This is a genomic window from Actinoplanes sp. NPDC051343, from assembly GCF_044455125.1.
In the GTDB taxonomy this organism is placed as follows: Bacteria; Actinomycetota; Actinomycetes; order Mycobacteriales; family Micromonosporaceae; genus Actinoplanes.
Window position 1 is genome coordinate 226,219 of the sequence record NZ_JBITEL010000014.1, and the last position, 48,044, is coordinate 274,262.

Genomic DNA, 48,044 nt, shown 5'->3' on the forward strand with positions numbered 1-48,044 from the left:
CTGCCAGAGCTGGGCTAGGGACTCCTCGACCGGCCCGTCCGGCGCCTCGTACGCCCGTTCGCTGTCCGCCACGCCCGGATCGGGCAGCGCCCGGCGGTCGACTTTGCCGTTCACGGTGACCGGGAAAGCGTCCATCGCCACGAACGCCGACGGCACCAGGTGGGCCGGCACGACCGCCGGCATCTGCCGGCGCAGCCGCATCGGGTCGGGATCGTGACCGACGACGTACGCCACCAGCCGCCGGTCCACGCCGTCGCCGTGCACCATCGCCACGGCCTGGTCCACGCCGTGCAGCCCGAGCAGCGCCGCCTCGACCTCGCCCAGTTCCACCCGTACGCCGCGAATCTTCACCTGCTCGTCGTCGCGGCCCAGGAACTCGATCGCCCCGTCGGCGCGCCGCCGGGCACGGTCACCGGTGCGGTACATCCGCTCGCCCGCCATGTTCGGGTCGGCGACGAACCGTTGCGCGGTCAGCGCGGGCCGGTTGAGGTAGCCGCGGGCGAGCGGGCGCCCCGCGATGTAGATCTCGCCGGGCATGCCGGGCGGCACGTGGTCGAGGCCGGGACCGAGCACGTAGACGCGGGCGTTCGCGATCGGGACGCCGATCGGCGTGCTGCGGCCCTCGTCGTCGGCGCGGCACAGCCAGCTCGTCACGCCGATCGCGGCCTCGGTCGGTCCGTACAGGTTGTGGACGTCGGTGCCGGGCAGCGCCTCGGCGAAGCGCCTCAACAGACTGTGAGTCAGCGTCTCGCCGCCGGCGATGATGTGCCGCAGGCTCGTGCAGCGCCCGGCGTCCGGCTCACGCAGGAACATCTCGAGCATCGACGGGACGAAGTCGGCGAAGGTGACCCGCTCGCGCCGGATGAGATCGACCAGGTAGCGGCTGTCGCGATGCCCGCCGGGCCGGGCCATGACCAGGGTCGCCCCGTTCATCAGCGCCCAGAACAGCTCCCACACCGAGGTGTCGAAGGTGAACGGTGACTTCTGCAGCACCCGGCCGTCGGCACCGAGGCCGAACCGCTCGTCCATCCAGGCCAGCCGGTTGTTCACGGCGGCGCGGACGTTCACGACGCCCTTCGGCGTGCCGGTCGAGCCGGAGGTGTAGATCGCGTACACGGCGTCCTCGCCATCGACCGGCACGCCGGGATCGTGTTCCGGGCCGCTTCCCGCTTCGTCGATGTCGAGCAACAGGTCGTCGTGGGCGGCCAACCGCTCCCGGGTAGCCGGCTGCGTGACGATGACCGGCACCGCGGTGTCGGCGATCATCGACGCCAGGCGGGCCGGCGGCAGCTCGGGGTCGAGCGGGACGAACCCGCCGCCGGTCTTCCACACCGCCAGGGCGGCCACGACCAGGTCGAAGCCGCGTTCCAGGCTGACGCCGACCAGCACGTCGCGGCCCACCCCCGAGCTGATGAGGCGGTGCGCCAACCGGTTCGCACGGTGGTTCAGCTCCCCGTACGACAGGGAGACGCCCTCGAAACGCACCGCGGTCGCCGAGGGATTCCGGCGGGCGTGGTCCTCGATGCGGTGATGCGGCCAGGGTTGCGCAGCCCACTCGCGTACGTCTCCCGCGCTCGCGGCCCCGGCCGCGACCTTCTCGTCAGCGCTCATCAGCGGCAGCCGGCCGATCGGCCGGCCGGGCTGCGCCACCGCCTCGGCCAGCAGCCGGCCGAGCATGCCGACCATCCGTTCGGCGGTGTCGTGGTCGAACAGATCGCAGGCGTACATCACCTCGCCACCGATGCCGGACGGGCGGCCGGACGGATCGAGGAACTCCACGAACTGAAAGCTGAGGTCGAACTTCGCCGACCCGGATCCGACGCCCATCCGCTGCGAACGCACACCAGCCAGGCCGAACTTCGCCGACCGGCCGACCTGCGACGCGACCATCACCTGGAACAGCGGGTGCCGGCCCGGCACGCGGGGCGGGTTCAGCTGTTCGACCACGCTCTCGAAGGGCACGTCCTGGTTGCCGAAGGCCACCAGGTCCTGCTCGCGTACCCGGCTGATGAGCTGCTCGAAGGACGGGTCGCCGGTGAGGTCGGCGCGCAGCACCAGGGTGTTGACGAAGAAACCGACCAGGTCCTCGAGCGCCTCGTCGACCCGGCCGGACACCGGCCACCCGAGCGGGATGTCGGCGCCGGCGCCGAGCCGGAACAGCAACGCGGCCACGGCCGACTGCAGCACCATGAAGACGGTGGCGTTGTGGCGCCGTGCGATCGCCGTCACCTGCTCGTGGACCTCGGCCGGCACGGTCACCGGCACCGACCGTCCGCGGTACGTCGGTTCGACCGGCCGGGCGCGGTCGGCCGCCAGAGCCAGCTCGTCCGGAACGTCGGCGAGCAGGTCACGCCAGTAGTCGAGCCGGGGACGGGCGAGCCGCACCAGTTCCCGCTGCCAGAGGGCGAAATCGGCGTACCGCACCGACAGCTCGGTCCACTGTGGTGGCCGGTCGGCGCGGCGCTGTTCGTACGCCTCGCCGAGGTCGCGCATCAGCGGTTCCATGGACGCGCCGTCGGCCGTGATGTGGTGCAGGACCAGCACCAGCGCGAAGTCGTCCGATTCGAGTTCCAGCAGGCGCGCCCGCAGCGGGATCTGGGTCGTCAGGTCGAAACCTTCGCGGACGACGCGCTTGACGGTGTCCTCCAGGTCGCCGGGCGCGATCCGTTCGCGGACGAGCAGCTCGCCGAGCTCGGCCATCGGCACGATCTGCTGCTGCGGCCGGCCGTTCAACAGCGGGAAGCGGGTGCGCAGCGGCTCGTGCCGCCGGACGACGTCGATGACCGCCGCGCTCAAGGCCTCGGCGTCGAGGCCGTCGGACAGTCGGACGACCACGGGAATGTGATAGGCCCCGTCGCCGCCGCGCAGCTGCGCGGTCAGCCACATCCGCTGCTGCGGGTAGGAGAGCGGCACCATCGCGGGACGCACCTGGCGCCGCAGCACCGGCCGGGTGCCGGCCTTGAGCACCGACACCCGCTTGGCGAGGTCGGCCAGGGTCGAGGTCTCGAACAGGTCGCGTACCGGCAGTTCGACGTTCATCGTCGTCCGGACCCGGTTCACCAGCTGCGTCGCCAGCAGCGAGTGACCGCCGAGCTGATAGAACTCGTCGTCCCGGCCCACGCGGGGGACGGCGAGGACCTCCTCCCACAGCCGCGCCAGCGCCTGCTCGACCGCGCCGACCGGGGGCACGTACTTCCGTACGCCGGCCGCGGCGCCCGGATCCGGCAGCGCCTTGCGGTCGACCTTGCCGTTCACCGTCACCGGCAGCGAGTCGAGCTTCATGAATATCGACGGCACGAGATGATCGGGCACCACCCCGGACAGGTTGCGGCGCAGGGCAGCGGCGTCCGGCCCGTCGGCTTCGACCACGACGTAGGCGACCAGCCGGCGATCCGCGCCGTCGCCGTGCGCCACGACCACCGCCTGTTCCACACCGGCCAGGCCCATCAGCGCCGATTCCACTTCGCCCGGCTCCACCCGTACGCCCCGGATCTTGACCTGGGCGTCGGCCCGGCCCTGGTATTCGAGCTGGCCGTCGGGCCGGCGCAGCACCAGGTCGCCGGTGCGGTACATCCGCTCGCCGGGCGCGCCGAACGGGTCGGCGACGAAGCGCTGCGCGGTCAGCGCCACCCGCCCGGCGTAGCCGCGGGCCAGCCCGGCGCCGGCCAGGTAGAGCTCACCGGCCGGCTGCTCACGCAGCAGATCGTCCAGGACGTACGCGCGTACGTTGGCCAGGGGCCGCCCGATGGGCGGCGTGCCGTTACCGGCCAGCGGATCACTCACGGTCGCCGCGACGGTCGCTTCCGTCGGACCGTACGCGTTGAGCATGCGCCGATCGCGGCTCCAGCGCGCCGCCAGGGCCGTTGAACACACCTCCCCGGCCACGATGAGCGTCACCGTCGACGGCAGCCCCTCCATTGTGGACAGCAGCGATGGCGGAAGTGTCACGTGCGTGACCCCGCGGCGGTCTATCAAATCGACGAGGGCGGGCCCGGGAACGAGCCGGGATCCGTCCGCCACAACCAGGGCCGCACCGGACAGCAGCGTCGTCCACACCTCGGACACCGACGCGTCGAAGCTGACCGACGCGAACTGCAACCGCCGGCGGCCCGGGCTCAGACCGAGAACCTCGGCCTGAGCCCGGACGAGATTCCGCACATTGCGGTGAGTCACCACGACGCCTTTCGGCACGCCGGTCGAACCCGAGGTGTAGATGATGTACGCGGCGTGGTCCGGCAGCAGCGCCTCGTGACGGTCGGCGTCCCGTACCGGGCCCGCATCCAGGCCGGCAATCTCGTCCGCGATCTTCGGGTCGTCGAGCACCACCTCGCTGGTGCCCATCCGGGTCGCGGTCGTCGTGATCACGCATCGTGCCCGCGCGTCCGCCATCATGAACTCGGCCCGCGAGGCCGGATAGGCCACATCGACCGGCACGTACGCCCCGCCGGCCTTGGCCACCGCGAGAGCCGCCACCACGAACTCGACCGACCGTCCCGGCCGCAGCGCCACCACGACCTCGGGGCCGACGCCCTGATCGATGAGGTGCCGGGCCAGCCGGTTGGAACGCGCGTCGAGGTCCGCAAAGGACACCGAGCCGTCGTCACCCACCACGGCTGCGTCCTGCGCGCCGCGCTCCACTTGCGCGGCGAACAGCTCCGGCAGGGTCGACGTGTGGCCTTGCGGAGAACCGAGCACATTTGCCTCCTGGAAGTGGCGCCTGGCAACCAACGGCATCCGGCCGATCGCGCGTCATTGGTCCAGGGCGTTCGCGGCCGGCGATTCCTGAGTGGCGCAACGTCCCGCCACTGTGGTGGTTCGCGACAAAAACCGCAAGATGGAGAAAATCACCACGATTGCGATGCACAAGAAGGCGTCCTGCTGCGTCACTACCACGGACCGACTACTTCGAATGCCCGATGATCAGGCACGACGCTCAGGTCGGCTATGGAAGCAAACGCGCGCAAGCACACGGTCCAGCTCGCCGACGGGCTGACCGCACGAGAGATGAAGGGCGAGCAGCATGGAAGAAGCCGTCAATACAGCCGGACGTACGAACGTGCGCCGGGCCTTGCTGTCAGCATCTACGGCCGTCGTCGCTGGAGCACGTGGACGCCGTTCATCAACTCTCAGATCTCGGCGATGAAGTGATCCTCGTACTACATGCGTATCCCCCCGCACGAGGACGACACCGCAGTAGGCGGTCAGCCCGCAGCGCGGCGGACCGAACCGGCGTTGATCACTGTGTTGCGGCGCTCGGGTCCGGGCGGGGTTGCCGCGGCAGAGTCGCCCAGACGACTTTTCCGTCGTAGGTCGGCAGGCTGCCCCAGCGGATGGCGGTGGCTTCGACCAGGAACAGGCCGCGACCGGCGGCCGGATCAGCGGAAGGCGCTTGCGGCGGGACGGGTGCGGTGCTGCAGCCGTCGCGTACCGCCACCATCAGGTAGCGACGGCCGAGCGACAACTTCAGGTTCAGCATGGTGCCGGCGTGCTCCACGGCGTTGGTGACGAGCTCGTTGGCGATGAGGGTGGCCGGGTCCACCAGGTGCGGCAGGTCCCAGCGGGCGCAGGCTTCGGTGGCGATGCTGCGGGCTCGGTGTCCTGCTCCGCCGGCCGGCAGCAGTACCTCGCTGACCGTCGTGGTTCCGTGCCGGGGCTTCGCGCGAAGGGCCGCGTCCACCGAGCCGAAAAGCGCCAGCCGGCCGGACCCGCCCCCGAGCAGTCGGGCGGCCTGCGCGGGCGGAGCGACGATCAGCAGGGGAGTGCCGGGCCAGAGGGCGGCCTGGCGGGCGACGGCCAGGAACACCGACGCGGCCGCCGGCTCGGTCACGACCATGCCGGCAAGGTCCACGACGACGGCGTCCGGCTGCTCCACCAGGCATTTCAGCACCGCCGCCCGGACCTGAGGCGCCGACGACACGGACAATTCGCCCATCAGCCGCAGCAACAGCCGCGTCCCGATCGGTTCGACCACGCAACGAATGGCAGTCATGACTCCAGTATCACTCGACCGCCGGGGATCCCGCCGTCCCGAAAGACAACGCGCGCAGGCGTACCCACGAGGTGCGTGGGGTACGAGGGTGGTTGAGACAACAGACCCGGGTCGCAGAAGGGGGTTGCACGGGTGGAAGAGACGTTGCCCCCCGGGCCCACTTCTTCCTGTCACGTGGACCATGCACACGGCGTTCTGAAGCTGACCGGAGACGTGGATTACGACAGTGCCGCAGCCGTCACCGAACGCGTTGTCGCCGCGGTCACCGCCGGAGTGACCCACCTTGACCTGTCGGAAGTGTCGTTCTTCGGTGCCGCCGGCGTGCGGGCCGTCCTCACCGGCCACGAGGCGCTTCCGGCGCATGTCACGGCCTTGCGCGTGTCCTGCTCCCCGGTCGTGCTGCGAGTGCTGCAGACGTGTGGTCTGGTGGGCGTCGGGCGCCTGCAGATCGTCGCCGCCGACCGCATGCCCGAACGGCACCGGGCGCAGACATGAGCCTCGCCCACGGCTTCACCCACACCATCGCCCTGATTCAGTCCGACGCGACCGTGCGCACCCGCCTGCTCCCGGAGATCCGCCGGTCGCTGGAGAGGCGCCAACCCGTGCTGATGGTCGTCAGCGAGACGATCGCCGACCTCGTGCGAGCCGACCTCGGCACGCTGGCCGACCGGCTGCAGTGGGGCGACGCGACCGCCTTCTACGGGCGCCTGGGCGCCGCCTATGAAGGTTTCCGCCGATATCTGGCCGAGCGGCACGCCGCCGGGCACCGGGTGCACGTCATCGCCGAACCGGAGCTCGCCGATTCCGTTGCGTCCGGTCCGGTCGCCCACCGCACCTGCGCCTATCTTCCGTACGAGTCCATGTGCAACGAGGCGTACGCACCGTACGAATCACCGGTGACCTGCGTGTGGGACACCCGGCGGCACCCGCCGTCGATCATCGAGGAGGCCCGTAGCGTCCACGGCCACGAGCTGACGGAGGCCGGCCGGGTCGGCAACCCCGGCTACCGGGCTCCGGACGACTACCTGACCGGCCGGGGTCACGCCACGCTGCCACCCGTGCCCGGCGAGGTCGACCACGACGTCACCCTGCACCAGTTGGACGACTTGAGCGTCCTGCGCCGGACGGTGGCGGCCTGGACCCGCGACCACGACTTCCGGCCCGCCGCCGCCGACGACGTGAGCATCGCCGTCACCGAGATCGCCACGAACGCCCTGCTGTACGGCGGCCGACCGGCACGTGCGCGGGGGTGGCACGACGACGGCACCCTCATCGTGCAGGTCGACGATCCCGGCGGGCGGCCCCCGCCGCCGACCGCCGGCTATCGGCCGCCGGCCGCCACGTCGGCAACCAACGGGCGCGGGCTCTGGTTGGCACGTCAACTCGCCGACACGGTCACGATCCACACCAGCCCCGGACGTACGTACGTGCGGTTGCACTTCCCGCACCAGATCATGCACCGCAGCGTCGATTGACGTCGAGGCCGGCCGTCCGGCGAGCGGGTGGGCGACAGTGTCGCTGACCGCGGGCGTACTGCAGTCCGCCGGTTTGATCAGCTACCGCCGCGGCAACATCTCGATCACCGACCGGCCCGCTCCGGAAGACATCGCCTGCGAGTGCTACCGCGCCATCCACACGGAGTTCGAACGGCTGCGGAAAGGCTGAGCCACCAGCGCTCGTGAATAGTCGGGTCCTTGGTGGGAAGTCAGCTGTCCTCCGCCGATCAGAGAGGCAGCGTCATGGCCCAGGACCAGTACGACAAGCAGAATCCCCAAGAACAATTCCGTACGCCGGATGCGCAGGACAGCGATAAGATCTCGCATCCCGGGACCACCGGCGAGATGGACGTCGAGCCCGACCACGGCGAGGACAGCTACCGCGGCACCGGCCGGCTGAGCGGCAAGCGGGCCGTCATCACCGGCGGCGACTCCGGGATCGGCCGGGCGGTGGCGATCGCGTTCGCGCGGGAGGGCGCGGACGTGCTCATCGCATATCTCCCGGAAGAGGAGGACGACGCGAGGGAAACCGCGCAGCTGATCGAGAAGGCCGGGCGCAAAGCGGTCACGGTGCCCGGCGACATCCGCGACGAGGCGCACTGCACCGGCATCGTCCAGAAGGCGGTCGACGATCTCGGCGGCATCGACATCCTCGTGAACAACGCGGCCTATCAAATGAGCCAGGACAACGGCATCTTCGACATCACCACCGAGCAGTTCGACCGGGTGATGAAGACGAACCTGTACGCGATGTTCTGGCTCAGCAAGGCGGCGGTGCAGCACATGCAGCCCGGCTCGACCATCATCAACACCGCGTCGATCCAGGCGTACCAGTCGTCGCCCAACCTGCTCGACTACGCCACCACCAAGGCCGGCATCGTCGCGTTCACCAAGGCGCTCGGCGCGAATCTCGCCGAGAAAGGCATCCGGGTCAACGCGGTGGCGCCCGGCCCGATCTGGACACCGCTGATCCCGGCCACCATGCCCAAGGAAAAGGTCGAGTCGTTCGGCTCGGACACCCCGATGGGGCGGGCCGGGCAACCCGCCGAGCTGGCACCGGCGTACGTCTTCTTCGCCTCGCAGGAATCCAGCTACATCACCGGCGAGGTCCTCGGTGTCACCGGCGGCCAGCCGCTGTCCTGACGAAGCGCAGGCTTGTTTGACCGGTTTGGCGATGGGTAGCCGTCCGCCCTCGAACAACCACTGAGGAGGAGCCATGACCGACAGCGACCTGAACCGCGGCGCGGCCGAGGAGAACAGCGGCGTGCCCCTGACCCCGACCGAGGTGGAGGCGAGCAAGATCCCGCCGAGCGAGGGTGGCGGCCACTCCGACGAGGAACCGGACGAGGACGTCGACGACGGGTCGGAGACTTCCCGCTAGGAGAGGCCGGGCCGGCGGGCCGACGGGGTTCGCCGGCCGGGCACTCGACGCGAACGGAGCGCGAAGTGGACGAGCAAGCCCGGCAGGCCTTGCACGACATCGAACGTAACCTCGTACGGGAAGACCCGGTGTTCGCCGCCCGGATGCGGGCCGAGGCGCGGGAGACCCCCCGCTTTCCCACCGTCTCGGCGCTCTGCGCATCGCTCTACATCCTGATCCCGATCGTGATGATCCTGTTCGGCTCGTCGGGCGTGGTCGTCACGGTGGACGTCTTCGCCATAGCGATCGGCACGGTTCTGATCCGGCGCCACCGGCGCCACCGGCGGAGCTGACCTGGAACGGCCGGGCTGGTCAGGGGTTGCTGATCAATACTTCGGTGACCTTGTCGAGCAGGTCGGCTTCGCTGAACGGCTTCTCGAGCAGCGTGACGCCCGGCTCCAGGCTGCCTTGGGACGCCAGCACGGGTTTGGCGTAGCCGGACATGTACAGCACCTTGGTCTGCGGACTGAGGCGTTTGGCCTGTTCGGCGACCTGTTTGCCGAGCATCCTGGGCATGACCACGTCGGTGAGCAGCAGGTGGATGGGCTCCGGGTGGTGTTCGGCGATACGCAGCGCGTCCTCGGGGTCCTGGGCTTCGAGGATGTGGTAGCCGTTGCGGGCCAGCAGCCGTCGGGTGACCTCCCGCAGCGCCGGTTCGTCCTCGACCAGCAGGATCGTCTCGCCGCCGGGCTGCACCGACGCGGTCCGGCGTGGGCGTGGTGCCGGCTCCGCGCCCGCGTCGGCATCGGTGGCGGGCAGCAACGCGACGAAGCTGGTGCCCACGTTGAGTTCCGACAGCAGGTAGGCGGTGCCACCGGCCTGGGTGATGACGCCGTAGATGGTGGCCAGCCCGAGGCCGGTGCCCTCACCTTCAGCCTTGGTGGTGAAGAACGGCTCGAACGCGCGATCCAGGACGTCCGGGGGCATGCCCATGCCGGTGTCGCTCACGCGCAGGCGTATGTAGCGCCCGGCGTGCAGGCCGGGCCGCGCGGCTGCCTGGTCGGCGTTGACGTGCAGGTTCTTGGTGTCGATGGTCAGCGTGCCGGTGCCGTGCATGGCGTGCCGCGCATTGACGGCCAGGTTCATCAGCACCTGCTCGAGCTGGCCGGGGTCGGCCAGCACCGGCCACAGCTGCTGATCCAGCTCGGTGGCCAGGGCGATGTGTTCACCCAGCGTGCGGCACAGCAGTTCCTGGACCTCGCCGACGACCGTGTTGAGATTCAGCGCCCGGGGCCGGATCACCTCACGGCGGCCGAACGCGAGCAGTTGCTGGGTGAGTCGCACCCCGCGTTGGGCGGCGGCGGCCGTCTGCTGCACGTCTCGGCGGGTCTGCGCCCACCGCTTCTCGCCGTCGCGTTCGGCCGCGGCGGCGATGTCCTCCTCGATCAGCGCGGCGTAGTTGACGATCACGGCGAGCAGGTTGTTGAAATCGTGCGCGACGCCGCCGGCGAGCTGCCCGAGGCTTTCCAGGCGCTGCGACCGGTGTGCCTGCTGTTCCCACTGTTCCTGTTGCCGGCGGACCTGCAGTTGCTCGGTCATGTCCCGCGAGACCGACGAGACGCCCACGATGTGGCCGGCCGCGTCGAGGATCGGCGACACGGTCAACGACACCGTGATGACGGTGCCGTCCTTGCGGATACGCTCGGTCTCGTACTGTTCGACCGGTTCACCGCGAAGGACTTCCTGCAGGATCTCGAACTCGCGGGCTCGTTGCGCCGGGGGGAACAGCACCGCGGCGCTGCAGCCGATGATCTCCGGCGGGGCGTACCCGTAGAGGCGTTCCGCGGCCGGGTTCCAGCTCGTGATCACCCCTTGCACGGTCTTACCGATGATCGCGTCCTGCGACGAGCGGACGATCGCGGCGAGCAACCCCGAACTCTGCTCGTCGGCGTCATGTTTACGGCCCAACGGTGCGGCATCAGCACTCGGCATAGCGCTTACCACACTCCTCGGCGGTCAGCGTGTGACACACGACCGACCCTAGCCTCGCTCGGGATCAGCCCCGCCCGGTCCCCGCGAATTGCTCCCTGGCTCTTGCGAACCAACGCCGGGAGGACTTCGGCCCCGGCCCCTCGTCCATCGAAGGCAACGAGCGAAGGGAGAGGAGCCCATCATGATGCCCGGCCCCTCGCTCCCGATTGGCGCCGTGGCCGCTATGCCGTGATGGCGTCGACCGCCTTCTTCAGCGCGGAGGGCCGGCTGGGGCTCCGGGGCGCCTTCTCACGCATCTCGTTCATGCGCGCGCCGAGTTCCTGCAGCTGCTTGCGGCCCAGTCCCTCACGAACCTGCGGGAACCAATCCTGTTCCTCTTCGTCGATGTGGTGGGTGACGTTTTCGATGAGCACCGTCGTCTTGGCGTCGAACCGTTCGTCGCTGGGATCCATGGCGTGCAACTCCGTGCAGAGGATGTCCGCGACGTGGTGCTCTTCGTATGACTCGAGCACGTCGTCCTCGAGGTCCGGCAGCAGCCTACGGACCTCGGGATACATGCACTCGTTCTCGAGATAGGTGTGCACGGTCAGCTCTTCGATGATCCGGCCGACGATGCGGCCCTTGGTCTGGGTCGCCTCGTCACCGGCGTTCTGGAACTCCTTGAAGAGCTTCTTGATGGTCTTGTGGTCGTTCTTGAGGATGACGATGGCGTCAGTCGACATATGGAGCTCCATTCGCGGGACGGAATTCGCCGTAGATACCCGCTGCTGCTCGCGATGAATCTCCCCAACGGGGCGGACCGTCGCGTCGCCCGATCCTCAGGCCGATGCGGTGCGGCGCTCATCGGACGCGGCGACTTCTTCGGTGCTGCTGACCGCCCATCGTTCGGTACGGCTGTCGTAAAGGATGATGCTGCCGTCGTGCAGGACGATCCGGTCGCGGTAGCCCTCCGGGTCGGCGGCGGTCGTGGCGTCCTGGTCGAACTCCGCCAGCGCGGGAATGACGTCGGCGAGCAGGGTCGCCATCGTCATGGACGGCTCGTCGAAGGCGCGGTTGAGCGTCTCGGCGACGGCTTGGCCAGTGGCGGTCATGGGAAGACCTTTCGTCGTGCGCTCGCGAGGTGGCTGCCATGCCGGCAGCGCCTTGCCGGGTTTCTGGCCCGTATTGTCCAGCATGCCGCGCGCTCAGCCTCGTGGGGGCGGGGGCGCCACCGAGAAAATCTATGTCGGTGGGGCTAGACATTCTCGCGACAGCCGGTTAGTGTTTCTCTCGTTGACAGCAGAGACCGTTGAAGACGCAGACGAGAAAGCAGCCGAGCTCAAAGCGGGGCCCGGAACGTTCGTGGCTCGCTCGGCAGTGCGGCGCGAATCCATTACCGCCCGCACGTCAGTAAGGCAGTTGCACCACAAGACCTTGACGTAATTCCAGGTCAGGGCAACGCAGGCGGGGCCGAGGCAGGTTCAGGGCTCAGCCTGATGCAGTACAGCAAGTGGCACCACAAGACCTTGACGTAATTCCAGGTCAGGGCAACGCAGGCGGGGCCGAGGCAAGTTCAGGGCTCAGCCTGATGCGTGAAGGTTTGCTGCACATGTTGGGGCCATGAAGTTTGCGTGGGGTTCCGGCATCGGCAGGTTGTAGAAACAGCACCACAGGTAATGGAAGCAGAGGAAAGGGAGGGCTGGACGCCGTTGGATCGCCCGCCGTCGGAACGCAATTGCCGTTCTGGGGTGGACACCGCAGTCTCCATCGAACGTGAGGTGGTCTCCGGTCACGCTTATGCGATCCTCGCACCGCAAGCCGCGCTCAGCGGCAGGTGCGGATACGACAAGCCGGCGAACGTGCCGGTAGATGGTGTTTTCAACCCAAAAACCCCGGGCCCCGGCGCTTCCGCGCCGGGGCCCTCGTCATGGAGGCACATATATGGCCCAACCCGATGACCTTCTCGACAACGAGGACTACCCCGCCTACACGATGGGCCGCGCCGCGGAGATCACCGGCGCCTCGCAGGACTTCCTGCGCCGACTCGACGAAGCGAAACTGTTCACCCCGTTCCGATCGGCCGGCGGACACCGCCGATACTCCCGCTACCAGCTGCGCCTGGCCATCCGAGCCCGCGAGATGGTCGACCATGGCACTGCCCTCGAAGCCGCCTGCCGGATCATCATCCTCGAGGACCAACTCGAAGACGCGCTTCGGCACCAGCGGAACGACCAACGCCAAACGAACGCTGCCTGAACTCAATCGCCCGCACGGTCCTTCCGCGTCACGAGAGGGACCGCGGGCGTTGCAGGGCCGGCCGGCTGTCATTGACGAATAGCCGTGCTGTGCGGCGGGCGGTGGTGTCCATCGTGGCCGTCGTCAGCTGGTCCAGACCCGCACGCCTTGCCACAGATTTGGCCTAAAACGCTGCCGTCGTCGGGATACCGCCTGATAGTGAAGGCGATCGGATTTCCGTAGGAGCGAAGAAGGACAGCGTGGCGAAGTCGGCCGTATCAGCCCAGGGAACAGCAGCGTCGGCCGGTGGCGCCGTATTCAGTTGGTTCTCCGACATGCGAGTCGGCGCGGCGATCTGACCGACAGCGTCGCGGTGCGCTCGCGGGACGAGATCGGTGTGATGGCGACCTCGGTCGGCGGGATCGCCGGCAACGTCGAAACGCTGGCCACCGCGGCGACACCGACCACCGAGGGCGTCGAGGACTCCCCGCGGGCGTCGTCCGAACTGGCCCGCATGTCCTCCGACCTGCGGAGCCTCGTCGGCTCGTTCCGGGTATGACCGAGGGGTAGCCGCTCGAAGAGCGGGAAGGCGGCTCGCTCTCATCGCTGCTCGTGGACGTTCGGGAGCCGGATGGTGATCTTTGTTCCCTGCGGCTCGTGCTGTTCGGCCGTGACGGTGCCGCCGTGCTGGGTTGCGGTCTGCGCGACGATGGCCAGCCCGAGGCCGGAGCCGGGTGTCGCACGCGCGGCGGTTGCCCGGTAGAAGCGGTCGAAGACGTGCGGGCGGTCGGTTTCGGCGATGCCGGGGCCGGTGTCGGTAATGGTGATCTGGCACTGTTGCGGGCCGTCGGGGCGCACGGCGGTGTGCACGGTGGCGCCGGGTGGGCTCCATTTGGCGGCGTTGTCGAGCACGTTGACGACCATGCGTTCCAGTTCGCCGGGGCGGCCGTGCACGGTGCACGGGTGCAGGTCGGTGGTGAAGGTCAAGGCGGGGGCCCGGGTCCGGACCCGGTTGACGGCCGCGGTGATCACGTCGGTCAGCTCGACCGGTTCGACGGCTTCGCGGGTGGCCTCCTCGCGGGCGAGCTCGACCAGTTCGGTGGTCAGCGTGGACAGCTCCCGGACCTGGGCGTCGAGATCGGCGAGCAGTTTGGTGCGTTCCTCCGGCGGCAGGCGGTGGGCCCGTTCCGGGTGCCGTTCGACCTGCAGCAGCAGCTCGATGTTGGTGCGGATGCTCGTCAGCGGAGTTCGCAGCTCGTGGCCCGCGTCCTCGACGAGGGTGCGCTGGGCGCGGCGCGCGGTGTCGATGGCGGTGAGCATGGTGTTGACCGACGTGCCGAGACGGGCGATCTCGTCGGCGCCGTGTACGGGCAGCGGCTGGGTGAGGTCCATCGTCGCGGTCACGTCCTCGACCGCTTCGGTGAGGTGTTGCACCGGCGTCAGGCCGGTGCGGGCGACCGCTCGGCCGAGCCCGGCCGCGCCGGCGATGCCGAGAACGCAGCCGGCCGCGAGCAGCAGCCCGAAAAGGGTGAGCGTGTGGTTGTCCGGGTCCTGGTTGATCGCCACCTGGACGGCGCCGCCGCCGTTGGCCGGCACGGTGAGCATGAGATAGCTGTCCTCGCCGATGGCGACCTGCTCCTCGAAAGTCCGTCCCCGGCCGGCGGCGATCTGCCGGGCGCCCGTGGTCACCGGCAGGGGATTGGTCGAGTCGCTGATCACGGTGCCGGTCGCGTCGAGGATCTGCCACCGCGGTCCGAGCTGATGCGGGCCGTGGTGACCGTCAGTCGTCGCGGCGTCGGGGTCCGGGAGCGCGCCGGTGGCGGTGAGCCACTGGGCGGGTTGCGCGGCGATGGCGTTGGCGTCGGCGTTCAGCTCGGACTGGATCTGGTGGTGCTGAATTTCCGCGACCACCAGCCAGGCCACCGCGGAAAGCGTCAGAACCGCCACTGCGACCGCACCGGTGACCAGCAGTGACAGGCGGGCGTGCAGGGTGCGGCGCCGCCACCACTGCACCAGTACGGTGCCGCCGGCCTCATCGGAGGTCATAGTGGTTGCTCGCGCAGCACGAAGCCGACACCGCGGACGGTGTGCAGCAGCCGCGGCTCGCCGTCGTCTTCCAGCTTGCGGCGCAGATAGCCCAGATAGACGTGCACGCTGTTGGACGTCTCGCCGAAGTCGTAACCCCACACCTGCTCGAAGAGCGCCGCCCGGGTCAACACCTGCCGCGGGTGGCGCAGAAACACCTCGAGGATGGCGAACTCGGTGCGGGTCAGCCGCAAGGGGCGCTCTCCGCGCCACACCTCGTGCGTCCCGGGATCCAGGCGGATGTCGGCGAAGCTCAGCGACTGCTCGGAGCCGGCACCCGCCCCGGGCGGCTGCTGGCCGGCGGCCGGCGTGGTCCGGGCGGAACGGCGCAGCAGGGCTCTGAGCCGGGCGAGCAGTTCCTGAAGGGCGAAGGGTTTGACGAGGTAGTCGTCGGCGCCCGCGTCCAGCCCGGCGACCCGGTCGCCGACGCTGTCGCGGGCGGTGAGCATGAGGATCGGCAGAACCGCGCCGGTGGCCCGCAACTGCCGGCACGTTTCCAGACCATCCATCTTCGGCATGCTGACGTCCAGGATCATGGCGTCGGGTTCCGCGGCCTCGACGGCGGCGAGTGCCTGCAGTCCGTCGCCTGCCGTGTCGACCTCGTGGCCTTCGAACCGCAGGGTGCGGGCCAGGGAATCGCGCACCGCCGTGTCGTCGTCCACTACCAGGACGCGCATGGTCTCTCCTCTTGCACCTTCGCCGACGACGTCGGCCAGCCGCCGGTCGTTCGAAGCATGCCCGACGAGGTGACGATCAGCGCTTCGTACCCGGCCAGATCATCAATCCAGGCCAGGGCCGTAGCCCCGCGGACGGCCGCCGCGGTGGCGTAGACGTCGGCCCACAGCAGGCGCGGCCCGGTCACGGTGACGGCCCGGGTCCCACCGGCGGGCCGGCCGGTGTGCGGGTCGATGATGTGGGCACCGCGGTGCGTGCTCCCGGACGTCGCGATCGCACCGGTACGGCGCTCGACCACGCTCATGATCCGCGCGGGATCGTTCGGGTTCTCGATGCCGACCCGCCACGGCGGTTGGTCGTCGGGCGCGTGCACCAGGACGTCGCCGCCGGCGTTGAGGCACCAGCCGTACCCGCTGAGGTCGGCCAGATGGCGCGCGGCGCGTTCCGCCGCCCAGCCCTTCACCAGACCGGACGGGTCGTACCGCGGTTCCGCGGTGCGCGGGTCGGGCAGGCCGTGCGCGTCGAACCAACCGCCGGTCCGCCGCGACGCCTCAGCGCACAGTGTCATCACCTGCGCCAGGATCGGGTCGGCCTCGCCGACGGCGAGTTGCCCGTGCTCCCAGCGGGTCAGGTCGCTGTCGTCGCGGTACGGGCTCAGGACGGCGTCGACGTGTCGGAGCTCGGCGAAGACCTCCGCGACTCGCTTCTCGACGCGCTCGCCGGCGAGCCCGTCGCCACGTACGTGAACGCTGACCGGCAGGCCCATGATCTGCTCCACCCAGGCCCGCTGCGGGATCGCCGGGGCGGTCACGCCAGATTCGCGGCGTCGAGGGCCGACTGCAGCGACTGCAGGTAGCCGTCGCTGGTGACGGTGGCGCCGGAGACGGTATCGATGTTCGCGTTCTGCGCCGCGAGTGTCTCCTGGCGCAGGACCGGCAGCGCGTACGCGTTGATCTCCTGGTCCTTGCCGTTACCGCTCGGGTAGACCGGCACCGCCACGTCGGTGATCTTGCCGTCGGTGACGGTGATGGTCACCTGCACGTCACCCCACCGGGTCGACGCCGTCGAGCCGGTGTAGGTCTTGGTTGCGGTCGACGATGCGCTGCTGCTCGTCGACGGCGTGGTGGGTACCGGCGCCGGTACGGTGACGGCCACCGGGGTGTCGGCGCCGTTGGTGCTGGTGCGGTAGCTGAACAGCAGCACCACAGCGGCCACGGTGGAGAACAGCCACATGCTGATCCGTCGCATCGTCTTCTTCCTCTTTCCGCTTTACCAGGAGAACAGTTCGGTGTGCAGGCGCTCGGGCCGGACCCCGGCGGTGTGGGCCGCGGAGCGGGCCGCCTCGGTCCAGGCGTCCGGGCCGCACACGTAGACGTGCGAGCCGGCGATGGCCGGCGCGATCCGGCGCAACGCCTCGGCGTCGCCATGCCCGGCGAACTCGGCCGGCAGCCAGGACGGCCGGGCGGCGCGCGGGCCGAGCAGATAGACGATCCGGACGCCGCGCTGCCGGGCGAACCAGTCCAGCTCGCCGCGGAACGCGACCTCGGCCTCGTTGCGGGCCCGGTAGATCAACGTCGCCTCACCCGGCCGGTACGGCAACTCGCCGAGCAGCGAGAGCAGCGGGGTGACGCCGATACCGCAGGCCAGCAGCACCACCGGGCCGCCGGCATAGCTTTCGCCGGTCAGCTTCCCGTACGGCCCTTCGATCAGAGCCTTGGTGCCGGGCGTGAGCCGGGCGACGCGGGCGCTGCCGTCGCCGAGATCCTTGACCGTGATCCGCAGCAGGTGCCCGTCCGGGGTTGCCGACAGCGAGTACGGATGCGACCGGGACCAGCCCGGCCCGTCGAGGAACCGCCACTGGAAGAACTGACCCGCCCGGGCCGGCAGCCTGTCCAGGTGCCGGCCGGTCAGATAGATCGAGGTCAGCCCCGGCCCCTCGGGCGTCACGTGGCTGACTACCAGGCGGTGCCGCCAGTTGCGCCACAGCGGAAGACCGACCCGATAGACCAGTACGCCGCCGGCCGACACGGCGTACAGGCTCCACCAGTACGCCGTGGAGGCCGCCGAACCGATGAAGTCCGTACCGGTCCACAGCTGGTGCGGCAGCGCGAGGCCGACACCGAGATAGGCGTACAGGTGCATCAGATGCCACGACTCGTAGCGCAACCGTCGACGCGCCGCCCGGATCGAGGTGACCACCACCATGATCAGCGCGATCGTCCCGGCGGTGGCCAGCAGCATGCCGGGATAGGTGAGGAGCATGTCCCACAACTCGGCGAACACGTTCGCGTGAGCCGCGCCCGCGTACCCGAGGGTGATCAGCACGATGTGCGCGATCATCAGCCAGAACGACGAGAATCCCGTCCACCGGTGCCAGCGCGCGAGCCGGTCCTGACCGAAGGCGCGCTCGACCAGCGGGATCCGGGCCATCAGCAGCACCTGCAGCAACAGCAGGTCCGACGCCCACAACCCGGTGAGCCGGCCCAGCGCGGAAACCGCCTCGGCTCCGCCGCCGGAAACCTGATGCACACCGCCGTTGCTCACCCACAACGCCGTCACGACCAGCAGACTCACGCCGGCGCCGAGCCCACCGGCGTCCGCCCACCAGCGAGGTGTCGCCCGCCGCCCGGGGGCGCGGACGGGGGGCACGGTCCGCGGGACAGCGGTACGAGCGCTGACGGTGTCGGTCATGGCACCAACGATCGGTCAGCGTCGTGAGAATCCGCGTCAGCGGTCTTAAAGGTTGCATAAGAACCGCGTTCACCGGCGGGTCGGGCCGGGCGACCTGCTATCGTCCGTACGACCGCTTGCAAGTCGCAATCACTTTGGGGGTTTGCGGTGCCGGACACCACCTGCCACATGTCGATCTCGCTGGACGGTTTCGTCGCCGGGCCGGACCAGAGCCGCGACAACCCACTGGGCAGGCGGGGGCTGGAACTGCACGGCTGGCACATCGGCGACCCGCGGGCCAACGACGCCGACAAGGTCGCGGCCGGGTGGCTCCTGCGGCCGCGGGGCGCGTACGTGATGGGCCGCAACATGTTCGGCCCGATCCGCGGCGACTGGGATGAGGAATGGACCGGTTGGTGGGGCCCCGAACCGCCGTATCACGCGCCGGTGTTCGTGCTGACCCATCATGCGCATGACCCGATCCGGATGGACGGCGGGACGACGTTCCACTTCGTCACCGACGGCTTCGACGCGGCCTACTCCGCGGCGCGCCAGGCCGCCGGTGACAACGGTGTGGACATCGCCGGTGGCGCCTCGACCGTCCGGCAGGCGCTGAGCGCCGGTGTGATCGACGAGCTCACCCTCGACATCGCACCGGTACTGCTCGGTTCGGGCGAGCGCATGTTCGACGGGGTCGAGTCCTTCGGCTTCGAACCCGTCGAGGTACTTCACTCGCCGGTGACCACCCACATCCGCTATCGCCGGGTCGGCTGACTCCGCAACTCCGGTCACCTCGTGCGGGGCCGCAGCACGTTCCACGTCACGAACGCGCTTGCGGCCGTCGCCATGACCAGGCTGCCGAGGACCGCCCAGGTGAGAGTGCCGCCGCTGAGATGGATCGTCACCCGGGTCGCTGTCTCGGCGCCGAGACCGGACGCGACGCCGGCCAACGGAGGCAGGGTGGCGAGCAGGCCCAGCACCGAGCCGATGATCACCAATAATCCGGTCTCGCTGACCGCGAAGCGGAGCAGCTGCCGCCGGGTGCCGCCGGCCGACTTCATCACCGCGAAGTCGGTGCGCCGCCCGTACACCGCCATGGCCATGCTGTTGGCCACGGCCAGGCCGCTGTAGCCGACCGCGACCGCGGTGACCATCATGGCGAGGCTGTCGGTCAGCTTGGCGTCGGTGTTGTACTGCTTCAGCGCGAACTGCTCGGCGTTCTGCAGCCGGGCTCCCGCGCCGAGGTGCGCCGGTGCGTGGTCGGCGGGCATGAAGATGTTGTCGGTCAGGGCCGTCGGGTCGTGCTCGCGGACGGTGTCCCGCGACAGCACGAACGAGCCACGAGCCTCGTCGGGAGGCAGCACGGAGGCGACCCGCAACTCGCTGCTGAGCCCGTCGGCGAAGCCCACGGTGACGGTCGAGCCGGCCCGCACCCTCAGGAACCTCGCCATGGTGGTGTCCAGGACCGCCTCACCCGGACGCGACCAGCGCGGGTCCCGCGATCCGACCCCGTCGATCACCGCGTTGCCGCCGCCCGGCCCGGTCACGAACAAGCGGGTCGGCAGCGCGGCCCGGCCGACCGGGTGGTCGTGGACGACCGCGTCGCTGAGCCCGGGCGCGTTGCCCGGGTCGATGAGCACCTGCCCGGCCAGCTGCCGGGTGGTCTCGGCGGGGTAGGCCACCCGCATGGTCGCGACCAGCCCGCTGATCAGAACGGCGAAGCCGACCGCCGCGATCACCGGGGCAGCCGTGGAAGCGGCCCGGCGGGTCGAGTTGAGCAGTTCGGCCCGGACGAGCATCGGGACGGCGCCGGACGACCGCCGGGCGAGCGGTGCCGTCACCAGCTGGACCACCGGCCCGATGACGACCGGCGCCAGCAGCGCCGCCGCGACGATCAGGCACATCGATGTCGCGATCGCCAGGTTGAGGCGGCGGTCCGCGGCGCCGGTCGCGGTCACGACAGCCAGCACCACGCCCAGTCCGAAGGCAGCCGACCCGGCGATCCACCGGCCGCGGCTCATCGGGCGCTGCTCGGTCTGCGCGTCGAGCAGCGCCTCGATCGGCGCCACCCGGGCGGCCGAGCGGCTGGCCGCCCAGGCACCCAGCACGGCGACCCCGGTGCCGATCATGGTCGCGGCCGTCAACGGCCACGCCGAGACGATGACCTTGGAGCCGGGCGGCGTGACGTCGAGCCGGCGGAGCGCCGCCAGCATGACCGGAGCGCCGAGGATGCCGGCCAGGCCGCCGGTCACCGAGCCGAGCAGCCCGACGATGACCGACTCGCCGAGCACCATGCGGCGGATCTGGCGGGGGCCGGCTCCGATCGTCCGCAGGAGACCGATCTCGCGGCGGCGCTGCGTCGTGGCCAGGGTCAGGGTGGCGGCGACCACGAAGATCGTGGTGAACAGCGCCATGATCGCCAGGGCGCTGATCAGCTGATCACCGAGGAACCGCTTGTGTGTCAGGTATCCCGGCTCGACGACTCCGCGGGCATCGCCGGTCAGCGCGGAGCCGCTGCCGCCGACGATGCCGCCGGCCCGGTCGGCGACGGGCTTGACCGAAGAGCCCTTCGCCGTCACGAGCCCGATCGTGGTGACCCCGGTGTCCCGGCGGGCGGCCTCGGCGTCGGTGAAGTAGAAGCCGTGGCCCTCCGTCGTCCCGCTCACCGTGTAGGTGTGCACGCCGTCGGCGAGACCGACCGGAAGGGACGAACCGGTGGACACCCCGAGATCGGAGCCGACCGCCACCTCGTTGCCGGACTGCGGTGCCCGGCCGGACGTCAGCGCGTACGGCGCCAACCGGGTGCTGGACCAGCCGTGCCCGGCCTCGGTGGCGGCCTCGTCGGCCACCGGCTCATCGTTGCGGAAGGCCTGAGCGTAGAAGTTGCGGTCGATGACCGTGGCCTCGACGCCGGGGATCCCGCTCAGCCGACCCACCAGATCACGGGCTTCGCTCTCGCTCCACGGCACGCGGTCCTCCAGGGCGCCGCTCCGGTCGGGCGCCTGGTCCGACACGACCAGCACCCCGGCGGCGGCCACCCGGGGCTGAGTGCGAGGGCGGCCCGAGTCGTAGAGGAGGAGGGTGACCGTGATCAGGCCGACGCCGACGGCGACGGCGAGGAAGGCGGCGAGGAACGAACGCCAGTGCTCCCTAATGTTGGCGGCGGCAAGCATCATGCCTCCAACCGGGCCATGCGGGCGGCCACGCGGCTCGGCTTCGACCCGTCGCCCGGATCGAGCTCCAGACGGTCGGCGATCTGACCGTCCTTGAGGAAGACGACCACGTCCGCGTACGACGCGGCGACGGGGTCGTGCGTGACCATGAGTGTGGTCTGCGCCTGCCGGTCGACCAGCCGGCGCAGGCCGGCCAGCACCTCGCGCGAGGTTCTGGTGTCGAGCGCGCCGGTCGGCTCGTCGGCGAACAGCACGTCGGGCCGGGTGATCAGCGCGCGGGCGAGTGCCACCCGCTGCTGCTGCCCCCCGGAGAGCTCGCTCGGACGGTGTCCAGGGCGGTCACCCAGGCCGACCTCGGACAGGGCCCGCGCCACCTCGGTGCGGTCGGGGCGGCGACCGGCGAAGCGTAGCGGCAGCTCGACGTTCTGCGCCGCGGTCAGGGAGGCCACCAGGTTGAACGCCTGGAACACGAAGCCGACCCGGTCGCGCCGCAGGGCCGTACGGGCGCTCTCGTCCATCCCGCTGATCTCCTCGCCGGCGATGAAGATCTGCCCGGCGCTGGGCTCGTCGAGGCCGGCGGCGCACTGCAGCAGGGTGGACTTGCCGGAGCCGGACGGGCCCATGATCGCGGTGAAGGTGCCCGCCGGAAAGCCGATGGAGACACCGTCGAGCGCCCTCACCTCCTGTGTGCCCCGTCGATAGACCTTGCGCACGGCGCGCAGCTCCACCGCGGCCGTCGCAGACAAGTCTTGAGTCGCTGTCATGCCGTCGATTCGACCGCAGCGCCGGGCCCCGCACATTGACCCTGGCAATAGTCTTTCAGGTAGAGCCCGCACTACCGCGCCGGGACCGGGCCACGGCCTACCGTGGCGGGGTGCGAAGCAGCGGCGAGATGTACGGCCGGACCGCCTGGCAGGCGATGGCCCTGCAGCCGGTCGGGTTCCTCCGCTCGGCCTGGCCCTGGCGGGCCCTCCTCTACCTGATCTCGGGCGTGCTTGCCGGCGCCGTGACCATGTGCCTGTTCGTGGTGGCGGTCACGGCCGGGATCCTCGGCGTCGTCGTGGTGGTCGGTGCTGCGCTGCTGGTGGCCGCCGCGCTGATGGGACTGCCGTTCGCCCGGCTGGAGCGCTGGCGGTTGCGGCTGGTCGACCTGGACGGCATCCAGGACCCGCACCGGCCACCGGAGCAGCCGGGGCCGCGCGCCTGGTTGCGCACCCGGCTCCGGGAGTCGGCGACCTGGCGCGAGCTGATCCTGATGATGATCTCGCTGACCGCGCTGTGGTGGATCGACGTGGCCGTGCTGGGCCTGGCCTTCCTGGTGCCGGCGCAGTGCATCGGCGCGCCGGTCGACGATCCGGCCGCATGGCCCTGGGCCGTGCTGGGCGTGCTGCTGCTGCTCGCCGCGCCCTATTCGCTCACCGCCTGGGCGGGTGCCCGTGCGACGCTGTGCCGGATCATTCTCGCGCCGCGGGACGCCGAGGTCGACCCCGACCTGAAGGAGATCAGCGAGTCGCGGGCGCGGCTGCTCGACGCGTTCGAGGCCGAACGGGCCCGCATCGAGCGTGACCTCCACGACGGCGCGCAGCAACGACTCGTCTCGCTCAGCGTCACGCTGGGTCTGATGAACCTGGACGTACCCGAGGGCTCCACGCTCCATCGTGACATCGAGTCGGCGCAGGAACAGCTCGCCCTGACATTGGCCGATCTGCGCCATCTGGTCCGCGGCCTGAATCCGCAGGTGCTCAGCGACAACGGGCTGGTGGCCGCGATCGAGGAGGCGGTCAGCCGGTTCCCGGTGCCGGTCTCGCTCGATCTGCGGCTCAACGGCCGGCTGCCGCGGCCGGTCGAGACGGCCGCCTACTACGCCGTCGTCGAGGCACTGGCCAACGTGGCGAAACACAGCCGCGCCACCCGGGTCGAGCTGGTCGGGCGGCACCATGCCGACATCCTCGTCCTCGAGGTCAGGGACAATGGCGTGGGCGGCGCGGACGCTGCCGGCGGCACCGGCCTGACCGGGCTGGCGGACCGGCTGGCCGTGCTCGACGGGCGCATGCGGGTGTCCAGTCCACCGGGTGGTCCGACTCTCGTACTGATGGAGATCCCATGTCCCTTCGGGTGACCCTCGCCGAGGACTCCACCCTCCTCCGGGAGGGCCTGGTGAGCATCCTCGGCCGATTCGGGCACCAGGTCGTCGATGCGGTGGCGGATGCCGACGCGTTGGTGGAGGCGGTCCAGGCCCGGCGTCCGGACATGATCATCACCGACGTACGGATGCCGCCGGGCAACGCCAACGACGGGCTGCGGGCCGCCGTACGCCTGCGCCGGTCCTTCCCCGGCCTGCCCGTACTGGTCCTCAGCCAGTACGTGGACCAGTCGTACGCGGCGCAGCTGCTCGACTCCGATGACGGCGTGGGCGTCGGCTACCTCCTGAAGGACCGGGTCGGCGCGGTCGTCGAGTTCAACGCCGCGGTGGAACAGGTCGCGGCGGGACAGACCATCGTCGACTCCGAGGTGGTCCGCCAGCTGATCAGCCGGCGCCCCGATCCGCGAGCACGGCTGACGCCCCGCGAGCTCGAGGTCCTCGCGCTGATGGCGGAGGGCCGCTCCAACGACACGGTCGGCAAGCGGCTGCACATCACGGACGCGTCGGTCAACAAGCACATCGGCAACATCTTCAGCAAGCTCGACCTGCCGGCCACGACCGACGGTCACCGGCGGGTGCTCGCCGTGCTGGCGTACCTCCGGAGCTGAGCCTCCGCAGCTGAGCCGTAGGAATCCTCGGCGATTTGCCGGATTTAGGGGTACGTGCGGGCCCGTGTAAGAACCGTGAAAGGTGGCGTCGCTGTACTTCGGCCGGTAGCTGGCTCGAGGTCGGAGGACTGCAATGCCGGGGCGAAGAAGACTGCTTGCGCTTGTCGTAGTTCTACTGGGGATCGCGGCCGTTGTCGTGGTCGTGCGTGATGTGGGGGGTGGTCCGCCGGCCGCGGCGGTGGCCCGGATCGTTCGGAGCGCGAACGCGAACGTCGCGATGGCCGCCGCACGCCGGCAACACGAAGCGGTGGAGGTGACGTCGCAGGAGACGCCGACGCGGAAGGTGACCGCACAGCCGGACGGCACGATGCGGGCCGAGCTGGCCGCCGAGCCGATGCAGATCAAGCGCGGTGACTCCTGGGTGCCCGTCGACCCCGGGCTGGCGTTCACCGCCGACCGGGCGGTCCGCCCGAGGGCGGTCACCACCGGCACGACGCTTTCCGGCGGCGGGGACGCCGAGCCGCTGCTGACGTACGGCCCGATCGCGGTCACCTGGCCGGGCCGGCTCCCGGCGCCGGTGCTCGACGGCGCCACCGCGACGTACCGGGAGGTGCTGCCCGGCGTCGACCTGACGATGACCGCGTCGGCGAACAGCGTGACCCAGCACATCGTCGTCAAGTCCGCGGCGGCGGCGCGCAACCCCGCGCTGTCCCGGATCAGGCTGGGGATCAAGGCTTCGGGCCTGAAACTGTCGGTACACGGCGGCGCGCTGGTGGCCAGGGACGCGGCCGGCAAAGTCGTCTACGACACTCCGCCCGCGGTCATGTGGGACGCGACGAAGAAGCGAACCGCGCCGGTCCGGCTGGAGCTGGGCAAGACGTCGCTGACGCTCGTGCCGGACCGTAAGTTGCTGACCGACCGGGCGGCCGTCTTCCCGATGACCATCGACCCGGACTGGCACACGTTCGACCGCAGCGACTGGGCCAAGGTGTTCTCCGGGAAGCCCGGCAACAAGTACTTCTACGGCGGGGTCGACACCGAGCAGGACGGGACCAACTGGGCCAAGGTGGGCCGCTGCGATTTCGCCTACTGCAACGGCATCGGTGTCGCCCGCACCTACTGGCAGTTCGACACCAGCTTCCTGGACGGCAAGAGCGTCCGCACCATCACCTTCGACATCACCAGCGTCTACAGCCCGAGTTGCAACGCCGCCGACAACGAGCTGTGGATCGCCAACCGCACCTTCGACCAGAATCTCAGCTGGAACTCGCAGCCGGGCAGCACGTTCGTCAACCGCCAGTCGATTCCCGCGGTGTACGACGGGTGCGCCGGGTACAAGGGCGTCTCGTTCAACATCGGCGGCTACTACAGCCCGAGCAGCTGGTCGGCGTACTACATCAAGGCCGCCGACGAGGGCTTCGACACGGCGTGGCGCAAGTACGACCCCGCCTCCGCCCGGATCCGCGTCAACTACAACACCCGGCCGAACGCGCCGACCGAGTTGAGCACCGAGCCGGGCCTGAAGGTGTGCAAGTGGTGTGCCGGCAAGGCGTACGTGAGCGACGACTTCATCCGGCTCAAGGGCCGGCTGACCGACCCGGACGGTGCCGACCAGTTGACCGCGCACTGGGACGTCACCGGCGGCGCCACCGAGCATCACGACGGCCCAGCGCTGCCCCAGGGCAACATCTTCAGCACCGACGTGGATCTGCGGAACCGCAACGGCCAGACCGTCGGCTGGACGGTGAACGGCAGCGACGGGTGGGACACCGGTCCCGGCCAGGCCGGCGCGTCGTTCGTGGTGGACCGGACACCGGTGACAGTGCCCCCGAACATCACCCCGGGGCTCTATCAGGCCGACGACCGGTGGCACGGCGGCGTCGGCGTGCCGGGGACGTTCACGTTCGACTCGGCCGGGGTCGCCGACATCGACCACTTCGTGTACGGCTGGAGCGACCCGCCGACGACTCCGGTCGACGCGGACGCGCTGGGCGGCAAGGCCACCGTGACCCTGACGCCACCCGGTGACAACCCCCGCACGCTGTACGTACGCAGCGTCGACCGGGCCGGGAACCTCAGCAGCAGCGCGACGCTGCACTTCTACGTGCGGCCGGGCAGCGGCCCGCTGGCGCAGTACTCGTTCGAGGGCAACGCGCAGGACAGCGCGTACCTGGGAGACCGCGACGGCACGACGACCGGCGGCACGAGCTTCGCGCCGGGCGCGGTCGGATCGGCGCTCACGCTGGACGGCACCGGTTACGCCACCACCTCCAACACCGTGCGGACCGACATCAGCTTCAGCGTGTCGGCCTGGGCCAAGATCGTCCCGGGTGCGGGCGCGCAGGCGATCGTCAGCCAGGACGGCACCACGTTCGCCGGGTTCGACCTCTGGTACCGGGCGGAGAACGGCGGCCGCTGGGTGTTCGCCATGGCCGATCCGAACGCCACCCAGGGCGCGGCCGACCTGGTGTGGTCGTCGGCGACCGCGCAGACCAACACGTGGACGCAACTGACCGGCTTGTACGACGCGCCCGCCAACCAGCTTCGGCTGTACGTGAACGGAGAACTCGCGGGCAAGGTCACGAAGACCGTCCCGCCGGAGAATTCCACCGGGCCGGTGCGGATCGGCCGGACGATGTGGGACTCGCACCCGGACGTCGACTTCCTGCACGGCGCGGTCGACGAGGTCAAGATCTACGACCGGGTCCTGGGCGACGCCGAGATCCAGTCCGCGGTGAACCGCGACAACGTCCAGGTCGGCAACTGGAAGTTCGACGACGGCGGCGGCACGACCGCGGAGAACGCGGTGCCCGGCGGCGGCAAGGCGGTGCTGCAGGGCGGTGCGCATTTCGTCGCCAACGGCGCGGTCAACGGCGCGGTCCAGCTGGACAACCCGAACGACCTGGTGCGCACCGACGGACCGGTGGTGCGCACCGACCAGAGCTTCTCGGTGGCGGTGTGGGCGCGGCTGGACCAGGCGCCACCGGACAGCAACGGCATCTCCACGCTCCTGGCCCAGGACGGCGACGTGAACAGCGCGTTCGTGCTGGGCTACCGCAACGATCCCGGGGGCGCCCGGTGGGAGTTCTACACCTTCGGTGCCGACACAGCCACCCGTAACACCGACTCGGCGGTCCACAGCGCGTCGGTCGCCAAGGTGGGGGAGTGGACGCACCTGGCCGCGGTGTACGACGCGGCGGCCGGGAAGATCCGGATCTACGTCAACGGTGTGCTCGCCGGCACGACGGTCCACAACGGTGGGTTCAACGCCCTCGGCCCGCTGATCGTCGGCCGGAACAAGGACAACGGCCAGGTCGGCAACTGGTGGAAGGGTGCGGTGGACGAGGTACGCGCGTACAACCGGGTGCTGTCCGAGGACGAGATCCGCGGCATCGTCGGCGGAGACTCCGTCGCGCTGGTCAAGTGGAAGTTCGACGGCAGCGTCGTCGACTCGTCGCCGCGCGGTGTGACCGCGAACGCGGTGAACGGCGTCACCTACACCGCGGGCCAGTCCAGCATGCCGACCTCGTCGGATCTGGCCGTCCGGCTGGACGCGGCGGCCCAGTCGGGGGTCAGCGCGCCGCACGTGGTCGACGCCGACCGTGGCTTCTCGGTGGCCGCCTGGGCGAAGGCCGACAAGGCGAAGGTGACACAGACCGTGGTGTCCGAGGACGGGAACACGGTCAGCGGGTTCAAGCTCCAGGCCCGGGACGACGGCACGTGGGCGTTCACGATGCCGAGCGCCGACTCGGCCTCGGCGAAGTGGGACACCGCGTCCGGCGGCAGTGTCCAGGTGGGACAGTGGGCGCACCTGGTCGCCGTGTACGACGGCAGTGCGCACCAGATCCAGCTGTACGTCAACGGCGTGCTGGCCGCGACGGCCGCACACACCCAGTCCTGGAACCCGTCCGGCGGGCTGCAGGTCGGCCGCGCGAAGGGTAACGGCGGCCCGCTGGAGTACTACACGGGAGCGGTCGACGACGTCTCGGTCTACGGCCGGGCACTGTTCGTCGCGGAGATCCAGACGATGTCGGGCCGGGACCTGACGCTGGCCCACGAATACCAGTTCGACGAGTCGAGCGGCGTCAACGCGGCCGATGCCGTCGGCGCGCGAGCGGGGACCCTGGTCGGCGGCGCGGCGTTCACCGCGGGCCGGGTCGGCAACGCGGTCGCGACGGCGAAGCCGGGTGACGCGGTCACCACCACCGGCGTGGACATCCGGACCGACCAGGCGTTCACGGTGTCGGCGTGGGTGCAGCTGGCCAGGAGCTGCGACCTGGCCGCCCAGCCGGAGGGCTGCCAGTACGACGCGGTCAGCATCGACGGAGCCCGGACCAGCAAGTTCCGGCTGGGCCACGTCAAGGACGGCGGGGACAACCAGCTCGGCGTGTGGATTTTCGAGATGCCGGAGTCGGACACCGACGGCGCGCCGGTCACGCAGGCCGCCGTCTCGGTGCGGTCGTCCGACGTCGGGGCCGGTGCCTGGACGCACCTCGTCGGGGTGTACGACCCGGCAGCCCGGAAAATCTGGCTGTACGTCGACGGGACCCGGGTCGGCGACGGCACGGTCCTGAACGGGTGGCAGCCGAAGGCGCCGTACGGCGGACTGGCCGTCGGCCGGGGCCGGGTCGCCGGTGCCGCCGCGGAGTTCTGGCCCGGCTCGGTCGACGACGTCCGGCTCTACAGCGGCGTGCTGGACAAGGACCGGGTGTCGGCCCTGTTCGACAGCTACGCCGCCGCCCAGGGATCGGCCACGATGCCGAAGGCGGACCGGGCGCAGTGGCGGTTCGACGACAACGGCGGCACGATCGCGGCCGACTCGAGCAGCCGGGGCCTCAACGCCGCGCTGAAGGGCACGACGTCGTGGATCGGTGGCCGTGACGGTCCGGCCGCGGTGCGGCTGGACGGCCGGTCCGGGTACGCCGAGGCACCCGGCCCGGTCGTGGACACGACGCGGAGCTTCAGCGTCGCCGGCTGGGTGTACCTGCTCGCCGCGGACAGCAACAACCAGGCGGTGATTGCCCAGGACGGTAGTCGCCTGAGCGCGTTCTCCCTCGGCTACAACGGCGCCACGAAGCGGTGGATGGCCCTCGCGCCGGTGGTGGACGCCGACAACCCGGGCCAGCAGGTGGCCATTCTCAACTCCACCGAGACCGCAGTCGCCGGCCAGTGGACGCATCTGGCCATGGCGTACGACGCGGACCTGCACCAACTGCGGCTGTACGTGAACGGCATGCTCTCCGGTGTCCAGGTCGGCACCACGATCGTGCCCGCCGGCGGCCCGATGTCGGTCGGACGCGCGAGGTGGAACGGCGCCGCGTCGGCGTTCCTCGACGGCGTCGTGGACGAGGTCCGGGTGTACGGCAAGGCGCTCGGCGACGGCGAGGTCCGGCGCGTCCACGACGACGTGGTCGACGCCGACCTGGGCTACTACCGGTTCGACGACGGCACCGCCCGGGACTCCTCCTGGCGCGGGTACGACGCGACGACCACCGGCGGCGTCACGTTCGGTCCGGTCGCCGGCGGCCAGGCGATGCAGCTCGACGGCTCCACCGGGTACGCCACGACCCCGTCCGGCCTGCCCATGCGGGACAGCTTCACGGTGTCCGCCTGGGCGCGGCTGACCCGCGCCGACCGGGTCGCGACGGTGATGAGCCAGGACGGCGACCGGATGAGCGGCTACGCGTTGCAGTACCGCCCGGAGCTGAACCGATGGGTGTTCGGCGCCGCGAGCAGTGACGCCGACGGGTCGCCGCTGGTGTACGCGATGTCGGTGCAACCGCCCCGGCTCAACGAGTGGACGCACCTGACCGGCGTCTACGACTACCCGGCGCGGCAGCTACGCCTGTACGTGGACGGGCAGCTGGTCGGCACACGGGCCGGCGCGGTGTTGTGGCCGGCCGGTGGGAAGGTCGTGATCGGCCGGGGCCGGGCGAACGGTGTCTCCGGCGAGTTCTTCCCGGGCGGCATCGACGGGGTCCGGATCGGCGAGGGTGTTGCGACCGAGCCGACGATCGCGCAGCGCGGCCGCTGGGCCACGCCGCAGGGCGGCCAGCTGGGCCGGTTCGTGAACACGGCCGGCGACCACTACACCGGCCGGACCGACGTGGTCCGGCCCGGTTACCACTTCGAGGGCACGCTCGGCCGGCTGGCCGCGAGCGGACCGGACACCCGGGAAATCTACGCCTGTCAGGCCGGGACCGACGCGTTCACCTCGACGGACAGCACCTGTGAGGGGAAGACGAAGATGGCGGACATCGGATTGGTGTACACGGTGCAGCCCACCAACATCCCGACGATCCCGGTGTACGAGTGCGACGCCGGCGTGGACCGCTTCGAGTCGCGGATGAGTGATTGCGAGGGCGCGACACCGCAGAGCCTGCTGGGTTACACGGTGGCCTACGGGACGCTGGTCCGCTACGTCGATCCCGGCATCGACCACTTCACCACCGTCGACGGGTCGCCGGCGTCGTACTACACCGAGAGCGCCGCCGGCCTCGTGGGCCTGACCTCCCCGGCGGGCACCCAGCCGCTGATGAGCTGCCGCGACGGCCAGGACCTGTTCGCCTCCACCGATGCCGCCTGCGAGGGCAGGACGGTGGTCAACGTGGTCGGCACCCTGTGGCCGACCGCGCCGAGCGCGCCGAACCGGCCGATCTACCGGTGCCGCGCCGGCCGGGAAAGCTTCGTCTCGGTGGACTCCGGATGCGAGGGCGCCGTGGTCGACCGGCAACTCGGCTACGTCCTCACTGACGTGCCGGCGACGACGGCGGTGTTCGGATCATGAACCGGAGATTCCGCAGGGGCATCGCGGTGGTGCTCCCCACGATCGTGGTCGCGTCGATGGTGACCGCGGTGACCGGCACCCCGGCCTGGGCCGGGGAGCCGTCGGTGACCCTGCCGGTGGTGCCGGCCGTGGCGGTGAGTCAGCAGAAGATGGGCGGCCCCCGGCCGGCCGACCCGGCGACGTCCAACGCGTTGCACGGCGACCAGCGTGCGAGCACGACGCAGGTGGACGGCGGCGGCACGGACCGGGCCACCTCGCTCGCGCCGTCGGCGACGTGGACGGTCTCACCGCAGACCGGCGACTTCACGTGGTCCTACCCGCTGCGGGTGCCGCCGTCGCCGGGCGGACTCGACCCCAAGCTGGGCCTGTCCTACAGCTCGTCCAGCGTGGACGGCCGCACCAGCGCGACCAACAACCAGGCGTCGTGGATCGGTGACGGCTGGGACCTGTCGGCCGGCTTCATCGAACGCTCGTACATCCCCTGCGCGGACGACACCATGGGCGGCACCGCCCCGCCGAAAACCACCGGCGACCTGTGCTGGCGCAGTGACAACGCGGTCGCCACGTACGGCGGGTCCGGCGGCGAGCTGATCCGCGACGACAGCACCGGCGAATGGCGGACCAGGGGTGACGACGGCGCACGCATCCAGCGGGTGGACGGGACCGCGGGCGTCGCCAACGGCGATGACAACGGCGAGTACTGGAAGATCACCACGCCGGACGGAACCCAGTACCTGTTCGGCTCCCGGCCGGACGCGTCGTCCACCTGGACCGTCCCGGTGTACGGCGACGACAGCGCCGAACCGTGCCACTCCACCGGTGGTTTCGCCGCCTCGCACTGCGTTCAGGCGTGGCGCTGGAACCTCGACCAGGTGATCGACCGGAACGGCAACCAGATCCTCTACAACTACAGTGCCGAGTCCAACGCGTACGGCATGGGCGGCCGCAACGACGCCGTGTCGTACGTCCGCGGCGGCACCATGAAGTCCGTCGAGTACGGCATGCGCGCCGGCACCGGCCTGCCGGCCACCGGGAAGGTCCTGTTCAACACCGCGGACCGGTGCGTGCCGGGCAGCGACTGCACCACGTCGAAGAAGGACAACTGGCCGGACGTGCCGTGGGACGACAAGTGCGACACCGCGACGTGTGCCGGGCACTCCTCGCCGACGTTCTGGTCGACCAAGCGGCTCGACAAGATCACCACGCAGGTGCGAGGCGCCGACGGCGGCTACCGCGACGTCGAGTCGTGGGGTCTGGCCCAGGAGTTTCCCGTCAACGGCGACGGCGAGAAACCGGCGCTGTGGCTGAAGAGCATCACCCACACCGGCCTCACCGGGACGCCGGTGACGTTGCCGCCGGTGACGTTCGAGGGCGACAAGTTCGCCAACCGGGTGCTGAAGCCGGACGGCATCGGCCCGCTGCTGCGGTACCGGATCACCGCCGTGGTCTCGGAGACCGGCGGCGTGACGTCGGTGACGTACGCCCCGCCGGACTGCACGCCCGGGACGCTGCCCGCCGACCCGCAGTCCAACACGCTGCGGTGCTTCCCGATGAAGTGGGCGAAGAAGGACAGCAACGAGCAGGTCGACTACTTCCAGAAGTACGTCGTGTCGCGGGTCACCCAGACCGACCGGCTCGGATCCACGATCGAGGACCAGGCCGACTACGAGTACCTGGACGGCGCCGCGTGGGCGTACGACGACTCCGAGATCACCAAAGACGATCACCGCAACTGGAACGTGTTCCGCGGCTACAGCCGGGTCCGCCTCCGGCACGGCAAGGCCGACGACCCGGCGGGCCCGGTCTCCATGACCGAGCAGCGGTTCTACCGGGGCATGGACGGCGACAAGCAGCCGAGCGGCACCCGATCGGTGACGGTGGAGGACTCCGCCGGCGGCGTCCGCAAGGACGACCGGTGGCTGGCCGGGGTGTCGTTCGAGAACCAGGTCCACGACGGTGACACGGACCGGGTCGTGTCGAAGACGATCCAGACTCCGTACGTGCAGGGCCCGACGGCGACCCGGGCCGGCCGGGCGGCGTACATCGTGCGACCCGGCACCGAGGTCGACTACACCGCCCTGGCGGCGGGCGGATGGCGGACGACCCGCACCGAGCAGGGTTACGACGATCGCGGTCTGCCGACCAGGACCAACGACCTCGGCGACACCTCGACCGCCGGGGACGACAAGTGCACGACCACCTACTACGCCCGCAACACCGACCGGTGGATCATCGCCCTGCCCTACGAGAAGCGGACGACCGCGGTGGCGTGCACGGCCACGCCGAAGTTCCCCGACGACGCGATCGCCGCCAACCGGTACCTCTACGACAGCCAGCCGCTGAAGGCGCCGCCGGTCGAGGGCAACGTCACCCGGACCGAGGAACTCGACCGCTGGACCGGGGCCGACCCGGTCACCACCCTGGTGTCCACGGCGGCCTACGACGCGTACGGCCGGCCGACCTCCGCATCGGACGCCAAGGGCCGGACGACGACGACGGCCTACACGCCCGACGCGGACCACGCCGGCCCGGTGACCGGGACCGTGGTCAGTGACCCGATGCATCTCGCCACGACGACCACGATCGACCCCTCCTACGGTCAGCCCACGATGTCCGTCGACGCCAACAGCCGTAAGACCGAGACCGCGTACGACGCGCTGGGACGCAAGACCGAGGTGTGGCAGCCCAACCGGGCGCGCAACGGCACCAACCGGGGCAACGTCTACTACGCCTACGACTATCACAACGACGCGCCGACGGTCGTCACGACGACCACCCTCGGTCCGAACGGCACCTACACCAGCAGCGAGGCCATCTACGACGGTCTGCTGAGGCTGCGGCAGAAGCAGGACCCGGCCAAGGACGGGGGCCGCCTCATCACCGACACCCGGTACGACTCGCAGGGCCGCCCGTACAAGGCGACGTCGCCGTATTACACCGACACGCCCGTCGACGACAAGATCTGGATCGCCGCCGACGCCGACGTGCCGAAGTGGACCTACACCGAGTTCGACGGCGCCGGTCGGCAGAAGGCGATCACGCTCAAGGGCGGCATCACCGATCTGTGGAGGTCCACCTTCCAGTACGACGGCGACCGGACGACCATATTTCCCGCCAACGGCTCCCCGGTGACGACGACCATCACGGACGCCCGCGGACATACCGTCGAACAGCGGCAGTACCACGGCCGGACGGCCGGCGGGGACTACGACTCGACGAAGTACACCTACACCCCGGCCGGGCAGATCGAGTCGATCACCGACCCGGTCGGCCAGGTCTGGCGGCACACGTTCGACCTGCACGGCCGCGAGCGTGTCGACGAGAACCCCGACATGGGCACCTCGACGATGACGTACAACGAGGCCGGCGAGCTGGTCAACCGGACGGACGCCCGGGAGAAGACGCTGACCTACTCGTACGACGACCTGGGCCGCCCGACCCGGGTGACCACCGGAACCGACACGCTGACCGAGTGGACCTATGACACGGCACCGTTCGGCAAGGGCCTGCCCGCCACGTCCACCCGCTACGTGGACGGCTACGCCTACAAGTCGGCCGTGGTCGGCTACAACCAGCTCGACAAGCCGCTCGGCAACACGGTGACCGTCCCGGCGACACCCACCGAGCCCGAGCTCGCCGGGACGTACACGAGCCTGCTGTCGTACAAGGACAGCGGGAACACCAAAGGCATGACCTACGCCGCGCTGCCGGATCTGCCTGCGGAGACCCTCGCGTACACCTACAACGACCTCGGTCAGCCGACGACCGCGTACGGCGGTTTCGGCGGCCGGACGACCGACTACGTCACCGACACCTCGTACACCCGGTACGGGGAGGTCGAGCAGACGCAGCTCGGCGACCCGGGCAAGCGCGTATGGCTGTCGAGGCTCTACGACACCAACACGCGGTTCCCCACCCGGTCGATCGTCGACACCGAGACGTCCCGGCCGATGCAGTCCGACGTCCACTACGCCTATGACGCCTCGGGCAACCTCACCTCGGTCTCCGAGCAGGCGCCCGACCAGTCCGACACCCAGTGTTTCCGCTACGACTACCTGCGCCGCCTGACCGAGGCGTGGACGCCGGCGAACGGCTGCACGGCCGCACCGGCGGTCGCCGGGCTGGGCGGGACGGCGCCGTACTGGCAGTCGTTCACCTACGACCCGGTCGGCAATCGGCTGACCGGGACCAGTCACGCGGCCGGCGGTGACACCGTTCAGACGTCCACCTATCCCGGGGACGACCGGCCGCACGCGCACCAGCTCACCTCGGTCTCGACGACCGGGCCCGGCATCGGCAAGACCGACGGGTACGCCTACGACGACGCCGGGAACACCGTCAAACGGGCCGGTCAGGTGCTCGACTGGGACGCCGAGGGCAACCTGGCCAAGGTCACCGAGGGCGGCCGATCCACCGAGTTCGTCTACGGCGCCGACGGGTCGCGGCTGATCCGTCGTGATCCCAGCGGCACCACCCTCTACCTCGGCGGGGAGGAACTCCGGCTGGACAAGGCGACCCGGGCGCTCAGCGGTACAAGGTATTACGCCTACGGCGACCAGACCGTGGCGATGCGCGACTCGTCCGGCCTGACGTGGCTCGCCGACGATCACCAGGGCACCGCCCAGCTCGCCGTCGACGGTGCCACTTTGAAGGTCGTCCGGCGGCAGCAGACGCCGTTCGGCGGCCCGCGCGGTACGGCGTCGGCGTTCCCGGGCGAGAAGGGTTTCGTCGGTGGGACCAACGATCCGTCCACCGGCCTCGTGCAGCTCGGTGCCCGCTCCTACGACCCGGCGACCGGCCGGTTCCTGTCGGTGGATCCGGAGCTGAACACCAACGATCCCCAGCAGATGCAGGGGTACGCCTACGCCGACAACAACCCGATAACGAACGTCGACCCCACCGGCCGCAGCTTCTGGGACGTCCTCGGCAAGGCCGCCCCCTGGGTCGCGCTGGGCGCGGGTGTGCTGTCGCTGGCGTGCGGCCCCCTCGGCTGGGTGGCGTTCGGCGCGACCATCATCGACATGACTTACGCGGCGACCGAACATCACCCGGATACCGTGGCCCTCGACCTCGTGGGCCTGGCCACCTTCGGCGTAGGGAAATGGCTCGGCCTGGGTGCCAAGGCCCTGCGGGTCTCCGGCAACGCGAAGTCCTGGCTGGAGACCGGCTCGAAAGCCAGCGATCTCGTCGGTGTCTCCCAGGCGGTCCCCGGCGCGATCAAGGGGATGGGCTACCCCGACCGGGACGAGATGACCGAACAGGAGCGTGCGGAGCAGGAGGCCAAGCGCACGGAACACGAGAACGACGGTGGTGCTTCGGTCGGCGTGGGAGTGAAACACGCGAACGACCATGAGGTGAACCGGGCGGAATACGACCGGTTGACCGCCGCGGTCACCGCGATGGGCCCGGAATATTGGCCCAGCCTCACCGACCGGGGCAACGACTGCTATCGGGTCGGTGTGGCCACGGTCGGCGCCGGCTCCTACCCGTGCAGTGCCGTCGGCGCGGTTCTCGCGAAGCCCCGCAAAGCGATCGTGCCGTGCGTGCTCTGCAACTGGAACGACGAGAAGTTCTCTCCGTACTCGTGGGTGACCCAGCGGACCAACCTCGGCAACGGCACCCCCAAGGGTGCCAACGGCCGGCGTGATCCCTCCGAACCCACCTGGGATCACCCCAACCAGGGCGGCTATTACCGCGCCGACGACGGCAAGTACTGGCTGAAGGACGGCCACGGCCGGGCCATGTCCTGACCCCTGCCCGCTCCGGCCGGCCTCGCAGCAGTTTTGCGCACATCGATATAGTGCGCGAGAGGTCGGCCGGTCCAGGCGGGGGACGTTGTGCTGCGATTCTGTGTGCTCGGGGACGTTCGGGTCGTCGTGGACGACATACCGGTCGTGATCGCGCACCGTCAACAGCTCGGCATCCTCACCACGCTGCTGGTCGAGGTCAACACCGCGGTGCCACTCGACGTCCTCGCCGACCGGGTGTGGGGCGACCACCCGCCCCGGCGGCCGCACCAGGCGCTCTACACCTACCTGTCCCGGCTCCGCACCTCGCTCGCGGAGGTCCCGGGCGTCGCCATCACCCGGAGCTCGCACGGGTACGTCCTGCGGACCGATCCCGACACGGTGGACCTGCACCGCTTCCGCCGCCTGGTCAGAGAGGCCGGCGAGGCCGACGACACCGCGGCGAGGTGCTCGATCCTCACCGAGGCGCTGTCGCTGTGGACCGGCCCCGCGCTGACCATCGTGGACACCCCGTGGTTCGCCCGCATGCGCGCCGTGCTCGAGGGCGAGCATCTGGCCGCACGCCTGGATCAGTACGACGCGCGCCTGGTCCTCGGCGGACATGAGGAACTGCTGCCCGAGCTGTCGGCCGCGGCGCACGAGCATCCGCTGGACGAGCGGATGGCCGGCCAACTCCTGCTCGCGCTGGTCCGCAGCGGCCGGCAGCACGAGGCGTTGCACCGCTACGAGGTCCTCCGCGCGGCGCTGGCCGACGAACTCGGCGTGGACCCAGGGCACACCTTGCGGGAACTGCACCGGCGGATTCTCAACGCGGATCCGGGGCTCAGCGCGCCCGGCCCGGCGATCCAGGTGCCTCGGCAGCTGCCCGCCGCCCCGAGGTTCTTCGTCGGCCGGGCCCGCGAGTACGCCGAACTCGTCGACGCGTACGAACAAGCGGGTGCCTCCGGGCTGACCATGGCGATCAGCGGTCCCGGGGGCATCGGCAAGACCTGGCTCGCGCTGCAGTGGGCGCACGCGTTCGCCGACCGGTTCCCGGACGGCCAGCTGTTCGTCGACCTGCGCGGGTTCGACCCCGGCGGCCAGGCCGCCCCGGCAGACGGCGTGCTCCGGGCCTTCCTCGAAGCGCTCGGCGTGGCAGCCGACGCCGTGCCGACCGGACTGGACGCGCTGACCGCGCGGTACCGCAGCGTGGTCGCCGACAAGCGGGTGCTGATCGTGCTGGACAACGCCCGCGACACCGAACAGGTCGTGCCGCTGCTTCCCGGCGCCGCTCCGGCCACGGTGCTGGTCACCAGCCGGGACCGGCTGACCGGCCTGGTCGGGGCGCACGGCGCGCACACGGTGCCGCTGCTCGCGTTGTCCCAGCAGGCGGCACGCGACCTGCTGGCCCGCCGCCTGGGTGAGGCGCGGCTGACGGCCGAACCCGGCCCGGTGAGCGAACTGATCGCCCGGTGCGCCGGGCTGCCGGTCGCGCTGAGTATCGTCGCCGCACGCGCCACCATGCATCCGGAACTGCCGTTGTCGACGTGGGCCGACGAACTCCGCGACGAGGCCGGACGGGTGGACGCGCTGGACGACGGCGACCCGTACGCCAGCCTGGCCGGAGTGATCTCCTGGTCGATCGCGGCGCTGGACCCGGAGCAGGCCGAGGCGTTCGGCCGGCTCGGCCTGGCGCCCGGCCCGGACATCGACGCGGCGGCGGCCGCGGCGCTGTGCGGGCTCACCCGGTCCCGCGCCGTGGCGGTGCTGCGCGTCCTGGAACGCGTGTCACTGGTGCAGCAGCACTCCGCCGGCCGCTACCGGATGCACGACCTGCTGCGGCTCTACGCGAGCACCAAGCTCGCGCCGCCGGGCCCGGACCGGGCCGCCGCGCTGCGCCGGCTGATCGGCTTCTACCTGCACACCGGGTTCACCGCCGACCGGCTCCTCGAGCCGTACCGGGTGCCGCTCGACTCGGCCCCGGCCGCTCCCGAGCACCCGTACCCCTTGGCCGACAACGCCGCCGCGATGACCTGGTTCGGTGCGGAGCACGAGTGCATGGTGGCGGTGCAGGAGACTGCCGTCGACCTCGGCTGGGACACCGCCGTGTGGCAGCTCGCCTGGGTGCTGAACACGTACCTCAGCCGTACCGGCCGCAACCACGACGTGCTGGAGTTGTGGCGGCACGGCATCGCGGCCGCCGACCGGCTGGGCGACCGCGCGACGCGTGCGCTGGCCCGCCGATACGCGGGAGCCGCCCACGGGGCGATCGGCGAGCACGCCATGTCGATGCAGCACCTCACCACCGCGCTCGCGATGTTCGAACAGGCCGGGGACGAGGCGGGCCAGGCCGTGCTCCACCGTGATCTCGCGATGACGAGCGAGCAGATGGGCGACTTCCCGGCGGCGCTCGACTACGCCGTCCGGACCATGGAGATCGTCGGGCGGCTCGACAACCCGGCCTGGCAGGCGGACGCGCACAACACCGTCGGCTGGTACCTGGCGCGGCTCGAGCGCTACTCGGAGGCCCAGGCGCACTGCGAGATCGCGCTGAGCCAGTGCCGGCTGCACGAGGACCGCGACGGCGAGGGCAACACGCTCGACACCCTCGGCTACATCGCACATCACCGCGGCCAGTTCGCCGAGGCGATCCGCTGTTACGACTCGTCCGCGGCGTTGTGGCGGGAACTGGGTTACACCCAGCAACTCGCCATCAGCCTGGACGAATGCGGCCGCGTCCACGCCGACGCCGGCGACCCCGACAACGCCCGCGCGCGATGGGACGAGGCGCTGGCGCTGTACCAGGCGCAGCGCCGCGACGCCGAGGCGGAAGAGGTCCGCGCCCGCCTCAAGACCCTCGGCCGGTGACGCCTTCAGCCGGGCGTGTTCGTGCATCGACGGTGACCGATGACGCACGACTTGTCCAAGGGCCCTGGCGACGGCGGCTCGCGGCGACGTTGGATTCACGGATGAACGTGACCAGGCGCCTCGCGACGGTCGCCGTCGCTCTCCTCGCCGCCACCATGGCATATGCGGTTCCGGCCCGCGCGGCCACCGGCACGACGATCGCAGTCGACGGGAGCGGCGGTGGCCGGACGTTCGACGGCGTCGGCGCGATCAGCGGTGGCGGGGGCAACTCCCGGCTGCTGGTGGACTATCCGGAGCCCCAACGCGGCCAGCTCCTCGACTACCTGTTCAAGCCCGGCTACGGTGCGAACCTGCAGATCCTCAAGGCCGAGATCGGCGGCGACGCCAACTCGACCGACGGAGCCGAGCCGTCCATCGAGCACACCCGCGGCACCGTCAACTGCAACGCGGGCTACGAGTTCTGGCTGATGGAACAGGCCAAGGCCCGCAATCCGAACATCAAACTGTACGGCCTGGCGTGGGCCGCGCCGGGCTGGATCAGCGGCGGGTTCTGGTCGACCGACACGATCAACTATCTGATCGCCTGGCTGGGCTGCGCGAGACAGCACGGCCTGACGATCAGTTATCTCGGCGGCTGGAACGAGCGGGGCCACGACGTGAACTGGTACATCCAGTTGCGGTCGGCGCTGAACTCGGCCGGCTATGGCGCCGTGCAGATCGTCGGTGACGACAGCGGCTGGGCAGTCGCCGACGACATGGCGGGCAACGCGGCATTCAACAACGCGGTGCAGATCATCGGCGCCCACTACCCGTGCGCGGGCGGGGACGGCGGGAACGCGGACAGCTGCTCCAGCACGACGACGGCGCAGAACAGCGGGAAACCGTTGTGGGCGAGCGAGAACGGATCGCAGGACATGGACTCGGGGGCGCCCGCGTTGATCCGCTCGATCGTCCGCGGCTACGTCGACGCGAAGATGACCGCGTACCTGAACTGGCCGTTGCTCGCGGCCCTCTACCCGAATCTGCCCTACGGCACCGACGGCATGTCGACCGCGCCGCAGCCCTGGTCGGGCAGTTACCGGATCGGCGTGAGCACGTGGGCGACCGCTCAGGTCACGCAGTTCGCCCAGCCGGGCTGGAAGTTCGTCGATGCCGGGTCGGGCTATCTGGGCGGCGCCGAGCCGAACGGCGGGTTCGTGACGCTGAAGTCGAACTCGACGAGCGACTACTCCACCGTCATCGAGACGACCACGGCGAGCGCGGCCCAGACCGTCAACGTGTCGGTCCGCAACGGACTGTCGACCGGCGTCGTGCACGTCTGGGCGACCGCGGTGAACTCCGGCGGCGCGATGACCCACACGCAGGACATCACACCGGCCGGCGGGGCCTACTCGCTTTCGGTGCTGCCGGGCTACGTCTACACGCTGACCACCACCACCGGTCAGGGCCGGGGTAGCGCCGCCGGGCCGGCCGCCGCGGCGCTGCCGTTGCCGTACACCGACAACTTCGACGGCTATGCGACCGGCGCCGAGGCGCGCTACTTCGCCGACATGCAGGGTGCGTACGAGGCCCGGCCGTGCGCGAGCGGCCACAGCGGCCAGTGCCTGCAGCAGGTCGCGCCGGTCAAGCCGATCGAGTGGCAGGACGACTCGGACGCGTACGGGCTGGTCGGCGACACCACCTGGACCGACTACACGGTCGCGGTCGACGCCGACATGCAGCAGTCCGGCACGGTCACCGTGCTCGGCCGGGCCGGTACGCAGAACCGGCCGCAGAGCCATCAGGCGGCCTACCAGCTGCGGATCGCCGACAGCGGGACGTGGTCGATCGCCAGGAACACCAGCGCCGGCGTGCTCACCACGCTCGCCTCGGGCAGCCGCGCCGCCCTCGGCCTCAACTCGTGGCACCGGCTGGCGCTCGCCTTCTCCGGCAACCGGATCACCGCGACCGTCGACGGTGCCACGCTCGGATCGGTGGTGGACACCTCCTACATCAGCGGCCAGGTCGGTCTCGGCGTGGCCGGCTACCAGACCGACCAGTTCGACAACCTGTCGGTCACCGCGAACAGCCCCGGCAACCTGGGCGGGATCCTGAAGGGCCGGCAGTCCGGCCGCTGCGTCGACGTGCCGGGCGCGAGCCAGGCCGACAACACCGCGGTCGAGTTGTGGGACTGCAACGGCGGCGGCAATCAGAGCTGGACGCTCACGCCGGCCCGGCAGCTTCAGGTTTACGGCACGAAGTGCCTCGACGCCGGCACCGTCGTGCAGATCCTGACCTGCAACGGAACGGCGGCACAGCAGTGGACGATCGGTGCCGCCGGCAGCGTTGTCAACGCCGGCTCCGGCCGCTGCCTCGACGCGACCGGGCAGGGCACGGCCAACGGCACCGCGCTGGAACTGTGGGACTGCAACGGCGGCGCGAACCAGCAATGGGACCGCGGACCGGTCGCCGCCCCGCTGCGCGGCGTGGAATCCGGGCGGTGCGTCGACGTGCCGGCCGCGAGCCAGACCAACGGCACCCGGCCGGCGCTCTGGGACTGCAACGGCGGCGGCAACCAGACCTGGACGTCGACCAACACCAACCAGCTCAGCGTCTACGACAGCAAGTGCCTGGAGACGATCGGCGGCGGCACCGTCGACGGCACCGGCGTCGACATCAACGACTGTACGGGCGCGGGTGGCCAGCAGTGGGTCGTCGGCTCCGACGGCACGGTGGTCGGCGTCGCCTCCGGCAAGTGCCTGGACGCCACCGCCCACGGCACCGCCGATGACACGCCCCTGGAGATCTGGACGTGTACCGGCGGTGCCGATCAGAGATGGAACCGGAGCTGAACCTCTACTGCACGTAGCAGGCCTTGACCTGCCCGGAGACCGGATCACCGAACACCGCGTTCGTGCACGGCGTGCTGCCGGTGAAGCTACCGAACGAATACCGGCCGTTCGCCCCGAACGCCACCTCGTGCGTGCCCGAGAACGAACACGTGCCGTTCTCGGCCGCGCACGCCGTCCACGAGGCGAAGGTCGGCGGCGGCGACAGCAGGTAGCAGGCCTTGGCCGTGTTGGCGATCGGGTCGCCGAAGACCGCGTTCGTGCAGGCGGTGCCGCCACTGCCCAGCGTCGCGAACTTGTAGCTGCCGTTGGCTCCGTAGGCGACGGTCATCAGGCCGCTGAAGGCGCAGGTCCCGTTCTCGGCGGCGCATTGGGGCCCGGTCGGGGAAGCGGTGTAACACCATTTCGCGACGTTGGGGGACGGGTCGCCGAAGGCGGTGTTGTCGCAGCGGACGTTGCTGCTCGAGGACAGGTAGTTGAATCGCGTGCCGGTGCCGTAGGCCACCACCGAGGGGCCGCTGACCGAGCACACCCCGTTCTCGGTCGCGCAGCGCGACCAGCTTCCGGGCAGTGACCGGTACGCGATGGCCGGTGCCGCCCCCGACGCGGTGTACCCGACCGTGTAGTTACCCGGCGCGACCCCGCGGAAGTAGACGTACTGGCCGTCGGTGTCCGCGCTCGCGATGCCGCTCGCCCCGGTGAACGTCGTCCCGTTCCAGGCGACCTGCCCGTTGACCGTGACGGTGCGGTTCCGGCCCCAGGTCGGCACCGCGACCACGCCGCTCGATCCGGTCTTGGCCGACGAATCGACGAGCATGGTGAAGTCACCCGCCGTGTCGTGGTCGTAGCTGACGTGCACCCCGTTGAGTGAGCCCTCGACGTGGGTCAGGTCGCCCGGGTGCGGCACCACCTGATACGCGACCCCGCCCGGCGCGGTGGGGGAGATGCCGAGCACGGACGTGGTCAGAGCGCCGGTCGGACCGGTCGACCAGCCGTGGGCGAGGCTGGTGAACGACGGCGAGTACGCGTTGAGCGTCCCGTCGTTGGCGTACCCCTCCCAGAAGGTGCTCGCGGTGCCGAGCGGCGAGTCGAGCATGTAGCCCCACTCGTCCCGGATCAGGTTGAGTGCGTTGACGTCGTCGCCGGCGGTGAAGTGGGCGTACAACTCCAGCGAGCCGGCGAACGGCGAGATCTTGTTGCTGAACTCGGGTGCCTGCGCGCCCAGGCTGTTCCAGTTGCCGCGCAACCGGGTCATCACCGAGGTGGCCTGGGCGCTCGACGCGAGGCCGTACCAGACGGCGAGCGAGTTGCCGTCCTGCGGATAGGTCCCACTGCTCGGGTTGTCCTTGTACGCCCCGGCCGACGCGTTCCAGAGCAGATTGTTCACTGCCGTCTTCACGCTTGCCGCGGTGTTGTTGTACGCCGTCGCGAGTGAACCGTTGCCCTCGGCCGTGGCGAGTTGGGCGCCGGTGGTGAGGGCTCGATAGAGCAGCGCGTTGGCCTCGATGTTCTCGCCGCCCTGGCCGCCGCGCGCCCAGTCGTTGGTGCCGGTCACGTTCAGCAGGTGGTTGCCGTCGATCTTCGCGGTGATGAAGTTGACGCCGCTCTGGTATTTGTTCCAGATCCCGTCCAACCATGCCTTGTCGGCGGTGTCCAGGTAATAGGTATGGGTGCCGATCAGCGTCCACAGGTGATAGGTGTCGGAGCCGAGGAGGTTGAATTCGGGTCCGCTGAAGGGCAGTTCCCCGCTCGACTGCTGCGCGTTGTACATGGTGGTCAGGGAATTGCGTACGGCGAGCAGGTCGTCGGTGCTCGCGTACGCGGTGGTGGCCGAGACGCCCATGTCGCCGGGCCACACCGAGCGGTCCCGTTTGGCGCCGTCGACAAGCACTTCCGAGCCGACGCCGACCACCCCGTTGTTTTCCCAGCCGGAGGACGGCGGGGGCCAGACGCGGCCCTGGTTCGGGTTGATCGTGTTGAGCTGCACCGTGTAGGCGCCCGCGTACCAGATGCGGTTGAGTTCGTCGTCGTTGGAGCAGAAGTAGTTCGGGTAGGCGGCCGGATTCGACGCGCCGGGCGCGGCCGTGAAGTTCAGCGAGACGCCGTCGATGCCGGCCCATCCGCCCGAGTTGAGAAACAGTGTGAGGTAACGGAATCCGCCGCGCTGCTTGTCGGTCGGCACGGTGTAGCTGCCGCCGCCGGCCGGCACCGAGGTGAACAGCGAGCCGTCCGGGCCGCCGCCGCTGGAGGCGTCACTGGCGTTGCCGACGAACTGCGCCGACTCGCTGAACGCGAGCCCCACCGACTGGCCGCCGTCGCTGGCTCCGGCGAATCGCAGCGTGATGATGCCGCCGACGTCTTTGTGGAAGTCGAGGGTGACCGACGATCCGTTTCCGGTCAGCCGCGTGGTGCCGCCGGTCAGCACGGCCGCCGCGTTGCCGACCGTTCCGCTGGTCGCGTAGACCCCGGTCGGGGTCACGGTCCGGGAGGTCGGCGACAGGTTGTCGCCGGCGCAGGCATTCGCGTACGCGGGTGCCGCCGCGGCTGGCGTGACCTGGCCGACCGCGGTCAGCGCACCGGCGGTGAGAAGGGACGACGCGGCGGCGAGAAGTCGATGCTTGTAACGTTTCATTCACAACACCTAGCCATTCGGGGAGAGTTGGCACGGAGCGGGGTGGTGCCTGAATCGTTTCAGTCACGTAGGCGCGTCGGGGAACCCGCACTCCGTGTTACCGGAGTGTTGCCCGACCCATTCGCTGATGTCAATAGAATGGCCCGGACGGCAGACCTTCGGGCACGAGCGGGCCGAGAACGGGCAGCGGCGGGTGCACCGGCGGTAAGCGCGACATAGCCGAAAGAAGTGTCGAATCGGCGGCAGCAGCCGTGGCCGCCCAGCGCGTTGAGGGGATGGAGTTGTTTCCCCCAACGCTCAAGGAGTCATCGATGGCGTCCCTGCGGTATCGCAAGCGCATCCTGATCGGGGCGGCGGTGGTGGCCGTCGCCACCGCTGCCGCCGGAGTCGGGATCGGGTCGGCCGACGCCGGCACCCGGCCCTCGTCCGGCGCCGACCATCAGCCGAAAGCGGCCGCCGCGGCCTGGGCGCCGCCGCCGGCCAACGCGACCTTCGACTACCAGATCGGCGAGGCCTACACGCCGCCGGCCGGGGTGACCGTGGTGAGCCGCGACCACGACGCGGCGGCGGCCTCCGGCCTCTACAACATCTGCTACGTCAACGCGTTCCAGGCCCAGCCCGATGCCGCCTCGTGGTGGAAGACCAACCACCCCGACCTGCTGCTGCACGACAAGAACGGCAACCTCGTCATCGACAAGGACTGGAACGAGATCCTGCTCGACTACTCGACCGCGGCCAAGCGGGCGGGGCTCACCACGATCGTCGGCGGCTGGATGGACCAGTGCGCGAGCAAGGGATTCAAGGGCGTGGAGCCGGACAACCTGGATTCCTACACCCGGTCCAAGTCGCTGCTCACCGAGTCGCAGGCGGTCGCCTACGCGGCGTCGCTCACCGCGTACGCCCACGGGAAAGGCCTCGCGGTGGCCCAGAAGAACGACGCCGACCTGAGCACCGCCAACGCCAAGCAGGCCGGCTTCGACTTCGCGGTCGCCGAGCAGTGCGCCGACTACGACGAATGCCCGAGCTACACGGCGAAGTACGGTAACCACGTGATCGTGATCGAGTACAGCCAGAGCAAGTTCACCAAGGCCTGCAACGCGTACGGCAGCACGCTCTCGATCGTGCTGCGCGACGTCGACGTCACCGCGCCGGGCTCGGGCTCGTACGTCTTCAAGACCTGTTGATCTCCCGCCCCCGCGCTGTCGAAGGATCCCCGGTGCCCGTTGAGGACGCCGGGGATCCGGCCGGCTTCGACGACTTCGTGCAGAGCCGGGGGTGGGCGTTGCTGCGCTTCGCGTACGTGCTCTCCGGCGATCGGCACCTCGCCGAGGACCTCGTGCAGGAGGTCCTGGCCCGGATGCACCGGCGGTGGGACCGGGTCACCGCGATGCAGCACGCCGAGGCGTACGTGCGGACCGCGATCGTGCGGCAGTTCGTCTCCTGGCGGCGTCGCCGGTCGGCCGGCGAGGCGATCCTGGCCGAGGTGCCGGAGCCGCCCGGCCTGGCCGAGCCGCAACAGCGGGTGCTGGCCCGTGACCAGATGTGGCGGCTGCTCGCCGGGCTGCCCCGGGCCCAGCGCGCGGTGCTGGTGCTGCGCTTCTATTGCGACCTGCCGGACGACGAGATCGCGGCCCACCTGGGCTGCGGTGAGTCGACCGTGCGCTCGCAGGCCGCGCGGGCGCTGGCCCGGATGCGGACGATGCTGGGGGATCAGGGGGTGCACGGCGATGAATGACCTCGACCGGCTGCTCGCCGAGACGATGCGCGACGCGGCCGAGCGGGCGCCCGCCGACGACGGCCTGCTGACCACCGTGCACCGCCGCTCCGACCGGCGTCACCGGCAGCGGATCGCGACCACGCTCGCCGGGGTCGCCGCGGCGCTGGCGGCCGGCGTTCCGGCCGTGGTGGCGACGGCGGTGCGTACGCCGGAGAGCGTGGCCCCGAACGGCGCGGCCGTGCGGCTGGTCGCCGGATGGACCGCGCCGGTGTTTCCCTACACGCTGCCGGTGGGTGCCGGGCTGAAGGCGCCGGTCGCGTCGATGCACGACGGCGACCTGATCGGCTTCTTCGAGGCGTCCGAGCAGCGGCACCACGCCGACACCACGGTCACCGTCTCGAGCACGGCGCCGGCCTTCACCGGCCCGGCCGCCGAGACGACGGTGCAGGTGCGGGGGCATCCGGGCACCTTGCGTACGGTCGACGTGCGCCCGGCCAAGCAATTCACGCTCGTCTGGCGGGAGTCGGCGGGGCGCTGGATCACCCTCGCGACCGACGACACGTACGTCAAGCAGCAGGTCGTCGGCCTGGCCGACGCCCTCACCGCGAGCCCGGTCCCGGTCCTGCCGCCGTTCCGGCTCGACCTGACCCCGGGCGGCTTCGTGACCGACACCGTCAACGAGTCCACGATGAACTTCCGGGCGGCGGCCGGTGAGGTGAGAGTGGTGCTGCGCAAGCATCGCCCGCTCGGGGCGGTGAACATGAACCAGACGGTCGGGTCATATCCGGCGTCGCTTACCCACGACGGGAGCGGCGTCACGCTCGACGTCGATGTCACCGACTGGGAGGCCACGCTCGAGGTGACCGTCGGCCGAGGGGTCGCGATGAGTGACGGCGACCTCGTGCGGTTCGCGGCGGGCATCCACATCCTCAACCGCTCCAACCCGCAGTGAGCGACCGGCGGGGGGGGGGGGGGCCCCCGGGGGGGGGGGGGGCGCGGGGGGGGGGGGGGGGGGTTGGGCCAGATGTGGTTTTGGGGGGGCGGCGGCGGGGGGGTGGTTTTGGTGGAGTGGGGGTGGTGT

General features: G+C 70.3%; 32 protein-coding genes (1 of these 32 running past the window's edge). 19 read left to right on the forward strand and 13 right to left on the reverse strand.

Translation table 11 applies throughout. The features are described from left to right. Positions 1–4,734 carry the 5' portion of an amino acid adenylation domain-containing protein gene (locus ACIA5C_RS38045; protein ID WP_396063937.1) on the reverse strand. 1,230 nt of this gene lie to the left of the window's left edge, so the window shows 4,734 of its 5,964 coding nt (coding positions 1–4,734); the start codon lies at positions 4,732–4,734; the stop codon falls past the left edge of the window. A gap of 210 nt (positions 4,735–4,944) precedes the next feature. Between ACIA5C_RS38045 and ACIA5C_RS38050 the strand changes: the two genes are divergently transcribed. Beyond that, on the forward strand, positions 4,945–5,148 hold the full coding sequence (locus ACIA5C_RS38050) for a hypothetical protein (protein ID WP_396063939.1): 204 nt from the start codon (positions 4,945–4,947) through the stop codon (positions 5,146–5,148). A gap of 88 nt (positions 5,149–5,236) precedes the next feature. On the opposite strand, the gene ACIA5C_RS38055 is transcribed toward ACIA5C_RS38050, so the two are convergent. Next, complete coding sequence (locus ACIA5C_RS38055; protein WP_396063941.1) at positions 5,237–5,989, reverse strand: ATP-binding protein; 753 nt, start codon at positions 5,987–5,989, stop codon at positions 5,237–5,239. 174 nt (positions 5,990–6,163) lie between these two features. Between ACIA5C_RS38055 and ACIA5C_RS38060 the strand changes: the two genes are divergently transcribed. The 6 genes from ACIA5C_RS38060 (at position 6,164) to ACIA5C_RS38085 (ending at position 9,198) form a co-directional block, all read left to right on the forward strand. After that, positions 6,164–6,484: an STAS domain-containing protein gene (locus ACIA5C_RS38060; protein WP_396063943.1), complete on the forward strand. Its 321-nt coding sequence runs from the start codon at positions 6,164–6,166 to the stop codon at positions 6,482–6,484. After that, complete coding sequence (locus ACIA5C_RS38065) at positions 6,481–7,464, forward strand: ATP-binding protein (protein ID WP_396063945.1); 984 nt, start codon at positions 6,481–6,483, stop codon at positions 7,462–7,464. Before ACIA5C_RS38060 ends, ACIA5C_RS38065 begins: the two co-directional genes overlap by 4 nt. A 37-nt stretch (positions 7,465–7,501) precedes the next feature. Further along, positions 7,502–7,654 carry a hypothetical protein gene (locus ACIA5C_RS38070; RefSeq protein ID WP_396063948.1) on the forward strand — a complete coding sequence of 51 codons (153 nt, stop codon included), beginning with the start codon at positions 7,502–7,504 and terminating at the stop codon, positions 7,652–7,654. 74 nt (positions 7,655–7,728) lie between these two features. Continuing rightward, positions 7,729–8,628 carry an SDR family oxidoreductase gene (locus tag ACIA5C_RS38075; RefSeq protein ID WP_396063950.1) on the forward strand — a complete coding sequence of 300 codons (900 nt, stop codon included), beginning with the start codon at positions 7,729–7,731 and terminating at the stop codon, positions 8,626–8,628. 73 nt (positions 8,629–8,701) lie between these two features. Beyond that, on the forward strand, positions 8,702–8,866 hold the full coding sequence (locus tag ACIA5C_RS38080) for a hypothetical protein (RefSeq protein ID WP_396063952.1): 165 nt from the start codon (positions 8,702–8,704) through the stop codon (positions 8,864–8,866). A 65-nt stretch (positions 8,867–8,931) separates the two neighbouring features. Next, positions 8,932–9,198 carry a DUF3040 domain-containing protein gene (locus ACIA5C_RS38085; protein ID WP_396063955.1) on the forward strand — a complete coding sequence of 89 codons (267 nt, stop codon included), beginning with the start codon at positions 8,932–8,934 and terminating at the stop codon, positions 9,196–9,198. Between the two features lie 19 nt (positions 9,199–9,217). On the opposite strand, the gene ACIA5C_RS38090 is transcribed toward ACIA5C_RS38085, so the two are convergent. From ACIA5C_RS38090 to ACIA5C_RS38100, 3 genes are all read right to left on the reverse strand, one after another. Next, positions 9,218–10,837: a PAS domain S-box protein gene (locus tag ACIA5C_RS38090; protein WP_396063957.1), complete on the reverse strand. Its 1,620-nt coding sequence runs from the start codon at positions 10,835–10,837 to the stop codon at positions 9,218–9,220. A gap of 221 nt (positions 10,838–11,058) precedes the next feature. Continuing rightward, positions 11,059–11,559: a hemerythrin domain-containing protein gene (locus ACIA5C_RS38095; RefSeq protein WP_396063959.1), complete on the reverse strand. Its 501-nt coding sequence runs from the start codon at positions 11,557–11,559 to the stop codon at positions 11,059–11,061. Between the two features lie 96 nt (positions 11,560–11,655). Next, positions 11,656–11,928, reverse strand: coding sequence for a hypothetical protein (locus tag ACIA5C_RS38100; RefSeq protein WP_396063962.1), 273 nt, complete (start codon positions 11,926–11,928; stop codon positions 11,656–11,658). Positions 11,929–12,757: 829 nt separating this feature from the next. On the opposite strand from ACIA5C_RS38100, the gene ACIA5C_RS38105 reads away from it, so the two are divergent. Further along, a complete protein-coding gene (locus ACIA5C_RS38105; protein ID WP_396063964.1) occupies positions 12,758–13,072 on the forward strand; it encodes a MerR family transcriptional regulator in 315 nt (104 codons plus the stop codon). Between the two features lie 352 nt (positions 13,073–13,424). After that, positions 13,425–13,610 carry a hypothetical protein gene (locus ACIA5C_RS38110; protein WP_396063967.1) on the forward strand — a complete coding sequence of 62 codons (186 nt, stop codon included), beginning with the start codon at positions 13,425–13,427 and terminating at the stop codon, positions 13,608–13,610. Positions 13,611–13,651: 41 nt separating this feature from the next. Here the strand turns inward: ACIA5C_RS38110 and ACIA5C_RS38115 are convergent, their stop codons facing one another. Genes ACIA5C_RS38115 through ACIA5C_RS38135 form a run of 5 tightly spaced genes read right to left on the reverse strand, consistent with a single transcriptional unit; the run spans position 13,652 to position 18,502 of the window. Further along, on the reverse strand, positions 13,652–15,097 hold the full coding sequence (locus ACIA5C_RS38115) for an ATP-binding protein (protein ID WP_396063969.1): 1,446 nt from the start codon (positions 15,095–15,097) through the stop codon (positions 13,652–13,654). After that, complete coding sequence (locus ACIA5C_RS38120; protein WP_396063972.1) at positions 15,094–15,813, reverse strand: response regulator transcription factor; 720 nt, start codon at positions 15,811–15,813, stop codon at positions 15,094–15,096. Before ACIA5C_RS38120 ends, ACIA5C_RS38115 begins: the two co-directional genes overlap by 4 nt. Next, complete coding sequence (locus ACIA5C_RS38125; protein WP_396063974.1) at positions 15,798–16,622, reverse strand: FAD:protein FMN transferase; 825 nt, start codon at positions 16,620–16,622, stop codon at positions 15,798–15,800. Before ACIA5C_RS38125 ends, ACIA5C_RS38120 begins: the two co-directional genes overlap by 16 nt. Beyond that, positions 16,619–17,059: an FMN-binding protein gene (locus ACIA5C_RS38130; protein WP_396063976.1), complete on the reverse strand. Its 441-nt coding sequence runs from the start codon at positions 17,057–17,059 to the stop codon at positions 16,619–16,621. Before ACIA5C_RS38130 ends, ACIA5C_RS38125 begins: the two co-directional genes overlap by 4 nt. Before the next feature lie 21 nt (positions 17,060–17,080). After that, positions 17,081–18,502 carry a ferric reductase-like transmembrane domain-containing protein gene (locus tag ACIA5C_RS38135; RefSeq protein WP_396063978.1) on the reverse strand — a complete coding sequence of 474 codons (1,422 nt, stop codon included), beginning with the start codon at positions 18,500–18,502 and terminating at the stop codon, positions 17,081–17,083. 168 nt (positions 18,503–18,670) lie between these two features. On the opposite strand from ACIA5C_RS38135, the gene ACIA5C_RS38140 reads away from it, so the two are divergent. After that, positions 18,671–19,255: a dihydrofolate reductase family protein gene (locus tag ACIA5C_RS38140; protein WP_396063980.1), complete on the forward strand. Its 585-nt coding sequence runs from the start codon at positions 18,671–18,673 to the stop codon at positions 19,253–19,255. Positions 19,256–19,269: 14 nt separating this feature from the next. Here ACIA5C_RS38140 and ACIA5C_RS38145 read toward each other — a convergent pair whose 3' ends face one another. Together ACIA5C_RS38145 and ACIA5C_RS38150 are read right to left on the reverse strand one after the other, a co-directional pair. After that, positions 19,270–21,654 (reverse strand): FtsX-like permease family protein, encoded by a 2,385-nt coding sequence (locus ACIA5C_RS38145; protein ID WP_396064081.1) that lies wholly within the window; start codon positions 21,652–21,654, stop codon positions 19,270–19,272. After that, positions 21,654–22,382 (reverse strand): ABC transporter ATP-binding protein, encoded by a 729-nt coding sequence (locus ACIA5C_RS38150; RefSeq protein WP_396064083.1) that lies wholly within the window; start codon positions 22,380–22,382, stop codon positions 21,654–21,656. Before ACIA5C_RS38150 ends, ACIA5C_RS38145 begins: the two co-directional genes overlap by 1 nt. 146 nt (positions 22,383–22,528) lie before the next feature. Between ACIA5C_RS38150 and ACIA5C_RS38155 the strand changes: the two genes are divergently transcribed. The 6 genes from ACIA5C_RS38155 (at position 22,529) to ACIA5C_RS38180 (ending at position 42,617) form a co-directional block, all read left to right on the forward strand. Continuing rightward, positions 22,529–23,773: a sensor histidine kinase gene (locus ACIA5C_RS38155; protein WP_396063982.1), complete on the forward strand. Its 1,245-nt coding sequence runs from the start codon at positions 22,529–22,531 to the stop codon at positions 23,771–23,773. Then, positions 23,770–24,405 (forward strand): response regulator, encoded by a 636-nt coding sequence (locus ACIA5C_RS38160; RefSeq protein WP_396064085.1) that lies wholly within the window; start codon positions 23,770–23,772, stop codon positions 24,403–24,405. The genes ACIA5C_RS38155 and ACIA5C_RS38160 overlap by 4 nt, the downstream gene beginning before the upstream one ends. A gap of 202 nt (positions 24,406–24,607) precedes the next feature. Then, positions 24,608–31,192: a LamG domain-containing protein gene (locus tag ACIA5C_RS38165; protein WP_396063984.1), complete on the forward strand. Its 6,585-nt coding sequence runs from the start codon at positions 24,608–24,610 to the stop codon at positions 31,190–31,192. Beyond that, entirely contained in the window at positions 31,189–36,942 is a 5,754-nt protein-coding gene (locus ACIA5C_RS38170) for an RHS repeat-associated core domain-containing protein (protein ID WP_396063986.1), read from the forward strand. The genes ACIA5C_RS38165 and ACIA5C_RS38170 overlap by 4 nt, the downstream gene beginning before the upstream one ends. Positions 36,943–37,068: 126 nt before the next feature. After that, positions 37,069–39,786 carry a BTAD domain-containing putative transcriptional regulator gene (locus tag ACIA5C_RS38175; protein ID WP_396063988.1) on the forward strand — a complete coding sequence of 906 codons (2,718 nt, stop codon included), beginning with the start codon at positions 37,069–37,071 and terminating at the stop codon, positions 39,784–39,786. A 101-nt stretch (positions 39,787–39,887) separates the two neighbouring features. Then, the gene (locus ACIA5C_RS38180) at positions 39,888–42,617 is read left to right on the forward strand and encodes a ricin-type beta-trefoil lectin domain protein (RefSeq protein ID WP_396063990.1); all 2,730 of its coding nucleotides are present in this window, start codon (positions 39,888–39,890) and stop codon (positions 42,615–42,617) included. Positions 42,618–42,621: 4 nt separating this feature from the next. On the opposite strand, the gene ACIA5C_RS38185 is transcribed toward ACIA5C_RS38180, so the two are convergent. Further along, positions 42,622–45,246: a trehalase family glycosidase gene (locus tag ACIA5C_RS38185; RefSeq protein ID WP_396063992.1), complete on the reverse strand. Its 2,625-nt coding sequence runs from the start codon at positions 45,244–45,246 to the stop codon at positions 42,622–42,624. A gap of 311 nt (positions 45,247–45,557) precedes the next feature. On the opposite strand from ACIA5C_RS38185, the gene ACIA5C_RS38190 reads away from it, so the two are divergent. Genes ACIA5C_RS38190 through ACIA5C_RS38200 form a run of 3 tightly spaced genes read left to right on the forward strand, consistent with a single transcriptional unit; the run spans position 45,558 to position 47,915 of the window. Continuing rightward, complete coding sequence (locus ACIA5C_RS38190; RefSeq protein WP_396063995.1) at positions 45,558–46,430, forward strand: endo alpha-1,4 polygalactosaminidase; 873 nt, start codon at positions 45,558–45,560, stop codon at positions 46,428–46,430. A gap of 32 nt (positions 46,431–46,462) precedes the next feature. Beyond that, positions 46,463–46,981 carry a SigE family RNA polymerase sigma factor gene (locus ACIA5C_RS38195; RefSeq protein WP_396063997.1) on the forward strand — a complete coding sequence of 173 codons (519 nt, stop codon included), beginning with the start codon at positions 46,463–46,465 and terminating at the stop codon, positions 46,979–46,981. Further along, positions 46,974–47,915: a hypothetical protein gene (locus tag ACIA5C_RS38200; RefSeq protein ID WP_396063999.1), complete on the forward strand. Its 942-nt coding sequence runs from the start codon at positions 46,974–46,976 to the stop codon at positions 47,913–47,915. The genes ACIA5C_RS38195 and ACIA5C_RS38200 overlap by 8 nt, the downstream gene beginning before the upstream one ends. Positions 47,916–48,044: the final 129 nt, after the last annotated feature.

Coding starts and splice junctions, on each gene's coding strand:
- ACIA5C_RS38050 (WP_396063939.1), top strand. CDS start 4,945: ATGGAAGCAAACGCGCGCAAGCACACGGTCCAGCTCGCCGACGGGCTG.
- ACIA5C_RS38055 (WP_396063941.1), bottom strand. CDS start 5,989: ATGACTGCCATTCGTTGCGTGGTCGAACCGATCGGGACGCGGCTGTTG.
- ACIA5C_RS38065 (WP_396063945.1), top strand. CDS start 6,481: ATGAGCCTCGCCCACGGCTTCACCCACACCATCGCCCTGATTCAGTCC.
- ACIA5C_RS38075 (WP_396063950.1), top strand. CDS start 7,729: ATGGCCCAGGACCAGTACGACAAGCAGAATCCCCAAGAACAATTCCGT.
- ACIA5C_RS38080 (WP_396063952.1), top strand. CDS start 8,702: ATGACCGACAGCGACCTGAACCGCGGCGCGGCCGAGGAGAACAGCGGC.
- ACIA5C_RS38090 (WP_396063957.1), bottom strand. CDS start 10,837: ATGCCGAGTGCTGATGCCGCACCGTTGGGCCGTAAACATGACGCCGAC.
- ACIA5C_RS38095 (WP_396063959.1), bottom strand. CDS start 11,559: ATGTCGACTGACGCCATCGTCATCCTCAAGAACGACCACAAGACCATC.
- ACIA5C_RS38100 (WP_396063962.1), bottom strand. CDS start 11,928: ATGACCGCCACTGGCCAAGCCGTCGCCGAGACGCTCAACCGCGCCTTC.
- ACIA5C_RS38105 (WP_396063964.1), top strand. CDS start 12,758: ATGGCCCAACCCGATGACCTTCTCGACAACGAGGACTACCCCGCCTAC.
- ACIA5C_RS38115 (WP_396063969.1), bottom strand. CDS start 15,097: ATGACCTCCGATGAGGCCGGCGGCACCGTACTGGTGCAGTGGTGGCGG.
- ACIA5C_RS38120 (WP_396063972.1), bottom strand. CDS start 15,813: ATGCGCGTCCTGGTAGTGGACGACGACACGGCGGTGCGCGATTCCCTG.
- ACIA5C_RS38130 (WP_396063976.1), bottom strand. CDS start 17,059: ATGCGACGGATCAGCATGTGGCTGTTCTCCACCGTGGCCGCTGTGGTG.
- ACIA5C_RS38135 (WP_396063978.1), bottom strand. CDS start 18,502: ATGACCGACACCGTCAGCGCTCGTACCGCTGTCCCGCGGACCGTGCCC.
- ACIA5C_RS38140 (WP_396063980.1), top strand. CDS start 18,671: ATGTCGATCTCGCTGGACGGTTTCGTCGCCGGGCCGGACCAGAGCCGC.
- ACIA5C_RS38145 (WP_396064081.1), bottom strand. CDS start 21,654: ATGCTTGCCGCCGCCAACATTAGGGAGCACTGGCGTTCGTTCCTCGCC.
- ACIA5C_RS38170 (WP_396063986.1), top strand. CDS start 31,189: ATGAACCGGAGATTCCGCAGGGGCATCGCGGTGGTGCTCCCCACGATC.
- ACIA5C_RS38180 (WP_396063990.1), top strand. CDS start 39,888: ATGAACGTGACCAGGCGCCTCGCGACGGTCGCCGTCGCTCTCCTCGCC.
- ACIA5C_RS38185 (WP_396063992.1), bottom strand. CDS start 45,246: ATGAAACGTTACAAGCATCGACTTCTCGCCGCCGCGTCGTCCCTTCTC.
- ACIA5C_RS38190 (WP_396063995.1), top strand. CDS start 45,558: ATGGCGTCCCTGCGGTATCGCAAGCGCATCCTGATCGGGGCGGCGGTG.
- ACIA5C_RS38200 (WP_396063999.1), top strand. CDS start 46,974: ATGAATGACCTCGACCGGCTGCTCGCCGAGACGATGCGCGACGCGGCC.